The 56,497-nt window shown below is 61.0% G+C and carries 53 protein-coding genes (2 of these 53 cut by a window edge); 28 read left to right on the top strand and 25 right to left on the bottom strand.

The window, feature by feature from the left end; translation table 11 throughout:
* Positions 1 to 774: the 5' portion of a LysR family transcriptional regulator gene (locus tag AC3ITY_RS13225; protein ID WP_489309720.1), read on the bottom strand. 87 nt of this gene lie to the left of the window's left edge; the window shows 774 of its 861 coding nt (coding positions 1-774); it begins with the start codon at positions 772 to 774; its stop codon lies off the left edge, out of view.
* Positions 775 to 887: 113 nt separating this feature from the next.
* Here AC3ITY_RS13225 and AC3ITY_RS13220 point away from each other — a divergent pair, with 113 nt between their 5' ends.
* Positions 888 to 1,313: a VOC family protein gene (locus AC3ITY_RS13220; protein WP_223459466.1), complete on the top strand. Its 426-nt coding sequence runs from the start codon at positions 888 to 890 to the stop codon at positions 1,311 to 1,313.
* Between the two features lie 142 nt (positions 1,314 to 1,455).
* Here the strand turns inward: AC3ITY_RS13220 and AC3ITY_RS13215 are convergent, their stop codons facing one another.
* The 6 genes from AC3ITY_RS13215 to AC3ITY_RS13190 form a co-directional block, all read right to left on the bottom strand.
* Positions 1,456 to 2,037 (bottom strand): GGDEF domain-containing protein, encoded by a 582-nt coding sequence (locus AC3ITY_RS13215; protein ID WP_489309718.1) that lies wholly within the window; start codon positions 2,035 to 2,037, stop codon positions 1,456 to 1,458.
* A gap of 73 nt (positions 2,038 to 2,110) precedes the next feature.
* Positions 2,111 to 2,692, bottom strand: coding sequence for a hypothetical protein (locus tag AC3ITY_RS13210; RefSeq protein WP_489309716.1), 582 nt, complete (start codon positions 2,690 to 2,692; stop codon positions 2,111 to 2,113).
* A gap of 1 nt (position 2,693) precedes the next feature.
* Positions 2,694 to 4,862, bottom strand: a complete 2,169-nt coding sequence (locus AC3ITY_RS13205; RefSeq protein ID WP_489309714.1) for a xanthine dehydrogenase family protein molybdopterin-binding subunit — start codon at positions 4,860 to 4,862, stop codon at positions 2,694 to 2,696.
* A 7-nt stretch (positions 4,863 to 4,869) separates the two neighbouring features.
* Positions 4,870 to 5,325: a (2Fe-2S)-binding protein gene (locus AC3ITY_RS13200; RefSeq protein WP_489309712.1), complete on the bottom strand. Its 456-nt coding sequence runs from the start codon at positions 5,323 to 5,325 to the stop codon at positions 4,870 to 4,872.
* Between the two features lie 172 nt (positions 5,326 to 5,497).
* On the bottom strand, positions 5,498 to 6,652 hold the full coding sequence (locus AC3ITY_RS13195; protein WP_489309710.1) for an NnrS family protein: 1,155 nt from the start codon (positions 6,650 to 6,652) through the stop codon (positions 5,498 to 5,500).
* Positions 6,652 to 6,900, bottom strand: coding sequence for a transmembrane sensor/regulator PpyR (locus tag AC3ITY_RS13190; protein ID WP_489309708.1), 249 nt, complete (start codon positions 6,898 to 6,900; stop codon positions 6,652 to 6,654). Before AC3ITY_RS13190 ends, AC3ITY_RS13195 begins: the two co-directional genes overlap by 1 nt.
* A gap of 266 nt (positions 6,901 to 7,166) precedes the next feature.
* Between AC3ITY_RS13190 and AC3ITY_RS13185 the strand changes: the two genes are divergently transcribed.
* Both AC3ITY_RS13185 and AC3ITY_RS13180 read left to right on the top strand, forming a co-directional pair.
* Positions 7,167 to 7,670, top strand: a complete 504-nt coding sequence (locus tag AC3ITY_RS13185; protein ID WP_489273306.1) for a VOC family protein — start codon at positions 7,167 to 7,169, stop codon at positions 7,668 to 7,670.
* A 37-nt stretch (positions 7,671 to 7,707) separates the two neighbouring features.
* Positions 7,708 to 8,553 carry an AraC family ligand binding domain-containing protein gene (locus tag AC3ITY_RS13180; protein WP_489309706.1) on the top strand — a complete coding sequence of 282 codons (846 nt, stop codon included), beginning with the start codon at positions 7,708 to 7,710 and terminating at the stop codon, positions 8,551 to 8,553.
* Positions 8,554 to 8,751: 198 nt separating this feature from the next.
* Here AC3ITY_RS13180 and AC3ITY_RS13175 read toward each other — a convergent pair whose 3' ends face one another.
* Both AC3ITY_RS13175 and AC3ITY_RS13170 read right to left on the bottom strand, forming a co-directional pair.
* Positions 8,752 to 9,339, bottom strand: coding sequence for a LysE family translocator (locus AC3ITY_RS13175; protein WP_223458098.1), 588 nt, complete (start codon positions 9,337 to 9,339; stop codon positions 8,752 to 8,754).
* Positions 9,340 to 9,425: 86 nt separating this feature from the next.
* Complete coding sequence (locus tag AC3ITY_RS13170; protein WP_489309703.1) at positions 9,426 to 10,757, bottom strand: aminotransferase-like domain-containing protein; 1,332 nt, start codon at positions 10,755 to 10,757, stop codon at positions 9,426 to 9,428.
* A gap of 89 nt (positions 10,758 to 10,846) precedes the next feature.
* On the opposite strand from AC3ITY_RS13170, the gene AC3ITY_RS13165 reads away from it, so the two are divergent.
* The 5 genes from AC3ITY_RS13165 to AC3ITY_RS13145 all read left to right on the top strand — a co-directional run bounded on the left by AC3ITY_RS13165 (position 10,847) and on the right by AC3ITY_RS13145 (position 15,112).
* Positions 10,847 to 11,743 (top strand): DMT family transporter, encoded by an 897-nt coding sequence (locus tag AC3ITY_RS13165; RefSeq protein ID WP_489309701.1) that lies wholly within the window; start codon positions 10,847 to 10,849, stop codon positions 11,741 to 11,743.
* Positions 11,744 to 11,834: 91 nt separating this feature from the next.
* Positions 11,835 to 12,455 (top strand): LysE family translocator, encoded by a 621-nt coding sequence (locus tag AC3ITY_RS13160; protein WP_489309699.1) that lies wholly within the window; start codon positions 11,835 to 11,837, stop codon positions 12,453 to 12,455.
* Positions 12,456 to 12,559: 104 nt separating this feature from the next.
* On the top strand, positions 12,560 to 13,642 hold the full coding sequence (locus AC3ITY_RS13155) for a bifunctional transcriptional activator/DNA repair enzyme AdaA (RefSeq protein ID WP_489309697.1): 1,083 nt from the start codon (positions 12,560 to 12,562) through the stop codon (positions 13,640 to 13,642).
* A gap of 35 nt (positions 13,643 to 13,677) precedes the next feature.
* Positions 13,678 to 14,490: an isocitrate lyase/PEP mutase family protein gene (locus tag AC3ITY_RS13150; RefSeq protein WP_489309695.1), complete on the top strand. Its 813-nt coding sequence runs from the start codon at positions 13,678 to 13,680 to the stop codon at positions 14,488 to 14,490.
* Between the two features lie 4 nt (positions 14,491 to 14,494).
* Positions 14,495 to 15,112, top strand: a complete 618-nt coding sequence (locus AC3ITY_RS13145) for a DNA-3-methyladenine glycosylase family protein (RefSeq protein WP_489309693.1) — start codon at positions 14,495 to 14,497, stop codon at positions 15,110 to 15,112.
* Between the two features lie 54 nt (positions 15,113 to 15,166).
* On the opposite strand, the gene AC3ITY_RS13140 is transcribed toward AC3ITY_RS13145, so the two are convergent.
* From AC3ITY_RS13140 to AC3ITY_RS13130, 3 genes are all read right to left on the bottom strand, one after another.
* Positions 15,167 to 16,264, bottom strand: a complete 1,098-nt coding sequence (locus AC3ITY_RS13140) for an extracellular solute-binding protein (protein WP_489309691.1) — start codon at positions 16,262 to 16,264, stop codon at positions 15,167 to 15,169.
* A 2-nt stretch (positions 16,265 to 16,266) separates the two neighbouring features.
* Positions 16,267 to 17,391, bottom strand: a complete 1,125-nt coding sequence (gene aguA, locus AC3ITY_RS13135; RefSeq protein ID WP_489309689.1) for an agmatine deiminase — start codon at positions 17,389 to 17,391, stop codon at positions 16,267 to 16,269.
* A 100-nt stretch (positions 17,392 to 17,491) separates the two neighbouring features.
* Complete coding sequence (locus AC3ITY_RS13130; RefSeq protein WP_056727695.1) at positions 17,492 to 18,376, bottom strand: LysR substrate-binding domain-containing protein; 885 nt, start codon at positions 18,374 to 18,376, stop codon at positions 17,492 to 17,494.
* Positions 18,377 to 18,519: 143 nt separating this feature from the next.
* On the opposite strand from AC3ITY_RS13130, the gene AC3ITY_RS13125 reads away from it, so the two are divergent.
* Positions 18,520 to 19,008, top strand: a complete 489-nt coding sequence (locus AC3ITY_RS13125) for a GFA family protein (RefSeq protein WP_489309687.1) — start codon at positions 18,520 to 18,522, stop codon at positions 19,006 to 19,008.
* Between the two features lie 53 nt (positions 19,009 to 19,061).
* On the opposite strand, the gene AC3ITY_RS13120 is transcribed toward AC3ITY_RS13125, so the two are convergent.
* Positions 19,062 to 19,670 (bottom strand): MiaE family protein, encoded by a 609-nt coding sequence (locus tag AC3ITY_RS13120; protein WP_489309685.1) that lies wholly within the window; start codon positions 19,668 to 19,670, stop codon positions 19,062 to 19,064.
* Positions 19,671 to 19,832: 162 nt separating this feature from the next.
* Between AC3ITY_RS13120 and AC3ITY_RS13115 the strand changes: the two genes are divergently transcribed.
* Entirely contained in the window at positions 19,833 to 20,696 is an 864-nt protein-coding gene (locus AC3ITY_RS13115; RefSeq protein ID WP_489309683.1) for a universal stress protein, read from the top strand.
* Positions 20,697 to 20,855: 159 nt separating this feature from the next.
* Here the strand turns inward: AC3ITY_RS13115 and AC3ITY_RS13110 are convergent, their stop codons facing one another.
* Positions 20,856 to 21,326 (bottom strand): DUF1289 domain-containing protein, encoded by a 471-nt coding sequence (locus AC3ITY_RS13110; RefSeq protein ID WP_103393678.1) that lies wholly within the window; start codon positions 21,324 to 21,326, stop codon positions 20,856 to 20,858.
* Between the two features lie 457 nt (positions 21,327 to 21,783).
* Here AC3ITY_RS13110 and acnB point away from each other — a divergent pair, with 457 nt between their 5' ends.
* Positions 21,784 to 24,384, top strand: coding sequence for a bifunctional aconitate hydratase 2/2-methylisocitrate dehydratase (gene acnB / locus AC3ITY_RS13105; protein ID WP_223458174.1), 2,601 nt, complete (start codon positions 21,784 to 21,786; stop codon positions 24,382 to 24,384).
* Between the two features lie 228 nt (positions 24,385 to 24,612).
* Here acnB and AC3ITY_RS13100 read toward each other — a convergent pair whose 3' ends face one another.
* Together AC3ITY_RS13100 and AC3ITY_RS13095 are read right to left on the bottom strand one after the other, a co-directional pair.
* On the bottom strand, positions 24,613 to 26,262 hold the full coding sequence (locus AC3ITY_RS13100; RefSeq protein ID WP_489309680.1) for a SulP family inorganic anion transporter: 1,650 nt from the start codon (positions 26,260 to 26,262) through the stop codon (positions 24,613 to 24,615).
* 94 nt (positions 26,263 to 26,356) lie between these two features.
* Positions 26,357 to 27,637: a serine/threonine transporter gene (locus AC3ITY_RS13095; protein ID WP_489309678.1), complete on the bottom strand. Its 1,281-nt coding sequence runs from the start codon at positions 27,635 to 27,637 to the stop codon at positions 26,357 to 26,359.
* Positions 27,638 to 28,013: 376 nt separating this feature from the next.
* Here AC3ITY_RS13095 and AC3ITY_RS13090 point away from each other — a divergent pair, with 376 nt between their 5' ends.
* The 3 genes from AC3ITY_RS13090 to AC3ITY_RS13080 all read left to right on the top strand — a co-directional run bounded on the left by AC3ITY_RS13090 (position 28,014) and on the right by AC3ITY_RS13080 (position 30,129).
* Positions 28,014 to 28,397: a tautomerase family protein gene (locus tag AC3ITY_RS13090; RefSeq protein ID WP_223458131.1), complete on the top strand. Its 384-nt coding sequence runs from the start codon at positions 28,014 to 28,016 to the stop codon at positions 28,395 to 28,397.
* A 28-nt stretch (positions 28,398 to 28,425) separates the two neighbouring features.
* Complete coding sequence (locus AC3ITY_RS13085; protein ID WP_489309676.1) at positions 28,426 to 29,013, top strand: TetR/AcrR family transcriptional regulator; 588 nt, start codon at positions 28,426 to 28,428, stop codon at positions 29,011 to 29,013.
* A gap of 144 nt (positions 29,014 to 29,157) precedes the next feature.
* A complete protein-coding gene (locus tag AC3ITY_RS13080) occupies positions 29,158 to 30,129 on the top strand; it encodes a 2-hydroxyacid dehydrogenase (RefSeq protein WP_489309674.1) in 972 nt (323 codons plus the stop codon).
* Here AC3ITY_RS13080 and tssA read toward each other — a convergent pair.
* The 5 genes from tssA to AC3ITY_RS13055 are packed head-to-tail and all read right to left on the bottom strand — an operon-like array spanning position 30,126 to position 37,650.
* The gene (tssA, locus tag AC3ITY_RS13075) at positions 30,126 to 31,214 is read right to left on the bottom strand and encodes a type VI secretion system protein TssA (protein ID WP_489309672.1); all 1,089 of its coding nucleotides are present in this window, start codon (positions 31,212 to 31,214) and stop codon (positions 30,126 to 30,128) included. The genes AC3ITY_RS13080 and tssA overlap by 4 nt on opposite strands.
* Complete coding sequence (locus AC3ITY_RS13070) at positions 31,211 to 35,032, bottom strand: type VI secretion system protein (protein WP_489309670.1); 3,822 nt, start codon at positions 35,030 to 35,032, stop codon at positions 31,211 to 31,213. The genes tssA and AC3ITY_RS13070 overlap by 4 nt, the downstream gene beginning before the upstream one ends.
* Positions 35,029 to 35,796 (bottom strand): DotU family type IV/VI secretion system protein, encoded by a 768-nt coding sequence (locus AC3ITY_RS13065; RefSeq protein ID WP_489309668.1) that lies wholly within the window; start codon positions 35,794 to 35,796, stop codon positions 35,029 to 35,031. Before AC3ITY_RS13065 ends, AC3ITY_RS13070 begins: the two co-directional genes overlap by 4 nt.
* An 18-nt stretch (positions 35,797 to 35,814) precedes the next feature.
* Positions 35,815 to 37,146 (bottom strand): type VI secretion system baseplate subunit TssK, encoded by a 1,332-nt coding sequence (tssK, locus tag AC3ITY_RS13060; RefSeq protein ID WP_489309666.1) that lies wholly within the window; start codon positions 37,144 to 37,146, stop codon positions 35,815 to 35,817.
* A gap of 54 nt (positions 37,147 to 37,200) precedes the next feature.
* On the bottom strand, positions 37,201 to 37,650 hold the full coding sequence (locus AC3ITY_RS13055; RefSeq protein WP_489309664.1) for a type VI secretion protein: 450 nt from the start codon (positions 37,648 to 37,650) through the stop codon (positions 37,201 to 37,203).
* 226 nt (positions 37,651 to 37,876) lie between these two features.
* On the opposite strand from AC3ITY_RS13055, the gene tssB reads away from it, so the two are divergent.
* The 12 genes from tssB (at position 37,877) to AC3ITY_RS12995 (ending at position 51,070) form a co-directional block, all read left to right on the top strand.
* The gene (tssB, locus tag AC3ITY_RS13050) at positions 37,877 to 38,419 is read left to right on the top strand and encodes a type VI secretion system contractile sheath small subunit (protein WP_008046673.1); all 543 of its coding nucleotides are present in this window, start codon (positions 37,877 to 37,879) and stop codon (positions 38,417 to 38,419) included.
* Positions 38,420 to 38,447: 28 nt separating this feature from the next.
* A complete protein-coding gene (gene tssC, locus AC3ITY_RS13045) occupies positions 38,448 to 39,929 on the top strand; it encodes a type VI secretion system contractile sheath large subunit (protein WP_046037251.1) in 1,482 nt (493 codons plus the stop codon).
* A gap of 78 nt (positions 39,930 to 40,007) precedes the next feature.
* The gene (locus AC3ITY_RS13040) at positions 40,008 to 40,505 is read left to right on the top strand and encodes an Hcp family type VI secretion system effector (RefSeq protein ID WP_008046674.1); all 498 of its coding nucleotides are present in this window, start codon (positions 40,008 to 40,010) and stop codon (positions 40,503 to 40,505) included.
* A gap of 15 nt (positions 40,506 to 40,520) precedes the next feature.
* Positions 40,521 to 40,961: a type VI secretion system baseplate subunit TssE gene (tssE, locus tag AC3ITY_RS13035; protein WP_489309661.1), complete on the top strand. Its 441-nt coding sequence runs from the start codon at positions 40,521 to 40,523 to the stop codon at positions 40,959 to 40,961.
* Positions 40,945 to 42,738, top strand: a complete 1,794-nt coding sequence (gene tssF / locus AC3ITY_RS13030; RefSeq protein ID WP_489309659.1) for a type VI secretion system baseplate subunit TssF — start codon at positions 40,945 to 40,947, stop codon at positions 42,736 to 42,738. The genes tssE and tssF overlap by 17 nt, the downstream gene beginning before the upstream one ends.
* On the top strand, positions 42,702 to 43,727 hold the full coding sequence (gene tssG / locus AC3ITY_RS13025; RefSeq protein ID WP_489309657.1) for a type VI secretion system baseplate subunit TssG: 1,026 nt from the start codon (positions 42,702 to 42,704) through the stop codon (positions 43,725 to 43,727). The genes tssF and tssG overlap by 37 nt, the downstream gene beginning before the upstream one ends.
* A gap of 2 nt (positions 43,728 to 43,729) precedes the next feature.
* On the top strand, positions 43,730 to 46,273 hold the full coding sequence (tssH, locus tag AC3ITY_RS13020; RefSeq protein ID WP_489309655.1) for a type VI secretion system ATPase TssH: 2,544 nt from the start codon (positions 43,730 to 43,732) through the stop codon (positions 46,271 to 46,273).
* Positions 46,274 to 46,296: 23 nt separating this feature from the next.
* On the top strand, positions 46,297 to 46,947 hold the full coding sequence (locus tag AC3ITY_RS13015) for a hypothetical protein (protein WP_489309653.1): 651 nt from the start codon (positions 46,297 to 46,299) through the stop codon (positions 46,945 to 46,947).
* Positions 46,948 to 47,092: 145 nt separating this feature from the next.
* A complete protein-coding gene (locus AC3ITY_RS13010; protein ID WP_489309651.1) occupies positions 47,093 to 47,803 on the top strand; it encodes a hypothetical protein in 711 nt (236 codons plus the stop codon).
* A gap of 18 nt (positions 47,804 to 47,821) precedes the next feature.
* Positions 47,822 to 48,490 carry a hypothetical protein gene (locus AC3ITY_RS13005; protein ID WP_489309649.1) on the top strand — a complete coding sequence of 223 codons (669 nt, stop codon included), beginning with the start codon at positions 47,822 to 47,824 and terminating at the stop codon, positions 48,488 to 48,490.
* Positions 48,491 to 48,504: 14 nt separating this feature from the next.
* Positions 48,505 to 50,514: a type VI secretion system Vgr family protein gene (locus tag AC3ITY_RS13000; RefSeq protein WP_489309647.1), complete on the top strand. Its 2,010-nt coding sequence runs from the start codon at positions 48,505 to 48,507 to the stop codon at positions 50,512 to 50,514.
* A 13-nt stretch (positions 50,515 to 50,527) separates the two neighbouring features.
* The gene (locus AC3ITY_RS12995) at positions 50,528 to 51,070 is read left to right on the top strand and encodes a toxin-antitoxin system YwqK family antitoxin (RefSeq protein ID WP_489309645.1); all 543 of its coding nucleotides are present in this window, start codon (positions 50,528 to 50,530) and stop codon (positions 51,068 to 51,070) included.
* Positions 51,071 to 51,172: 102 nt separating this feature from the next.
* On the opposite strand, the gene AC3ITY_RS12990 is transcribed toward AC3ITY_RS12995, so the two are convergent.
* Positions 51,173 to 51,568 carry a DUF4280 domain-containing protein gene (locus AC3ITY_RS12990; RefSeq protein WP_489309643.1) on the bottom strand — a complete coding sequence of 132 codons (396 nt, stop codon included), beginning with the start codon at positions 51,566 to 51,568 and terminating at the stop codon, positions 51,173 to 51,175.
* A 190-nt stretch (positions 51,569 to 51,758) separates the two neighbouring features.
* Here AC3ITY_RS12990 and AC3ITY_RS12985 point away from each other — a divergent pair, with 190 nt between their 5' ends.
* Together AC3ITY_RS12985 and AC3ITY_RS12980 are read left to right on the top strand one after the other, a co-directional pair.
* Positions 51,759 to 52,826: a phosphotransferase family protein gene (locus AC3ITY_RS12985; RefSeq protein ID WP_489309641.1), complete on the top strand. Its 1,068-nt coding sequence runs from the start codon at positions 51,759 to 51,761 to the stop codon at positions 52,824 to 52,826.
* A gap of 24 nt (positions 52,827 to 52,850) precedes the next feature.
* Positions 52,851 to 53,618: an SDR family oxidoreductase gene (locus tag AC3ITY_RS12980; RefSeq protein ID WP_008046696.1), complete on the top strand. Its 768-nt coding sequence runs from the start codon at positions 52,851 to 52,853 to the stop codon at positions 53,616 to 53,618.
* Between the two features lie 205 nt (positions 53,619 to 53,823).
* On the opposite strand, the gene AC3ITY_RS12975 is transcribed toward AC3ITY_RS12980, so the two are convergent.
* The 3 genes from AC3ITY_RS12975 to AC3ITY_RS12965 all read right to left on the bottom strand — a co-directional run.
* A complete protein-coding gene (locus AC3ITY_RS12975) occupies positions 53,824 to 55,791 on the bottom strand; it encodes a hypothetical protein (RefSeq protein ID WP_489309638.1) in 1,968 nt (655 codons plus the stop codon).
* A gap of 136 nt (positions 55,792 to 55,927) precedes the next feature.
* On the bottom strand, positions 55,928 to 56,077 hold the full coding sequence (locus AC3ITY_RS12970; protein WP_489309636.1) for a hypothetical protein: 150 nt from the start codon (positions 56,075 to 56,077) through the stop codon (positions 55,928 to 55,930).
* A gap of 382 nt (positions 56,078 to 56,459) precedes the next feature.
* Positions 56,460 to 56,497, bottom strand: the end of a protein-coding gene (locus AC3ITY_RS12965; RefSeq protein ID WP_489309634.1) for a helix-turn-helix transcriptional regulator. Its footprint extends 1,084 nt past the window's final position; only the last 38 of its 1,122 coding nucleotides appear in the window; its start codon lies beyond the right edge, outside the window; the stop codon is at positions 56,460 to 56,462.

Raw genomic sequence — 56,497 nt, 5'->3', positions numbered from 1 at the left:
GAAGGTCAGCTCGCCCAAACGGATCACCCTGACTTTCGCCCCATGCTCAAGCCACAACCCGGCCTCCGGCAACAGGGAAACCCCCAAGCCGCACTCGACCATTTTGACAATGGCCTCCAGTTCATCCAGCTCCAGCGCCACGCGCACCTCAATCTTCTGTTCGCGCAGAAACCGCGTCACCAGCCGCCCGCCAAACGAATTGCGGTCGTAGCGCACATGAGGGTGTTCGGCGAGCAGTTGTAACGGATCTTCGCCGTCCAGGTCCGCCGGTACGATCAGCACGAAGGGTTCCCGGCGAATCACCTGCGCGGACAACTCCTTGGGCAACTCAAACGGCGGCTTGATCAGGATCGCCAGGTCCACTTCTCCCGTGTCCACCTGGCTCAGCAGGTTCAGTGACACACCGGGCACCAGCTTGGGTTCCAGCAATGGCGCCTGCTGGCGCAATCGCAATAAAGCCTGGGGCAACAGCCCGGTCTGGGCGGTCGCCACCGCGCCGATTTTCAGTTCGCCACGGTACTCGCTGACATCGTCACTGACAGCCATGCGGCTGAAGGTTTCGAGCATTTCCCTGGCCATCGGCAACGCCCGCTGCCCCGCCGCATTGAGCAGCGCCTGGCGGCCGGTGCGGTCGAACAGACGGATGCCAAGGGCCTGTTCCAGATTGCGAATCTGCGCACTGACCGCCGATTGCGTCAGGCCAATGTGCATGCCGGCCGCGGCGAACGTGCCGTAACGCGCCACTGCGATAAAGGTTTTCAGTTCTCGCAGCATGGCGGCCTCGATTGATCGAAATTATTTGAGCTCGACGCAAAAATTATCGTCTTTCAATCAAAAAGCACAGGGCTAAACTCGACACATTCCCACCCACCAACGAGGTTCGCCTGATGCAATTGTCCCCTTTTCACCTGGCCATCCCGGTCTACGACTTACCGGCCGCCCGACATTTCTATGGTTCAGTGTTTGGCCTGGAAGAAGGTCGTTCCAGCGAGCATTGGGTCGATTTCAATTTCTTCGGCCATCAACTGGTGATTCACCTGGCACCGAAAAGCCCTGCGCAAGAAGCCGCGCACACCAATGCCGTGGATGGTCACGATGTGCCGGTGCCGCATTTTGGCGTGGTGCTCGGGATGGCCGAGTGGGAGGCGCTGGCCGAACGGTTGAAGTCACTGGGGACTCGCTTCGTGATCGAACCGGGGATTCGTTTTCAGGGGCTGGTGGGTGAACAGGCGACGATGTTTCTGTTTGATCCTTGCGGTAATGCGCTGGAGTTCAAGGCGTTCAAGGACATTGGGCAGTTGTTTGCCAAATAGTTGTCTGTCAGGACGCCTTCGTCGGATCGCCGCCCGGAGCAAGCTCGCTCCCACAGTGGATTTGTGGCGTTCACAAAATCTGTGGGAGCGAGCCTGCTCCGGGCGGCGATCCGACGATGAGGCCCGCCAACACAACACCGCCCTAACGGCTCATCAAACGCTCGGCCTCACCCAGCAGTTCCTCGATTGAGTCATGAGCAGTGGGGTCATATTCGACCTGGGTAACGCTGAACCGAATGTCATAACTGCGATGCGCCGTAGCGTTGCGTTCATCGAGAATCTCATTGAGCCGTACCTTGATCGCCGCAATCTCCACGACGCTGGAACCGGTCAGCAGCGCCACGAACCGGTCGCCTTCAAGTCGGCCGACCACATCGCTTTCACGAAAGCCGATACGCAGGACATCGGCGAACGTCTTCAGCGCATCGTCACCTTTGGCCCGGCCATACAGATAGCTCATGCGCTTGAATTCATCGAGGGTGAAGTACAGCAGCGTCGCCGGCGTCCCCAGTTCCCGGCAGGCGTCCAGCCCGAGCCGGGCCAGCGCGGTGAAACCATGGCGATTGGACAGCAGCGTCAGCTCATCCATGCTCGCCATCTGCACGCCTGCCAGCTCTTGCTCGGCCCGGCGAGCCAGATCGCGCAGCCGTTCACGTTCTTGCTGTGGCGTGAGCAACGGGTTGGCGGATCGGCCCGTTTTGCCCGTTTTGCCTGAGATCAACATCGTTCACTCCTTGGCGGGTATGCACGTTAGAGTCGCCCGTACCCACATTGACTCCCTGTTAGCGTGCCGTTGGTCAGCTACCTGCCACCGGGCACGGCCCTCCTGCATCGGCCCAGCGTTTGAACCGGGTGACGAAGATATCGTGGGGCACCGGTACCGGCGCGCGATTGCCGCCGGGGTTCCAGCCCCACAGCACCAGCTTGTCGTCGCTGACGTGCTTGATCAGCGCGGCAAAATCCCGATCGCCGTTGCTGGAGCGGTCCTTGATCATCGCGCACAGCCGATCGGCTGGCAGGCCAATCCAGGCCATCCGCTGCGCTGTTGGCGGCAGGCTCCAGTGCGGCGCCCCGGGTGGCGCGTGCGGACCGTAACTGGCCGGCGAATTGCTTTGGCCATGGCAGGTTGCACAGGGCAACCCGGCCGAGCCCTTGCCGTCCATGCCCCGCACGACATTCATGGCGTGGGGCACGCCAGCATCGAATTGCAGCGGCGAATCCCCGGGAATGTGGCAGTTCTGGCAACGAGGGCTCTGGAAGACTTTCTGCACGGTGTCGAACGCCTGCAAGGCCTCGCGGTCTTCGGCGAACACGTGCGATGCGTAGACTACGAGACAGATCAGGATCACCGTCCCAAGCAACCAATGATGTCGTTTCATCTCACACCCCCGACAGCTGCAGCGGCAGCTCCCGCAGGCGCTGCCCGGTCAGGGCAAACACCGCGTTGGCCACCGCCGGTGCCGTGGGCGGCACACCGGCTTCGCCGATACCACCGGGTTTGTCGCTGCTGGGCACGATATGCACTTCGACCACCGGCATTTCGTTGAGCCGCAGCACCTGATAGTCGTGGTAGTTGGACTGCACCACCTGCCCGTCCTTGAGCGTCAGCTTGCTGTGCAAGGCGAAGCTGAGGCCAAAGGTGATGCACGACTCCATCTGCGCGGCGATGCTCTGCGGGTTGACCGCAATACCGCAGTCCACCGCACACACCACCCGGTGTACGCGGATGGCGAGGTTGTCCTGGGACACCTCGGCCACTTGGGCCACGTAGCTGCCGAACGATTCATGCACTGCCACACCCAGGGCATGGCCGTCCGGCAGAGGCGCCTTCCAGTTGGCCTTCTCCACCGCGAGGTTCAGTACACCGAGGTGGCGCGGATGGTCCTTGAGCAAGGTGCGCCGATATTCCACCGGATCCTTGCCGGTCGCCGTGGCCAGCTCATCGATCAGCGACTCCATGACAAACGCGGTGTGGGTGTGCCCCACCGAACGCAGCCACAACACGCTGATGCCGGTTTTCGGTGAGTGCAGTTCGATCTGGTGATTGGCCAGTCCTTCGAAGTAAGGGCTGTCGGCCACGCCTTCGACGGAGGTCTTGTCGATCCCGTCCTTGACCATGCTCGCTTCAAGCGAAGTCCCGGCCATGATCGACTGCCCGACCATCACATGCTTCCAAGCCAGCGGCACACCGTCAGCGCCCAGCCCGATACGCGCATGGTGCAGGAACGCCGAGCGGTAATAGCCGCCGCGGATGTCGTCCTCCCGCGCCCACACGGTTTTCACCGGTGCACCGGCGGCCTTGGCGACAAACACCGCTTCGCTGACGAAGTCCGAAGTCGGATTGGCCCGGCGCCCGAAGCCGCCGCCGAGAAATTCGGTATGGATCTCGACCTGTTCGGGTTTGAGCCCGGTGATTTTCCCGGCGACCATTTGGTCCAGGGTCTGGAACTGGGTGCCGGTCCAGATTTCGCATTTGTCCTTGGTGATGCTCACTGTGCAGTTCAGCGGCTCCATCGGCGCGTGGGCCAGATAAGGCACGCTGTATTCAACGTCGATTTTCTTGGCCGCTTTCGCCAGCGCAGCCTGGGTATCGCCCGCCTGACCGGCGTTCATGCCGGGAGTGGCAGCGAGTTTGCGGAAGTTTTCCAGCAGCGCCCGGCTATTGAGCCCGGCGTTCGGCCCCGGATTCCACTCGATTTTCAGCGCATCGCGCCCCAGCTTCGCCGCCCAAAAATGATCGGCAATCACCGCGATGCCCGTCGGCACTTGCACCACTTTGTGCACGCCCGGAATCGCCAGCGCTTCGGCGCCTTCAAAGGATTTGACGCTGCCGCCGAAGGTGGGTGAACGGGCGACCATCGCGGTCATCAGCCCGTCAAACTGCACGTCCATGCCGAATTTCGCCCGGCCGGTGATTTTCTCCGGCGTGTCCAGGCGCTTGGTGGGCTTGCCGATCAGCCGCCAGTCCTTTGCGTCCTTGAGTTTGATCGAGGCTGGGTCCGGCCGTGGCAATTGCCCGGCGTCATCGGCCAACTCGCCATAGGTGGCACGCTGTTCACCGGCAATGACCACCCCCGACTCTGTATGAATCTCGGACGGCGCAACGTTGAAACGCTTGGCCGCCGCGTCGATCAACATCAAGCGCGCCGCCGCGCCGGCCTGGCGATAGCGGTCGAACTCCATCCAGGTCGAGGTCGAGCCGCCGGTGATCTGCATCCCGCCAAAGCCGGGCAGGCCGTAATCGGCGGCTGAAGCCGGGGAATGCTCGACGCGGATCTTCGTCCAGTCGGCGTCCAGTTCTTCGGCGATCAGCATGGTCAGGCCAGTCCAGATGCCCTGGCCCATTTCCGAATGCCCCAGCAACACGGTGACGCTGTTGTCATTGCCAATGCGCAGGAAAGCGTTGGGTGCAAACACGTTGCCCTGGTTCTCCGCGCCCATGGCGAAACGGTGGGCACCGGGCATGGCAAACGCTACCACCAGCCCACCGCCCAGCATGGCACTGCCCTTGAGAAAACCACGGCGCGATAACGCGTTGATGCTGTTCATGGCCACCTCAACCCAGCTCGGCAGCGCGTTTGACCGCCGCGCGGATCCGCGGGTAAGTGCCGCAACGGCAGATGTTGCCGGACAGCGCCTGATCGATGTCGCTGTCGGTCGGTTTAGGAATTTTCGCCAGCAAGGCCGCCGCCGACATGATCTGCCCGGACTGGCAGTAGCCACACTGGACCACGTCAAGTTCTGCCCATGCCTGTTGGACCGGGTGCGAACCGTCTGCGGAAAGGCCTTCGATGGTGAGTATCTTCTGTCCATCGGCCACGGCCGTGGCCGGTGTGATGCAGGAGCGCCGCGGAGCGCCATCGACGTGCACGGTGCAGGCCCCGCATTGGGCGATGCCGCAGCCGAATTTGGTGCCGGTGAGGTGGGCGACATCGCGCAAGACCCAGAGCAGCGGCATGTCGGCGGGGACATCCAGCTCCTGATCCTGGCCATTGATGTTCAGGGTGAGCATGGCGCGGTTCCTCAGACTCAGGGTGATCTGAAGGGGCGTCGCTGCGGCCTTGTCCAACCTGCGCGCGCCTCGGGTTATCCCTTCAGCTAAGCGCAAATTTGCCGGCAGACCGTGGCGCATCGACCACCGGTCATGAAAAAGCCGCCTCGAAGGGCGGCCCTGAAGGTCTTGGCTAGAGCCTCGGCCCCAATAAAATGCCGGTGTAGCGCCAGACAAAAACACCGAAAGCGCTACACCACAGCAACGCCGACAGCGCCAAACCCTGACCGGAAAAAGGCACCAACCACACTCGACATACACCCGCCAGCAACAACAGGGCAAACCCCGCAACGATCGCCTTGGACGGCTGCAACAAGCGGCCGGTATGCCCCAGGCTGACCCGCGCAATCATCGCCAGAACCAACCCGCCGATGCCGCCAACGGCCAGTGAATGGGTGGCCAGGCTTTGCTGCGGCATCCAGCCCAGGTGCCACAGCGCCATGGCCAGCGTCGCCACCGCGAGCCAGGCGTAGGCCAGGTACAGCGACCACAGCAGCGGCACGCGCCACAGGCCACGATCATGCCAGCGCCACAATCGCAGCAGATGCAAACCGCTGATCAACGCAAACAACAGCGCCAGCCACACCCGTGGGACGTCATTCAAACCGGCGGCAAAGGACACCGCCGCCAGCATGGCGCTGATCAGCAACACCTTGCCCGGCAATGGATGGGCCGCAGGCGTTGCGGGACGGTTCAAGCCGCGCTGGATAAAGAACGGAATCACCCGCCCGCCGATCACGCTCATCAGCGCGCCCACCAGCCACAAGGCAGCCATCACGCCATGTCGTTGCAGATTGGCGTCATCAACGGCGAACCCCAGCAACGTCAACGCCTGACACCCGGCCAGCAGCGTCACCATCAACAGAATCGGATAATTCTCGCGCTTGCCCGCGGCCAGCAGATCGCGCCCCAACCCCCACGCCAGCAACGGCAGAAATGGAACCTGCAAGGCCAGCAGCAAGGGCACAGGTATCGGCAGGCACCAGGCCAACCGTGCCAGCAGCCACACCAGCACCAGGCCGATCAGCGGCCAGCCCTTGAGCCCCGGCCGACCGGTCCAGTTGGGCACCGCCGTCAGCAGGAACCCGGCAATGATGGCCGTGGCAAATCCGAAAGGCATTTCATGTCGATGCCAGGCGAGCATGCCGCCCACCGGTTGCGCACCGGGTAAACGACCGTACAGCCACAAGGCCCAGATTGCGATGGCGAGGGCTGCGAACCCGGCCCCGGCCAGAAAGAAGGGTCGAAAGCCCAGGCTGAAGACCGGTGCAGCCGCCAGTTTGCGCATCAAGCCACCACTCGGGCCGGGAATTGGCTCAGGCGATACTGGGAAAGCAGGCGCATCACGTATCCGATTTTCAACAGGGTCGGGCCGAGAATGGTCATGGCGTGCATGGCCACCAGCACGACGATCGACAGGTGACCGTCGTAAAGATAGGCACCGTAGATACCGGCCAGCAGCATCGCCATGCCAGCGCCGAGCACACGGCTCGATAAGTCGAGAACATTCTGAGGATTGCTGAAGAAATTGAACATTTTGCGTACTCCTGAAGGCGTTCAGTTGTACGTTTACCTCATCAAGTCCCGTGCCAGGTTTTTACCCCTTTAAATCCAGGTACTTGCGCACATACGAGTCATAACGACCCACCACACAAATAGTCTGTTTGACTCCATTTAAAGTCATTTCGACTACACCTTCGCAGCCCTGTGGCAATTTTCTCGATCTACGGTACGGCCAGACGAGCAGAGCCTGACTACGCTGAAAGTCCGGAACATGCGTTACCTGCAGAGGAGCTGGCACCATGCTACGCGTACAAAAACTCACGCCCTGCCTGTGGTTCGACGATCAGGCCGAAGAAGCGGCGAAATTCTATTGCTCGATCTTCGACCACTCGAAAATCACTGCCATCACCCATTACGGCCACGCCGGATTCGAGTTCCACGGCCGGCCAGAGGGCTCGGTCATGACCGTCAGCTTCGAACTCGACGGGCAGAGTTTCACCGGCCTCAACGGCGGGCCGTTGTTCACGTTCAGTGAAGCGGTTTCGTTTCAGGTCAATTGCCTGAGCCAGGAAGAAGTCGACCATTACTGGGGCAACCTGTCGGCCGGTGGCGTGCCCGAGGCCCAGCAATGCGGTTGGCTCAAGGACAAGTTCGGGCTGTCGTGGCAAATCGTCCCCGTGGCGATGATGGACATGATCAAAGACCCCGACACGAAAAAATCCCAACGGGCCATGCAGGCGATGATGCAGATGAAAAAACTCGATATTGCGACGTTGCAGCGCGCCTTTGACGGCGAGAGCTAATACACTCGGGCGCTGACCTGCCGAGGAGTGAGCGAGCATGAAGCACGCCGTTGCCAAGAACGCCGACAAGGCCCCGCGCTTCTGGCGCGATGATGCCCTGCCCTTCATCGAAGCCCGCTCCATCGCCGACGGGCGCGAAGTCTGCTACACCCGGCACGCCCACGAGCACTTTTCCATCGGGGCGATCACCGCCGGGCGCAGCACCTATCTCCATGAGCAGTCGGCGTTCGAGGTCAGCGTCGGCACCGTCGTGCTGATGAACCCCGGCGACGTCCACGCCTGCAATCCGATCGAAGACCAACCCTGGTCGTACCTGATGCTGTACGTCGATACGCCGTGGCTGACCGATTTGCAGCATCAGCTCGGGTTCAGCGATGACGCGGCGTTTCGCCGCTTTTCGCTGACCCATACCCGGGACACCCACCTGTTTGCCGGCCTCGCGGGCTTGTATGAAGTGCTGGTAGATCCACAGAAAGACGTGCTGCGCAAACACAGCGTGGCCGTGGAATTCTTTACCGAGGTTCAGCTACGACTCAACCCGGCCAACCCGCCGCTGCGCGAACCCAACTTCAAGCTGGAGCGCGCGGCCGACTACATCCGCGACCACTGCACGCAAACCCTCAGGCTCGAAGACATTTGTGAGGCGGCGCAACTGTCGCCGTCCTACCTGATCCGCGCCTTCAAACAGCATTACGGCATGACACCCCACGCGTTCCTGGTGAACCGGCGCATCCAGTTCGCCCAGGATCAATTGCGCAGCGGCAAGCTGATCGCGGACGTGGCACTGGAAGCGGGGTTCGCCGATCAGGCGCATTTTCAACGGGCGTTCAAACAGCATTTGGCGGCGACACCGGGGCAGTATCGGGGGTGGGACATTGGCTGAGTCTGTGACCTGACTAAATCTGTGGCTTGGTTGAGTCTGTGGCGAGGGAGCTTGCTCCCGCTCGGCGGCGAAGCCGTCGCAAAACCTGCATGCAAGATTTGTCTGAAGGAACCCGGGGGCCGCTTCGCAGCCCATCGGGAGCAAGCTCCCTCGCCACAAAAGCTGTGCGGCAAGCATTCTCGCCACAGCATCCGGCCGTTACGGCAACAACAGGTACACCGCACTCACCACCAGCAGCAACGCCATGGCGCGATTGAACAGGCGCATACCCGCCGAGTTATTCAGAAAACCGCGCAAAAACGTCCCGGCATATGCCCAGCAACCGACCGACACATAGCAGATCACCAGATAAATCGCGGCGAACTGCCAGACCAGGCGCGCCTCGCCATCGGCGACAAACGCGCCCATGCCGGCCACGCAGGCCAGCCAGGCCTTCGGGTTGAGCCATTGCATGATGGCGCCATACAGCATCGACGGCGCCTGGGCCGACTCACTGGCCTGCACCTGCCCATTGTCGGCCGCCAGCTTGAAGGCCATGTACAACAGAAAGGCTACCCCCGCCCATTGCACCACCTGGGTCAGCGCCGGCCAGCGCTGCAACAACTCATGCAGGCCCAGGCCCATCAGCACCAACAGCAAGACAAACCCCAGGGTGGCCCCGGCCACGTGACGCTGGCTGGCCCTGAAGCCAAAGCGCGCGCCAGAACTCAACGCCACGATATTGACCGGCCCCGGCGTGATGGAAGCGACCAGCGCAAACGCCGCCATGGACATCATCAGACTCATTGCACACCTTCTTCCATCGAATTGAACAAGGCCCTCAAGGTAAAGAGCCGAGCGGCTCGCGTATTGAAGAAAACTGCCCTGCAGCGCTATGAGTAATAGCCAACGACGTTTTTCACCTTGCCCAGGGCAACCCGCAGCGAGTCCATGTCCACGGAGCCCAACGCCAGGCGTATCGCGTGTGGCACATGGGCCGAAATCGCAAAGGGCTCGGCCGGCGACACCGACACCTGCTCGCGCATCAGCGCCATGGCGATCTGGTCGGCCCGGGCGTCTTCCGCCAACGGCAGCCAGATGAAGTAGGAGTTCGGGTGACTGATGGTCCTGAGCCCTGCCAGCACCTCACGGGCCAAGGCTTGCCGCGCCCGGGCGTCCGCGCGTTTTTGCGCCTCCAGTTGGCTGACGGTGCCGTCGTCGAGCCAGGCCGTAACGATGGCGGTCATCACGCCCGGGGTGTTCCAGGTGGTCGCCATGATGGTGCGCTCGAAGGCGGCGACCCAATGCGCGGGTGCGGCGATGAAGCCAACACGCAGCCCGGTGGCGACATTCTTCGACAGGCCGGACACGTACACCGTCCTCTCCGGCGCCAGCTCGGCCAATGGCGGCGGTACATTTTCGGCCAGGAACGCGTAGGCCGCGTCCTCGATGATCGTCAGGTCATGCCGGCGCGCAATCGCCACCAACTGCTCGCGCTGATCGAGGTCCATCACCCAGCCCAAAGGGTTGTGCAAAGTCGGCATCGAGTACACAGCCCGTACCGATCGGCTGCGACAGAGTTTTTCCAGGGCAGGCAGATCAGGCCCGGTATCCGTGACCGGAATCGGCAAGACTTCCAGATGCAGGGTTTCGGCCAGGGTCTTGAAACCGGGATAGGTCAACGCATCGGCGGCGATCACGTCGCCGGGCTTGAGCAGCGTCATCATCGCCACCGCCAGGCCATGCTGGGCGCCGCTGACGATCAACACCTGTTCGGCCGGCACGCTCAGCCCGCGGTCAAGCAGATGGCGCGCGACCGAAGCCCGCTCGTGCAGGCGTCCCGCGTGAGGCTGATAGCGCAGGAGCGATTCCAGGTCACCGGACAACGCCAGTTGACGCAAGGCCGTGCGCAACAGGTCGGCCTGACCGGGCAATGACGGGTAGTTGAAGTTCAGGTCGATCATCCCCGCCGCCACCACGTGCTGCGAGATGCCCTGCCCCGGCGGCAGCGAGGTTTCCCTGACAAAGGTCCCGCGTCCGGTTTCACCGCTGACCAGGCCCATGCCCTCCAGCTCGGCATACACCCGGCTGGCGGTCACCAGCGCCAAACCATGCTCTGTAGCCAGTTGCCGGTGAGTCGGCAGGCGCGTGCCGGGCGGTAAACGACCGGAGCGGATGTCGGCGGCAAAGGCATCCACCAGGGTCTTGTAGCGGGATCGAGGCATGTCGAGATGTATCCATGACAATTTTTTGATTGTATCGATAGTCGCTCATACGATGAGTTTCGTGCAATCAGACAATGAGCGTGAGCCAAATGGAACGGACCTCGAACCTGCAACACCGGACGCTGGAAAACAGCACCAACGGCTGGATCAATGGCCTGATCGGCGTGGTGATCTTCAGCGGCTCGCTGCCGGCGACACGGGTGGCGGTGCTGGAGTTTGATCCGGTGTTCCTGACGGTCGCGCGCGCGACCATCGCAGCGATCCTGGCGCTGTGCCTGCTGTGGTTATTCAAGGAAAAACGCCCGGCGCGCCAGCAACTGATACCGCTGATCATCGTTGCCCTGGGCGTGGTCGTCGGCTTTCCCCTGTTGACCGCGCTGGCGCTGCAATACGTGACATCCGCGCACTCGATCGTCTTCGTCGGCCTGTTGCCCCTGGCGACGGCGGTGTTCGGCGTCCTGCGTGGCGGCGAGCGGCCACGGGCGGCGTTCTGGATTTTCTCGGTGCTGGGCAGCCTGCTGGTGGTCGGGTTTGCCCTGTCCCAGGGGCTGACCGCCTCCCCCCAGGGCGACATCCTGATGCTGCTGGCCATCCTCGCCTGCGGTCTGGGCTATGCCGAAGGCGCGAAGCTGTCGCGCGCCCTGGGTGGCTGGCAGGTGATCAGCTGGGCGCTGGTGCTGTCGCTGCCGGTTGTGGCGGTGCTCAGCTGGATGCGCATGCCGGATTCGTTCACCGGCATCAGCACGCCGGCCTGGTTCAGCCTGGCTTACGTCTCGCTGTTCAGCATGCTGATCGGTTTCGTGTTCTGGTACCGCGGCCTGGCCCAAGGGGGCATCGCCGCCGTCGGGCAATTGCAGCTGCTTCAGCCGTTTTTCGGGCTGACCCTGGCTGCCACCCTGCTGCATGAACAGGTCAGCGTAGGCATGCTGGGTGTCACCGTCGCCGTGATCCTCTGCGTCGCCGGGGCGAAAAAGTTCGCCAGATAGCCCCGTGTACGGTGGTTTGCACCCATGACTGTATGGGTCTGGCCAAGGGTAAGCCGTGATAGAAATAGCGTTCTTGCTACAGGAGCCCACCATGGACCTCGCCACCCTCACCCTGTTTCTGCCGGCCTGCTTCGCCCTCAACATGGCACCCGGCCCCAACAACCTGCTGTCGGTCAGCAATTCGACCCGCTATGGCTACCGTACCGCCTGTGTGGCCGGCATCGGCCGGTTGCTGGCGTTCTCCGGGATGATTGCCCTGGCCTCGGCGGGGTTGGCGGTGGTGCTGCAAACCTCCGAGCTGCTGTTCTACGCCATCAAGATCCTCGGCGCGGCCTACCTGTTCTACCTCGCCTGGCAATTGTGGCGCGCCGATCCGGGTGTCGAAAACGTTGCCACCACAGCCCCCGTGGGCACGCTGGCGCTGGCCCGGCAGGAATTCCTGGTCGCGGCCGGCAACCCCAAGGCCATCCTGATATTCACCGCATTCCTGCCGCAATTCGTCGACTCGACCCACGCCATTGCGCCGCAATTCGTGGTGTTGGGTGCACTGTTTCTGGTGCTGGAATGGATCGCCATCGGCGCTTACGCCTACATGGGCCTGCACATGCGCCGCTGGTTCGCCAGGCCGTCTGGGAAGCGGATGTTCAACCGCTGCTGCTCGGGGTTGCTGTCGGCGGCGGCTTCGGTACTGCTGATGGCCAGACGTGCCTGAAGGATTTGCACTTAATGTGGGAGCGGCGGTGCTGTGTGTAATGAACGAAATTCACTGTCGATTCTCCGGTGGAGGTCGCCCATGACGCGATCTATGCTGCACCCATGAACCTACAAAAAACGCTGCTTCCACCCCGTGCCGAGATGGTTCGCGCCATGCTCGAACGAGACACTTCCTACGAGGGGGTGTTTTTCACGGCGGTCAAGACCACAGGCATCTTCTGCCGCCCCGGTTGCACCGCTCGCAGCCCGAAGCCTGCAAATGTCGAGTTCTTTGCCAACGCCGAACAGTGCCTGGCGGCGGGCTATCGCGCCTGCCTGCGCTGCAAACCACTGGACACCGCCGCCAGCGCGCCGGACTGGGTGCAGGCACTGTTCAAATCGGTAGACGCCGACCCGGAGCAGCGCTGGACCGATGCTCAACTAATGGCCGAAGGCATCGAACCACTGAAACTGCGCCGCTGGTTCAAGCAGCATTTCGGCATGACCTTCCACGCCTGGCTGCGCGCCCGGCGCCTGGGCATGGCATTGGGCGGGATCAGGCAGGGCGACTCCATCGATGACGTCGCTTTCGATTCCGGCTACGAGTCCCTGAGCGGATTTCGCGATGCCTTCCAGAAATCGTTCCACATCACCCCGGGCCGGGCGGCCAACAGCGAGCCGCTGCTGTTCACGCGCCTGACCACGCCGCTGGGGCCGATGATCGCCATGGCCGAACGGCGTGGGCTGGTGCTGCTGGAGTTTCTCGACCAGGCATCGCTGACCCCGGCGGTCGAGGCGCTGCAAAACCGTTTTGGTTATGCCGTGGCGCCGGGGCACAACACGCATTTGCAGCAGATCGAAGAACAATTGTCCGCGTATTTCGCCGGCATGCTCATTGAGTTCAGCGTGGCCTTGCACATGCCCGGCAGCGAGTTCTCCCGCCGGGTCTGGGCCGAACTGGCGAAGATCCCCTACGGCCGGACCACCACCTACGGCGCCATCGCGGCGAGCCTGGGCAAACCCGGTGCCAGTCGGGCGGTGGGCCTGGCCAACGGGCATAACCGCTTATCGATTGTCGTGCCCTGCCACCGGGTGATCGGCGCCGACGGCTCGTTGACGGGCTACGCTGGAGGCCAGCCGCGCAAGGCGTTTCTGCTCAGGCTGGAAAACGCCGCGGTACAGCTCACGGAGCAATTGGCGTTCTGATCCCCCCACAGATTTTTCATAAGGAAGGAAACTCGATGGACAGGCTCGACAATCAACTGCACCAACTGCATCAAGAAGGTTTGCTGATCCTCACCAACGTCGCCGATGCCGCCGGGGCGCGGCTGGTGGAACAACTGGGCAACAAGGCCGTGGCCACCAGCAGCGCGGCGGTCGCCTGGGTACATGGCTATCCGGACGGCAACACCCTGCCCCTTGAGCGCCTGGTCTCGACGGTCGAGTCGATTGCCCGGATCATTTCGGTGCCGCTGACCGTGGACATCGAAGCCGGTTATTCCGATGACCTGGGACGGGTGGCCCAGGTGGTTGATGCGGTGATCGCCGCCGGCGCGGTCGGGATCAACATCGAAGACGGCTCCTCGCCGCCGGAGTTGCTGGTACGCAAGATTGAAATCGCTCGCCAGGTGGCCGATCGACGCAACGTGAACCTGTTTATCAATGCGCGCACCGATGTCTACCTTCGAGGCCTGGTGCCTGCCGAAGATCGCGTCGCCGAAACCCTCAGGCGCGCTGCGCTGTATCAGGCGGCCGGTGCCAATGGCCTGTTTGCCGCCGGCGTTACCGCGGAGTACGAGATCAAGGCGCTGTGCCAGGGCACCTCGCTGCCACTGAATGTGCTCGGGTTCCCGGGCCTGCCATCCCCCGAAGTGCTTGAGGCACTCGGTGTACGCCGCCTGACCGCAGGTTCGGGCATCGCCGAATTCCTCTACGGTGCCATGGCCGGCATCACCAAAAGTTTTCTGCAAACCGGCCGGTTCGATAGCCACGACCTGAAGGCTTTGACCTATGGCGAAGTCAACGCCCTGCTGAAACCGTCCGGGAAAGCCTGAGCCCATGGCCGACGGCTATCAAGCGGCCAGTGCGTTCCTGGCGGCCATCGATGACGACTGGCGCCGCCACATCGACGCCATTGGCCCGTGTCTGCACCAGCCGCATGCGGCCCGTGACCCGTATGAGTCGCTGGTGCGGGCGATTGCCTATCAGCAACTGCATGCCAAGGCTGGCGATGCGATAGTCGGCCGGCTGCTGGCGCTGTTCGGTTCAGGTTCGTTTCCCCGGCCTGAACAGATCGTCGCCACGGATTTCGACCGACTGCGCAGTTGCGGGTTTTCCGCGAGCAAGATCGCGACCATCCAGGGTATCGCCCAGGCGTCGCTGGACGGCGTGGTGCCGGATTACGCCACGGCGCTGGCCATGGACGATGAAGCGCTGATTGAGCGCCTGATCACCCTGCGCGGTGTGGGCCGCTGGACCGTGGAGATGCTGCTGATCTACAGCCTGGAACGCCCGGATATCCTGCCGGCCGATGATTTTGGCGTGCGTGAGGGCTATCGACGGCTCAAGGGGCTGGAGGTGCAGCCGACGCGCAAGCAGATGATCGAGATCGGGTTGGCGTGGAGCCCTTACCGCACGGTAGCCTCCTGGTATTTGTGGCGGGTGCCCGGGCGGTAGACCGAGTTATCGTTCTTCGCGAGCAAGCCCAGTCAATACATCACCCGAAACTGATCACAACCCCGACTTCAACCGACTGAACGCCCTGATCAACGCCCGGTTGAACGCCTTGCCATTATCATTCTTGCTGTACAGCGAAGCCCTGACCGCAGCCGGCGGATACGTCCCCGGATCATCGCGAATCGCCGGGTCGACCAAGCCGTCCGCCGCCGTGATCGCATTGGCGTAATGGATGGTGTCGGTGATCGGCGCGATCACTTCCGGGGTCATCAGGTAGTCCATCAATGCCAGGCCGGCCTTCGGATGCGGCGCGTCCTTGGGAATGACCATGGCATCGAACCAGATCAGCGTGCCCTCCTGCGGAATCCGGTACTTCAGCGAATACGGCTTGCCCGCCGCTTCTGCCTGGCCCGCCGCGATGGCCACGTTGCCGTTCCACGACATCGCCACGCAGGTGTTGCCGTTGGCCAGGTCGCTGATGTTCAGGTCGTTGTCGAAGTAGCGAATGTACGGACGAATCTTTGCCAGTTGCTGCTCGGCCAGCTTCAGGTCATCGAGGTTCTGGCGGTTGATGTCCAGGCCCATGTACTTCATGACCGCCGCAAACACTTCATTGGGATCGTTGAGCAGGCTGACCCCGCAATCGGCGAATTTCGCGACCACGGCCGGGTCGAACAACATCGCCCAACTGTCGGTCGGCGCGTCGGGCAGGCGCTGTTTGACCGCCTGCTCCTGATAACCCACGCCCGTGGTGCCCCAGGCGTAGATCCCGGCATAGCGGTTGCCCGGATCGAACACCGCCATGTGCTGGCGGAACTCCTCGCCGACGCCGGCGAAATGCGGCAATTGCTGTTTGTCGACCGTCTGCACCGCGCCACTCTCGATGGCCCGGGACAGATGCTGCCCCGCCGTCAGCACCAGATCGTAGCCACTGCGGCCGGTGAGCAGCTTGGTCTCGACGGTTTCCAGGGAATCGAAGTGGTCGGCCACCACATGGATGCCGGTTTTCGCTTCAAAGTTCTTCAAGGTGTCCGGGGCCAGATACTCACCCCAGATGTACAGGTTGACCACCGGTTTGGTGGTATCGGCGGCCTGCACACACAGGGGTGCAAGCACCAGCAGTATTGCTTGAGTCAGTTTGTGCAGGCCCACGATCACGCTCCTTTCTTGTTGGAGTGGGTGCCGGCGTACTGCGGCATGGTGATGCACGCGACGTTGCCGCCACCGAGGAGGATTTCCCGGGAGTTTTCGATGCCGACGATGCTGTGTTTCGGGAACAGCTCGGCCAGGGTCGCCAACGCCACCTTGTCGTTGCGATCACCGAACAGCGGCACCACGATGGAACTGTTGCCGGCGTAGTAGTTGATGTACGACGCGCAGATCTTCGTCCCGGCCTGACGGGAGTGGGTGCTGTCCTGCTGGTCCAGGCCTTCGGCTTCTTCGGCGGTCCACTCCAGCACATCCGGTTGCGGCAGCTTGTGCACGATCAACTCGCGGCCGCGACTGTCGCGGGTGCTACGCAGAATGTCGTAGGCCTCCTGATAGATTTCCCACTGCGGGTCGTTGCGATTATCAGTCCATTGCAGCACCACTTCACCGGGGCGCACGAAACACGCCAGGTCGTCGACATGACCATCGGTTTCGTCGAACTTGCAGCCCCGTGGCAGCCAGATCACCTGCTCGGCGCCGAGGTAATCGGTCAGACGACGGGTGACTTCGTCCTTGCCCAGGTGCTGGTTGCGATTACGGTTGAGCAGGCATTGTTCGGTGGTCAGGATGCTGCCCTGGCCGTCGCTCTGGATGCCGCCCAGTTCGGCGATCAACGGCGCGCGATAGCGGTCGAAGCGTTCGATTTCGAGGATCTTGCCGGCGATCTGGTCGTCCTTGTCCCACGGGTAGTACAGGCCGCCGTCGAGGCCGCCGTAGGCATTGAACTCGAAATCGACGCCGCGCACTTCGCCGCTCTGGTCATTGACCACGAAGCACGGGCCGCTGTCGCGGAACCAGGTGTCGTTGCAGGTCATTTCCACCACGCGCACTTGCGGCGGCAACTGGCGGCGCGCGGTGGCGAACTGTGCCGCCGAGGCGCACACCGTGACCGGTTCGCTCATGGAAATGGCGGTGACGATCTGCACCCAGACTTTCTGCGCAGGCTTGGCACCGTTGCGCCAGACATCGGTGCGCTCTGGCCAGCCGAGCCAGCAACCGGACTTGGCTTCGAATTCACCGGGCAGACGGAAACCGTCCTGTTTGGGGGTGGTGTCGAGCAAACGGGCCATGGTCAAACCTCTTCAGCAGGGATTGGAATGACCACAGGCTAAGGGCGTTGGCGACTGGCTCGCCAACGATGATTATTTCGGAATACTTGAATCTAACTCATCAATCGAGCAACTGATCGTTGAACCATTCCAGCATCTGCGCCACCGCCGGACGCTCCAGCCGCAGCCGCTCGCACACCAGCGCATATTGACCCAGCGCAGTCATGCTCGACGTGAACGGCCGTACCAGCCGACCGCTGAGCAAATCTTCCTGTGCCGTCAGGTTGTCGCCCATGGCCACGCCCTGCCCTTGGGCCGCGGCCTCCAGTGCCAGCCCGGCATGGGCGAAATACAGTTGCCGATCGGGGCGTTGATCGCCGGCATGACTGGTGAGCCACGCGGTCCAGGTCTTGCCGTCCTGGTCGTCGTGCAGCAGACAGTGGCGGGCCAGGTCCTTCGGGGTTTTCAGCGTGCCCTGGTTGAACAGGCCGGGGCTGCACACCGGGAAGAACTGCAACGCTGGCAGCGGCCGGACGAAATACGCGGTGCTGTCCACCGGGCCGGTGCCGTAGGTGATCGCCAGGTCGATGTCTTCCCCGGGCGCCGTGGCGTCGATCGGTTGTTCGTACAGATGCAGGGTGATGTGCGGGTAGCGCGCGTAGAAATCCGTGAGGCGGCTCATCAGCCACTTTTGCGCCAGCTCGGCGGTGACCGCCAGACGCAATACCGCCAGGGATGAAGGGTCGCGCAGTTCATCGCAGGCGTCGCCAATCAGTTCGAAAGCCTGCTGCAAACTCTGCATCAGGCGACCGGCGGCCAGGGTCGGGCGAATCTGCCGGCCTTCGCGCACGAAAAGCGACACACCGAGCTGCTCCTCGAGTTGGCGAATCTGGTGGCTGACCGCGCTGTCGGTGACACACAACTCGGCCGCCGCCCGACCGAAATGGGCGTGACGGGCGGCGCATTCGAAGGTTCGCAGGGCTGCCAGGGAAGGTAGTCGTCGCATCAGGTCATGTCCCGGTTTCGAGGGGGACATGCTGACTTGGCCTTTGGTGGGCGTCCAGTGGGACTGCGTTATCGTTCTTCGTCGGCACTATCACTGCAAATCTTCTAGGCTGAACGGGATCACTCAAGCCACCGGAGCCCCCCATGCAACTCGAAGGTTCCTGCCATTGCGGCGCGGTGTCGTTCAGTCTGACCAGCGCCCACCCCTACCCTTACCAGCGTTGCTACTGCTCGATCTGCCGCAAAACCCAGGGCGGTGGCGGTTATGCGATCAACCTCGGTGGCGATGCCGCCAGCCTCAAGGTTCGCGGACGCAAACACATCGCGACTTACCATGCGCGAATCAAGGAAGAAGGCGACAAACGCGCCCACAGCAGCACCGCCGAGCGGCATTTCTGCTCGGTTTGCGGCTCGGGTCTGTGGTTGTTCAGTCCGGAGTGGCCGGAGTTGATCCACCCGTTCGCCTCGGCCATCGATACCCCGCTGCCGGTGCCGCCGGAACACACGCACCTGATGCTGGGTTCGAAGGCGACGTGGGTTGAGGTCCAGGCGCAGCCAAGGGATAAACAGTTCGATGTGTACCCCGAAGAGTCCATCGCGCAATGGCATGAACGCCTGGGTCTGCGTTGCTGACGCCCCCTTCGCGAGCAGGCTCGCGAAGGCGTCCGCAAAACAACACCGAATAATCAGGCCGCAGCCGGCACACCGCTATGAAAACGGAATTCCACGTCCGGCGACTCGATCAGATCCTGCTCGGCGGCGCGGACCTTGTCGATCACCTGGGCGATGTCCTTGGCGTCGCCGTACTGGTAGGCCAGTTTCAGATAACCCTGGAAATGCCGAGCCTCACTCTTGAGCAGACCGAAGTAGAACTTGCCCAGTTCTTCGTCCAGGTGCGGCACCAGCGCTTCGAAACGTTCGCAACTGCGGGCCTCGATGAACGCCCCCACCACCAGGGTGTCCACCAGCTTCACCGGTTCGTGACTGCGTACCACCTTGCGCAGCCCCGACGCGTAACGCCCGGCGGACAGCTGGCGCAGTTCGATCTTGCGCCGTTTCATCAGGCGCATGACCTGTTCGTGGTGCACCAGTTCTTCCCGGGCCAGGCGCGACATCATGTTGATCAGATCGACGTGGGAGTGATACTTGGCGATCAGGCTCAATGCGGTACTGGCGGCCTTGAATTCGCAGTTCTTGTGGTCGATCAGCAGGGTTTCCTGATCGGCCAGCGCGGCCTGGATCCAGCCGTCGGGGGTGCGGCAGCCAAGGAACTCGTGAATTTCGGGAAGGATCATGGGGCTCACGGAAAAATAGGTTCAAAACGAAGGGCGCCGATTATACCGGCCTGCCCGCAGACCACCAGTCGCCAACCGTTGATATGCATCAAGTCCCCGAATCGCAGACAGCAACTATAGTTGTGCAACGCCGTGCTTTTTTATTTTCAGGAGATCGCGCACATGCAAGCCGTTCGCAGCATTCTGGTGGTCATCGACCCCGAACATTCCGAAAGCCTGGCGCTCAAACGGGCGAAGTTGATCGCCGGTGTGACCCAGGCACAGTTGCATCTGCTGGTGTGCGACCCCAAGCATGATCACAGTGGCATGTTGGGTGTGCTCAAGGCCGCTTTACTGGAAGACGGTTACAACATCACCACTGAGCAGGCCTGGAATCAGAGCCTGCATCAAACCATCATCGATGTGCAGCAAGCCGAAGGCTGCGGTCTTGTGGTGAAGCAGCACTTTCCCGACAGCGCACTGAAAAAGGCCCTGCTGACACCCGAGGACTGGAAATTGCTGCGCCAATGCCCTTCCCCGGTACTGCTGGTGAAAACCGCTGGTTCATGGAAAGACAAAGTGATCCTGGCAGCCGTCGACGTCGGCAACAGCGACCTCGAACACCGCCACCTGCACGACACCATCATTGATCATGGCTATGACATCGCAACCCTGGCCAAGGCCCACTTGCACGTGATCAGCGCCCACCCGTCGCCGATGCTGTCTTCGGCCGACCCGACGTTTCAACTCAGCGAAACCATCCAGGCGCGCTACCGCGAGCAATGCAAGTCGTTCCAGGCGGAATTCGACATCGACGATGATCACCTGCACATTGAGGAAGGCCCGGCGGATGTGCTGATTCCGTTCATGGTGCACAAACTGCAGGCGGCGGTGACGGTGATCGGTACCGTGGCCCGTAGCGGATTGTCTGGGACCTTGATCGGTAATACGGCGGAAGTGGTGCTCGATGCGGTGGAGAGCGATGTACTGGTGCTCAAGCCGACGGAAGTGGCGGATCACCTTGAGGAAATGGCCGACAAGCATTGAAGCCTGCCGGACATTTGTGGCGAGGGAGCTTGCTCCCGCTGGGTTGCGAAGCGACCCCTGCATTCTCGCAGACACACCGTGTCAGCCGAATTCGCGACGGCTGCGCCGCCGAGCGGGACGGTGCGGCGATCCGACAAGCTCCCTCGCCACAAAAAAACGTCAGCCGCCAAAAACATCCTTGAGGAACCCCGGCGCAATGTAGCGCTGGTAATGGGCCTCGGAAAGCAGGAAAAATTCCCGATCAATGGCATCGCGCAATTCCGGCAGGTTCCAGTCGCGAAATTCCGGCAGCAACACCATCCCGTAGGCTTCCAGGTTGTTGATCACCCGCGCACCCCGGGCGATCAACTGGTAGGCCCAACAATATTCCGACTGATGGGGCACGAAGCGGATCTTGCGCTGCTCCAGCTGCATTCTGAGCAGTGCCGGATCGAAAATTTCCACTTTGGCAGCCATCACCTGCGACAACAACTGCTCAAGACGCAGCCATACCGCGCGCTTTTCTTCCTCGTTGTAACCGTTCCAGTGGATCACTTCGTGGTGGAAACGCTTGCAGCCACGGCACACCAGATCACCGTAAACAGTGGAGCAGAGGCCGACGCAGGGTGTCTTGATGGTCTGATTGGGCATAGATAGGCAAAACGCGAAAAAGCAGAACAGGCCGGCATGTTAGCCCTTTGTCGGCCATTGATCACCCCTCAAAGTTCAGGGCCTATGGAGAATCGGGCTCTGGTGAGCGCCACCACCAAAGTCCAATAAACACTGACTTACCTTTAATTTTTTTTTGCCGTAGAATCAGCCTGCCTTTTTAGGCGCCAATGTCCGTTAGAAGCTGTTTTCAAAGCGTCACGAGCACAGTCGTTCCTTCAGAGCGGTGTTGGCGAGGGGTTTTTCCAGCGGGGAAAAGCCCAACGCCAACCCTCATCAGCTCCCGTTCTGCAGGCGTAAAACTTTGAAAGCAGCTTCTGTAAGGAATTGTCGGTAATTCTGGCTAAGTGGCTCACAACGCCATGCAGCGCATGAGTACGGCAATTTCGGGATGAGCGTCCCGGACACCCATTTGGGACCACTGATGAGGGTAATAACTGTGCTTGAAGCCTACCGCAAACATATCGAAGAGCGCGCAGCACTGGGTATCGTTCCCCAGCCGCTAAACGCCGAACAAACTGCAGGCCTGGTCGAGCTGCTGAAAAATCCCCCGGCTGGCGAAGAAGCATTCCTCGTTGACCTGATCACCAATCGCGTTCCGCCTGGAGTGGACGAAGCAGCCTATGTAAAGGCCGGCTTCCTGTCCGCTATCGCCAAAGGCGAAGCCAAATCCCCCCTGATCGACAAGAAGCGCGCTGTTGAACTGCTCGGCACCATGCAGGGCGGCTACAACATCGTGACTCTGGTTAATCTGCTGGACGACGCCGAACTGGCGCCAGTAGCGGCCGCAGAACTCAAGCACACCCTGCTGATGTTCGACGCCTTCCACGACGTCGCTGAAAAAGCCAAGAACGGTAACGTTCACGCCCAAGGCGTGCTGCAATCCTGGGCTGACGGCGAGTGGTTCGTGAAGCGCCCGACCCTGGCCGACAAGATCAGCCTGCGCGTGTTCAAGGTCACCGGCGAAACCAACACCGACGACCTGTCCCCTGCGCCTGATGCCTGGTCCCGTCCAGACATCCCGCTGCACGCCCTGGCCATGCTGAAAATGGCTCGCGACGGCATCGTGCCTGACGCACAAGGCGTCACCGGTCCGATGAAGCAGATCGAAGAAATGCGCAACGCCGGTTTCCCTATCGCCTACGTCGGTGACGTGGTCGGTACCGGCTCTTCGCGTAAATCGGCAACCAACTCCGTACTGTGGTTCTTCGGCGACGACGTTCCTTACGTGCCGAACAAGCGCGCCGGCGGTTTCTGCTTCGGCAGCAAGATCGCTCCGATCTTCTACAACACCATGGAAGATGCCGGCGCACTGCCAATCGAATTCGACGTTTCCAACATGCACATGGGCGACGTGATCGACCTGTACCCGCATGCTGGCAAAGTCTGCAAGCACGGCACCGACGAAGTCCTGACCACCTTCGAAATGAAGACCCCGGTCCTGTTGGACGAAGTTCGTGCTGGCGGCCGTATTCCGCTGATCATCGGCCGTGGCCTGACCGAGAAGGCTCGCACCGAGTTGGGTCTGCCACCTTCGACGCTGTTCAAGAAGCCTGAAGCTCCGGCTGAAAGCACCAAGGGTTTCACCCTGGCGCAGAAAATGGTCGGCAAGGCTTGCGGCGTGACCGGCGTTCGTCCAGGCACCTACTGCGAACCGAAGATGACCACCGTCGGTTCCCAGGACACCACCGGTCCTATGACCCGTGACGAACTGAAAGACCTGGCGTGCCTGGGCTTCTCGACCGATCTGGTGATGCAGTCCTTCTGCCACACCGCGGCCTACCCTAAGCCGATCGACGTGACCACCCACCACACCCTGCCTGACTTCATCATGACCCGCGGCGGCGTTTCCCTGCGTCCGGGCGACGGCATCATCCACTCGTGGCTGAACCGCATGCTGCTGCCAGACACCGTCGGTACCGGTGGTGACTCCCACACCCGTTTCCCGATCGGCATCTCGTTCCCGGCCGGTTCCGGTCTGGTTGCGTTCGCCGCAGCCACTGGCGTCATGCCGCTGGACATGCCTGAGTCGATCCTGGTTCGCTTCAAAGGTGAACTGCAGCCAGGCGTCACCCTGCGTGACCTGGTTCACGCCATTCCTTACTACGCGATCCAGGCTGGCCTGCTGACCGTAGAGAAGAAAGGCAAGAAGAACGCCTTCTCCGGTCGCATCCTGGAGATCGAAGGTCTGCCTAAACTGACCGTAGAGCAAGCGTTCGAACTGTCTGACGCCTCGGCTGAACGTTCGGCTGCCGGTTGCACCATCCAGCTGTCCAAAGAGTCGATTGCCGAATACCTGCAGTCCAACATCACCCTGCTGCGCTGGATGATCGGCGAAGGCTACGGCGATGCACGGACTCTGGAACGTCGCGCTCAAGCAATGGAAGCCTGGCTGGCCAACCCTGAGCTGCTGGAAGCGGACAAAGACGCTGAATACGCTGAAATCATCGAGATCGACCTGGCCGACATCAAAGAGCCTGTGCTCTGCGCGCCGAACGACCCGGACGACGCTCGCCTGCTCTCCAGCGTTGCTGGCGAGAAGATCGACGAAGTGTTCATCGGTTCGTGCATGACCAACATCGGTCACTTCCGCGCTGCCGGTAAACTGCTGGAACAGGTCAAGGGTCAGCTGCCAACCCGTCTGTGGCTGTCGCCGCCGACCAAGATGGACGCTCACCAGCTGACCGAAGAAGGCTACTACGGCATCTACGGCAAGGCCGGCGCTCGCATGGAAATGCCAGGCTGCTCGCTGTGCATGGGTAACCAGGCACGTGTAGAGCCGAACTCGACTGTCGTGTCGACTTCGACCCGTAACTTCCCGAACCGTCTGGGTGACGGCGCGAACGTCTACCTGGCTTCGGCTGAGCTTGCGTCCGTGGCTTCCATCCTGGGTCGCCTGCCGACCGTCGAGGAGTACATGGAATACGCTGGCAAGATCGACAGCATGGCGGCCGATGTCTACCGCTACCTGTCCTTCGACCAGATCGCCGAGTTCCGTGAAGCTGCTGCGAACGCCAACATCCCGGTCGTTCAAGCCTAACGTAGCAACGCAATGAAAAACGCCGCCCATCGTGAGATGAGCGGCGTTTTTTTATGCCTGTAATGGTCAAACGCGGTTCCTGTGGCGAGGGAGCTTGCTCCCGCTGGGCTGCACAGCAGCCCTAAAATCGGTTACTGCATTCCTACTGATGGACTGCATTGCCGGAATTGGGGTCGCTGCGCGACCCAGCGGGAGCAAGCTCCCTCGCCACAGACAATCACTCTTGGCTCACAGACCAGCTAGCGCCTGCTGCACCGCACCATCCACACTCAACCCACTCAGCACCACCCCGCTAACCTCCACCTGCGGCAACATCGCCAACGCCGTTTGTGCGTCGTCCTTGAGACGCGCCAGAATCAGCCGTTTGCCTTCCTGATGCACCCGCACAAAAAACTCCTGCAACGCCTCGATGCTGGTGCCATCCAGATCGGGGGATTCCTCAAGACTGAGAATCACCGTATGAACCAGCGCTTGCGAATGCCGGATCAGATGCAAGGCACCGCCAAGAATCCGCTCGACGTTGGCAAAGAACAACGCTTCATCCGGTCGCACAATCAACACGCCAGGCACTGCTTGCGCCGTTGGATGGCGTTGCAGGTCGACAAAGTCGTGACCGCCATCGATGCGCCCCAGAATCTGGATATCCGCCGCCGACATCTGCTTGAGCATCAACAACACACTGATCGCCACCGCCACCAGCAAGCCGTCCAGCACCCCCAGCACCAACACCGCACCCACGGCGCAGACGACCAGCAAGCGGTCTCGGCGCCAGATGAAATAGCGTCCCAGCGGCTGCAGGCTCAAGCCGCGCCCCAAAGCATGGATGACGATGGCGGCGAGGATCGGTTCCGGGGTCAGGGCGATGTAAGGCAGTACCGTCAGGACAATGGCCAGCACCACCAGCGCCGCCACGATACCGGCCAGGCGCGAAGTGGCACCCGCCGCCTCATTGGCCGACGTGGCCGAATACCCCGCTCCCGCCGGCATGCCGTGGAACAGGCCGGACAACAGGTTGGAAGCCCCCAGCGCCAGCAGGTCGCGGTTCGAGGTGACGCGGTCACCATGTTTTAGCGCATAAGAACTGATCGAGCCGTAGGACTCCGCATACAGAATCATCACCATGGCGAACGCCAATTCCCCCAGACGCAGCCAGTCGGCAAACGGCAGTACCGGCAACTTCGGCACCTCCAGGTTCAGGTCGATTACGCCGATCAGTTTCACGCCATGGGCTGGCAGGTCCAGCCACTGCCCCGCCGCAATGCCGATCACCACCACCAACAAACCAGCCGGCAAGCGCCGAAACTGCGCAAACAGCCATAACAAGGCCAATGCCACGGTGCCGACCGCCGCTGCAGCCCAGTTCCATTGCGGCAGTTGTTCCAACAATTGCGGCAGGAAGCCCACCAGGTTGGCATCGGTCAAATGCACGCCGACCACACTGGCGACCTGCTTGAGGATGATGGTCAGCGCCAGGCCAAAGGCAAAGCCGCGCAGCACCGGTTTGGCGATGAACGAGGTCACGCTGCCGAGCTTGAACAGCCCGGCCAGCAAGAAAAACGCCCCGGTCACCAACACCAGGCCGATGGCCAGGGTCGAGCGAAGCTCAGGGTCGCCATTGGCCAGGGTGGCGGTCGCGGCGGCCAGCACGGCGGCGGAGGATGAAGTGGCCGAGACAATCGCAAAGCGGCTGGTGCCGAACAAGCCATAACACAACAACCCGGCGAACAAGGCGATCACCCCGGCCTGGGGCGCCAGTGCGGCGATGCTTGAATAGGCGACCGCTTCGGGCAGCAACAGGCCGGCAATCGACAAACCCGCCAGCAGGTCCTGCCAGCGATTGGGTTGTTCAACGGGGTTTGACGGTGAGGCGCTCGACAATCCAGTGTCTCCAGGCGAAAAAAAACCGCTGCACGTATCACGTGCAGCGGCCACTGTAGCTGTCAATCCGGCACTGCGCGAGCAGGCCGCTCGATCACGCGGTCAGCGAGTAGATCAACGCCGTGATCGCCACCAGGCCCACCGCCGTCACGAAGACGTTGGACGCCTGACCGCGATAGCGTGCCATCGCCGGTACCTTGCGGATGGCGTACATCGGCATCAGGAACAGGATCGCCGCGATCACCGGGCCACCGAGGGTTTCGATCATGCCGAGGATGCTCGGGTTCAGCGTGGCGACGATCCAGCACACCACCAGCATGAAGGCAGCGGTCATGCGGTCCAGGGCCTTGGCGGACGGACGCTTGCCGCTCTTGACGATCAGGCCCTTGAGGCCTTCGCTGGCGCCGATGTAGTGCCCCAGGAACGACTTGGAAATGGCCACGAAGGCAATCAACGGCGCCGCGAAGGCGATGGTCGGATTGCTGAAGTGGTTAGCCAGGTACGACAGGATCGACAGGTTCTGCGCCTTGGCTTCAGCCAGTTGCGCTGGCGACAGGGTCAGCACGCAACTGAAGACGAAGAACAGCACCATGACCACCATCAGCAGGTGGGCGCGGGACAGGATCTGCGAGCTGCGCTCCTCGGCGTGCTCACCGTAGCGACGCTTCTGGTCCACGGCGAACGCCGAGATGATCGGCGAGTGGTTGAACGAGAACACCATCACCGGAATCGCCAGCCACAGGGTATGCAACAGCGCCGATGGTGCCGGCACGCTGCTCGCGGTGGTGAGGATGCCGCCGCTCCAGTGGGGAACCAGGTAAACCGCCAGGAACAGCAGCGCGACGATGAACGGGTAGACCATCAGGCTCATGGCCTTGACGATCAATTGCTCACCACAACGCACCACCGCCAGCAGACCGAGGATCAGCACCAGCGACAGCACGGCGCGCGGTGGCGGCGTGATGTGCAGTTGATGTTCCATGAAGCTGCCGACCGTGTTGGTCAGGGCCACGCTGTAGATCAGCAGGATCGGGAAAATCGCGAAGAAGTACAGCAAGGTGATCAGCGCGCCGGCCTTGATGCCGAAATGCTCTTCCACCACTTCAGTGATGTCGGCGCCTTCGCGACCGGACAGCACGAAGCGGGTCAGCCCGCGGTGTGCGTAGAACGTCATCGGAAACGCCAGCAACGCCAGGATCAGCAGCGGCCAGAAACCGCCCAGGCCTGCGTTGATCGGCAAAAACAGGGTTCCCGCACCAATCGCCGTACCAAACAGGCCCAGCATCCAGGTGGTGTCTTGGCGATTCCAGCTCGAAAGCGTCGCGGGTGTCGCTTCTACATAGCGTTCGTTAACGCTATTGGCCTGATCATTCATCCGGTGGGATCTCCACATTCCGGTCACTTGCCACCCGGCCAGGACGCGTCGGAATACCCGACAGGCAGCGCCCGGCCGAAACAGGGGCGGCATTCTGGGGGATTAGTGAGCAGAAGCAAAGACTTAGGTGAGGAACGGTGGTACCAGATAGTCGAAAAATACCCCTGTGGGAGCGAGCTTGCTCCGGGCGGCGTTCCGACGATAGCGGAGTATCAGTCGGAGAATATGTTGCATGTGCCGCAGCCATCGCGAGCAGGCTCGCTCCCACAAGGATCTGCGGTGCACCTGCGCTTCATCGCCAAAGCGCAGTCCGCACTTGATAAAGGTCGGGCGTCATGTATTTTTAACTGACCTGCATTCCTTCTGGAGTCTTCCCATGCCACTGGTTCGCGTCGACATCAAAAAACATCAGGACCCCACCCACGCCAAACGCATCGGCCAACTGATCTACGCCGCCATGCACAGCACCATCGGTGTGCCGCAGAACGATAATTTCCAGATACTCGCCGAACACGATGCGCAGCATTTCATCTTTGACCCCGGTTATCTGGGCATCAACCGCACGGACCAGTTGGTGGTAATCCAGATCACCATGAGCGAAGGCAGGACCGTCGAGCAGAAAAAACTCCTCTACAAAACCATCGCCGAGAGCCTTAACGCAGAGCTTGCCGTGCGCCAGGAGGACGTTTTCATTAATCTGGTGGAAGTGAAAAAAGAGAACTGGTCGTTCGGCAACGGGATTGCCCAATACGCCCTCTGATATTCAACCTGCAAACCGAGAATGACCCATGCCCCGAGTTTCCCGCAAACAAGCCGACCTCAACCGCGAAACCATAGTCGAAGCCGCCACCCGGCTGTTTCGCGAACGCGGCTTGCACGGGATCAGCGTTGTCGACGTGATGGCCGCCGCGGGCCTGACCCACGGCGGTTTCTACGGGCATTTCAAATCCAGGGAAGCCCTGGCGCAAGAGGCTAGCGGCCGGGCTTTCGAGCAGGCCGCGCAACGCTGGCAAGCGCGGGTGACCGAACAGGACAGCAAGGACGCCTCCCGCCGCGCCGTGGTCAAAACCTACTTGTCCAGCGAAAGCCGGGACAATCCGGGCGATAGCTGTCCGGTGGTGGCCTTTGCCGGGGACATGTGCCACGAGGCCGCCGAGAGCGGATTGCGCCAAACCTATCTGCAGGGCCTGAACAACCTGCTCGATTCCCTCGGTTCGCTGCTGGACTCAGAGGACGAAGCCGGCAAACGGCAGCAGGCGCTGGTACAGTATTCGCTGATGTTCGGTGCGCTGATGCTGTCCCGGGCCACCCGCGGCGATCCGCTGTCTGACGAAATTCTCGAGGCTGCCCGGGCCGTCCTCACGCCGTCGAAGTAAAGCGACCGCCCCCCAGCGCAATAAAAAGATCGCAGGCTTCGCCAGTTCCTGCACTGCGATCGCTGGTGGTTGCCAAGCCACCCTGAAATCAGCAATCTCAAGTGACGTTCGAGCCGATTTTTCGATGCCCACAGGGAGCCAAGCATGCCTGTAACCGTTCTGGTACTGGTTGAAACCATCAATGATTACCTGCCTATTCTCGAACATCAGGGTTTTCACCTGATCCTGGCCCCGACGCCCGCCGAGCGCGCCGAAGCCATCGCCCGCCATGCCGGGCAGATCGACGCCGTCCTCACCCGGGGCCCATTGGGGCTGTATGCCGACGAAATCGCCGCGCTGCCCAACCTCAAGATCATCTGCGTGATCGGCGCCGGCTATGAACACGTCGACCTGCAGGCCGCCGCTGATCGCGGCATCACCGTCACCAACGGTGCGGGTGTGAATGCGTCCTCGGTGGCCGACCATGCCATGGCGATGTTGCTCGCACTGGTGCGTGATATTCCCCGTTGCGACGCAGCTGTACGCCGGGGCGAGTGGCCAAAAATCATGCGCCCTTCCCTGGCCGGCAAACGCCTGGGTATTCTCGGCCTCGGCGCCGTCGGCATGGCCATCGCCAAACGCGCGTCCAATGGCTTCGACATGGCGGTGAGTTACCACAATCGTCAGCATCGCAGCGATGTGCCCTACACGTTCTGCTCGACGCCGACCGAACTGGCGCGCGCCTCTGACTTCCTGATCGTCGCCACGCCCGGCGGCCAGGGCACCAGGCACCTGATCAATCGCCAGGTACTCGACGCGTTGGGCCCCCAGGGGTTTATTGTCAACATCGCCCGGGCCAGCGTGATTGCCACCGCTGATCTGATCGCAGCCCTGGAGCAACGCCGGATCGCCGGCGCCGCGCTGGATGTGTTCGACGCCGAACCGAAGGTGCCGGATGTGCTCAAGACCCTGAGCAACGTGATCCTCACGCCCCATGTCGCCGGGCTGTCCCCGGAAGCCACCCAAGGCACCGTCGAACTGGTGGGCAAGAACCTCGTGGCGTTTTTCTCCGGCCAACCGGTGTTGACACCGATTGCCTTGCCCATGCCGATCACACCGTACTCGGTCACCGATTAAAGGACACCCAACAGCGTCCAGAGACGACGGGATTCGGCATCGGCCGAGATCAGCTCACCCAACAGTTCACTCAGCGGTTTGTTGCCCCACTCCACCCCCCTGCGAATCAAATAAGGGACGGGGCTGTGGGGTTCGGTACGTGCCAGGTACTCGGCAATCAACAGTAATTGTCGATAGGCCTCGTCGCGACTCGCCGGCTCGCGAAACACCTGAGGTGTGGATGGCATCGGCGCCAGCTCAGCCGATCCTGACGCCGCCAGGGATGGCGGCTCGACCGGCACCTCGGTCAACGGTCGTGGCTGCATGGCGATGAACTCCTGGACCAGTGTCAATAACGCTTCGATCACATCCTGCAAGCCCCTGAAGCCCGGTGCCTGGGCGCCGAGGTAAGCATCACTCCAGGCTTCCAGCCGTTGCAGATGTTGCAGGCCGGCCAGCAGGTTGTCCTGGCGGCGTAGCCAGTGGGACAGAGGCGTGGACCGGATCAGCTCGGTGAGTTTTTTGTGTTCGCCGCGCGCAGCTTCCGCCGCTGTTTTTGCCGCTTTGCTGTCATTGACCAGTACCTGTTGCAGCTGTAATCGCCGCCACGCTTCCAGACAATAACCTTCGAATTCACCGTGACGCGGATCGAGCAACGGCACCCGCGTCAGCAACACTTCGCTGTAGCGCCGCGCCAGCCATTCCAGGGGAATGACCCGCCATGACTGGTCACCGTCTTCGGCCCGAGGATGAAGCTGCTCGGGGTAGCGCTCGCATAGGCCCGCGACCAGTGCGAGGCTGCCCGGCAACCCGTCCAGGCCGTCCTGATGCAACCAGGCCTCACCGAGCCAGGCGCACACCATCAAATCCTTGCTGCGCTCGAGCAGCAACGTGGTGGTCAGCTTTTCCAGCTCGGGCCATTGCGCCCGCTTGATCGACGACTGCCAGACCCCCGTTGGCAGGCTGGTGTCGTCCTCCCGGCGCAGTTCACGGGCCTGGTCGAACTCACGCTCGTAACGCAAATCCTCGCCGCAAGGTGCCTGTTCGCTGATCGGTTCGAGCAGTCGGGCAATCAGCTCCGGCAACGGTGGTGAAGTCAAGTTCACAAGCCCTCCTCCTGAGTCATGACCGTCGCAGACGCGGTCGCCCTGGTTTGCATGAACGGTGAACGCGGGGCCCGGGTGGGCAGTGGTGGAATGGACAACGGCAATTTCGAGCCCTGGCTCATCAACGACACACGCACAAACATCAGCGTCTGCTCCGCAGTGCTGGCCTGTGCGGTGACCGGCAGGCGCAATGTCAGCGGAAAATCGGTGAAGTCCATGTTCGGCTGGCGTTGCACCGACTGGTGCGAACGGATCAAGCGCAGCAACGACCACGGGCCGCCGTACTCCCAACCGGCTTCGAAATCACGCACCATCAGGTTGGGCTGCATCGGATCATTGGCCGGGCGTTGCGAGCCGTTCCTGGCCCAGCGCAAGGTCAGCCGGACGGGTTGGCCGACCATCCAGCGCAAGTTCGGCTGCGGCTCGCCGGGGTAACTGATTTGTTGATTACCGGCATTCAAGCCCCAGGCAATCACTTGGTCGGCACCACGCTCCTCCTCGCGATCGGTGCGCCAGCGCACGTCCATTTCAACGCCGAGGATGCCACTCTTGTCCCGTACGAACAGCGGACCCAGCCAGGTGCTGGCCAGCTTCAAGCGGTTGAGGAAATCCTCGGCAGCCAGACGCTCCGGCGTCTGGCTCAGTTGCAACCCGGCCTGCGCCACGGGCAGTCGTTTGTCGATCAAGTCGAGGAAGTGCTGAACCCGGGCCGGGTCGGCGTCGGTGGCCTGCACGCCATTGGCGAACGGGAAGCGCTCGGCCAGGTATTGATTGAAATAGTTGGCCAGGTCGTTCCAGGCCGCCGCGGCTTGTTGCTGTTGCAAGAACTGACAGCGTTGCATCGCACTCTGTTGCAGATCCAGGGCTCGCAGGGCCAAGGTCCCGCGCCCGCCGGGCAAGCTGGCTGTCTGCAAAATCTGGCCGCAGGACGTGGCGTCCATTTCAATGAAGTCGCGGCTCACCAACTGCTCGATCTGGGCCGGCGAACTGGCGGGGTTCTGGTCCTTGTACTTGAGCAGTTCATCGTTGAGCGCGCTGAATTGCATGACGCGCTCGTAATCCAGCGCCGAGAGATTCTGTTGCTGGGTCTTCAACCACTCCAGCGCCGAGGTGCGCCGTTCGGTGATGGCGAGCATGGTGTTGAATTGCTGCTTGAGGCTCAGCTTCAAATCCTGCACATCAAGGGCGCCATACAGTTGCAGGCCGAGGTTTTTCGAGCCGTCCCACTGACTGATCTCACTGCGCCCGCTGAACAACGGCTGCGCGGTAATCTCCTCCAGACCGCTGACCACCTGGGCCATGGCGCGACGGTTCAGCGCGTTTTGCACACGCATGGCCAGATCGTTGCGATGGACCTCGGCGAAGGCTTTTTGCAAGGCCACGGCCTGTGGCGCCAGCACGTTGAAGACATCGTCGCCACGGGGTCGGTCATTCTGGTCCTTGAGACTCAACCACATGGCCTTGGCCGCCGCCCCCTCTGCCGCCTGAAGCACCGCATCGCGATACGCCGGGGGAATGCGTGGCAGTTCTTCGGCGGCATAACTCTTGTAGCTGGCAAAATAATTCAGCGCCGTACCGAGATCGTCACCATCGACGTTCTGCCCCTGAACGGCAGCGGCAGCCTGATCCGCGCGCAAGGCGATGGCCACGAAATCCCGTTTGAACAGGGCCTGTACCGCGTTGTTCAACTGGTTGACGTGCACTTGCAAGCTCAGTTGCCCGCTGCCTTGCTGAACCAGCAAGTTGCCCCGCGCCCCTGCCTGGGCGATCCACTGATCACGAAAGCTTTGCTGCAACCTGGAGGCTTGCTGGTCCAGCTGTTGCTCGACCTGCGGGCCGAGCAGGCTGCTCTGGCGCACCTTGTCCATCATCTCGCGATAACCCGGCACCAGGTCCTGACCCTTGCCGCGACTCCAGGCCGAGTTGGTCAGGCCGATCAGCGCTTGCAGGTCGTCGATCAGTGCGCGCAAGTCTTCGAGCTCCGCCAGGGAATTGCCGCTGCCGGCCTCCAGCCGTTCAAGATGCAGCTTGAGATAACCGGCCTGACGGACGAAGTTGTCGGCCAGAAAGTACTGGTCAAGCCAACGTTCCATGAGCCCGGAAAAATTCTCCTCAATGACCGCACGCTCCATGGCCAGGTCCAGGGGCTTCAATTCACCGCCATTGGCATCGAGCAACACCCGGTTGTAAAAACCTGCACGGTGCAACGTGCCGGCATTGAGGTTCAGGGACAGCGCGTTATTGCTCAGCAACGCCAGATCTTCGAGCGGCGCCTTGGGGTTGTTCAGCGCTTGATTGAACCATTGATTCTGTTGTTCAAGACGTACCGCGCGCTCCACCAGGTCCTTGGCCTTGACGTAATTTTGCCATTGGGCCGGGTCTTCGCTTTCGACGTTGCCACGTCGCTCGGTATTGCGAATGGCCTTGAGTTGCACCAGTTGCGCCTTCAGCAAGTCATGTAGCGGTTCCAGCATATGGCTCTGGGCAGTCAAGCGCAGTTGATCCTCCAGTTGCCTGTCCAGCGACGAGAACCAGGAGGTGGGAAACACCACCGAGGTGAAGCTCCAGCGTGGAGCCTTTTCCAGGACCCGCCAGAACCCCTGGACGTTGCGCCGGGTCGACTCCAGCCGATGGGACTCATCGGTGACTGCAACGTAATTCTTCTGTGCGCCTTGCAGCAGGCGCGACAGTTCATGAGCATCCTTGACCGAGTCCTGCCAGACCCAGAGCATGCTGGCGGCCCACACCACACCGACCGCCAGGGCCAACACACCGGTCAGTCGCTGCCAACGCTGACGCAGGCGCAGCAAGCGGGGCACCACCTGAGCCAGACCGCGCTCGGCAACCACCCGGCTTTGCCACAATTGCCGGGCAAACGCACTCTGCTGCAACCCGTTGTCATAGGCCGAGAACCCATCGGCAGCGTCTTGCGAAGGCTGGTTGGCGGTGAAGTACACCCCACGAAAACGTGGCGCCTCGCCTTGGGCATTGCCCTGAAATACCGGTTCGAGCACGGTTTGCAGGTGGTGCCTCAAGGCCTCGAATTGTTCCGGCAACCCAAACAGTTCGCCCTTGAGATGGCCGGACAACGCACCGATTTCAATGATCGATTCCGACAGGGCCCGATTCACCTGGTCCAGCGCCTGATCACTCCATTGCGCCTGCCAGGCCGCCTCGGGGCCAAAGGGTGAAGACCAGCCCAATGTGCGTTCGCGGGCTTCGACGGGGAGCACCGAAATCAGCTCCTGAAAACCCGGCAGCTCTTCCATGCCGGTAATCACCACGTACACCGGCAGGCTCAGGCCAAACCGCTGCAACAGTTCGATGAAGCGCCGGCGCGCCGCCAGACCGAGGTTCGCGGCCTGCTCGGCATTGCCCAGGCGGCTGACCGGCACGGTCCAGATCACCCCGTCCAGTGGCCGTTTGCTGCGCAGGCGCAGGATCAATCCCAACAAGCGCCACCAGCCGCCGCGCTGAAGACTCATGCCTTCATCGGGCAAAAACAGAGCCTGTGGCACCACCAGCACCGCGCCTTCGGGGTCCGACCACCAGCGCCCGAACCAGGCCGGTTTATCCGTCGGTTGCAAGCGCCACTGGCTGCACAACTGGGTGCCCTGGGTTTCGTCGCCGAGCATCAGTAACCATGGAATCTGGTAACGGTCCTGAGCGCCCTGCTCCTGTTCCATATGACGTACCGCGTTATAAAAACTGCGGATCGCCGCCCCGCTCTGGGTGCGTAACCACCATACCGCCACCGCGATGACCGCCAGCACCACCAACAGGACGATGACCAGCCCCACGATCCCCAGCGTGCTCATGCGTCTTGCTCCGAGGTGGCAACCGGGTCGGTACTCTGCAACACCGGGTCGAGCTCCTGGCGAATGTCACGCCAGAAGAACTGCCCCAGCCCGGTCAGAATCATGACCATGGCGAGAATGACCAGGCCAAGGCGAAAACCATCCGGTAACGACTGCCGCACCGGCAACTGCACTGCGGGCACTGCCGAAGGCTGCGCGAGCCGGGCGCTGACATCGGCATACTCCGCGTCGTGCTGCCAGGCAAACGTGAACAGCGCCAGGCGCAATTTTTCATGCTGGACCTGACTCTGCTCGCCGCGCAGCCGTCCTTCAAACCCCAACACCAGGCATTGCAAATAGACATTGGCCAGGTCGCGGGTGGCGGGAATCTGCTCGTCCAGCAACGTCTTGATCGCCGTTGGCAGTTTTTCACCGGCCTGACGGCTGGCGTACATCCGCGACTCCAGCGGTTTTTCTTGCCAGGCGGTCTGGCCCGGCCACGGCGTGAACAACAGCGTTTCATCGATCAATGCGACAAAGGCATAGACCAGTGCCTTGACCTGATCGGTCGCTGCCTCGCCAACCCGGGCGAAAGCCGTGCGCCACAAACGCTGGGAAATTTGCGTCGACAGATCGACCACCGCCTCCACCAGCGCATCGTCGTCGCTGTCCCTGGGCAACTGATTCCATTGCTCGGACCATTGCAACCAGGCTTCGCGAAATGCGCTGCTCAACGGTGCTTCGCGCAAGCCCCGTGTACCCGCCCCGGCATGCCCCTCGAACATACGACGCCCCTTCCCTGATCAGGCACTTTCACCGGCCTGTGCCACAAACAACACCACTTGCCATGGGCTGCTCGCCGGCTTGGCGGCCGGCGCGACAATCAGCAACGGCAATTGCCCGTCGAACCATTGACCCTCGGCCGTCACCACAAACAACCGCGTGTCGTCGCCGACGCTGTAGGCCACCTGCTCGTTACGGCTCATCACCTGATGGGGCAAACCGCTCATGCGCTGGCGACTGAGCAAGGGAACATGCGGCGCCGAGGCGATGATCGCGCCGCTCAGCCAATCGCCGGCAGCCTGTTCGCTGCTGCCGCTGGGCATGCGCAAACCAATGACCAGACGCTGGCTCGGCTGATCGTCCGGCAGTTGAATAGAAAAGCTCTGTTCGCTGCGTTCGAATGGCAGGCTGCGATAGCCGGCGCGGATCAATTCAAGGGTTCTTTCGAGCCAGTCCAGGACCGGTTCATAGCCGCGCTGCAGCTCCAGAAAATCCAGTGGGGCGAACGGTGGAACCCCGGCCAAAGGGTCCAGCGCGGACCAGGCACCGGCCAGCCCCAGCAACAAACCGTGCACTGCTTGCGGGGTGGCCAATCGGCTGTTCAGCGTACCCTCGACCTCCGGCAGACGCGCCCAGAGCGCCGTCAGTTGTCGACGGATTTCCAGCGCATCGTCTTGATTGCCGGCCTGTTGCGCCTGGCGCAGGCGGCCGGCCAGGAACATGCATTTCTCCCGCGTCCTGGCACACAGCCCGGCCACCCGGCGACCCAACACCGACTCGGGCAGCAGGCAAGGCGTGGGCGGTGTGTAGGGCAGCGAAAGGAAACCACCGCCCTCCTTGCGGATTTTCAGCAGTGGCAAACAGATGGAGTCGGCCTTGTTCAGTTGCGTGCACAACCGCGGATTCGGACGCCACACCGTGATCGACTCGGGGTACTCACCGCTGGTCAAATCCGGCAGCGCATCGCCGATCACCGATTGCAGCCGTCCCTTGAGCGGCAGCAATTGACCGGCACGCCATAATGGGCTGACGGCCAGGTACACAGTGACCGTGGCGTTTTCCGAAGCGTTGACCGCTTCGCTGACATCGAGCTCCAGCGCTGGCCCGGCGCCCACTTGCAGATTGATTGGCAAACCGTCCGGCAGCGTCGCTTGCAGATCGAGCAACCGCACCAGCCCGGCACTCAATGCGCCGGGGTCAAACTCGACCCGGCTCACGCCCCAGAACCATGGATTGCAGGCCTGGGCAAAATGCGCCACCAACGCCTCGGCTCGCAGCCCTTGCAACTGAAAATGCTGGGGCAGCAATTGCATGCCTTCGTGCCAGCAAACCGCGTCAGGTAACAGGCTCATACGACTCCCTTCGACGTCTACGTCGCCGCGCAAACCAGCGGCCGGGCAATGTGTTCACTGCGGAGTATTGCTGACCAGCGTCATCTCGCGACTGTCGAACTTGAGCCGGGCATCGCTCTGGTCATCGAGCCGTAACCGGTGTGCTCCGGGAGTGTTATAGCTGGCGAAGACCAAAAGTCCAGTTGCCCGCTTGCCCCCCAGCGGGAAGGGTTGTTTGTCGATGAACTGGCCGGGCACCAGTTCCAGCCCCCAAACCGTCATCAGTTGCCGGTAGTCGCGCTGGTATTGATCGCGCTCGGCGAACCACTGCCGCGCCGTGATGCCCGACAACTGCTTGAGCAGATCCGGATCATTGACGGCGATGAAATCCACGGCAATCGGCGTGTCGTCGTTGGCCTTCGGCGCGACGTCCAGGGTCAGGTTATCGAGGTCCACCCGAGGCCCGAAAAACGAGCACCCGGCGAGGGTCAGGAACAGGGCGAATGCAAAAAAACGTGCGCACAAAATGAATTTTCCTTTTCTCGGGTCGGTCCAAAATTGTTTTCGCTTGCATTTTTATAGACCTGTTCTAGCGTCTTGGATAGTTCGGCCCCCCATGCCGAATGTGCAAGGTTTGTCAAAGGAACGACAGGTCCATCTGCCACCCTTTCTAACCTACGGTCCAGCAAGGGAAAGCGATGAGCGGGCCTCCCGATGCATTGCGCCCGCTCATGCATCGGAGTCAGCCAACATGGCAGAAAGTACTCAGCACAAGCTCGACAGGGTCCGCCCACCCCGGGTGCAAATCACCTACGACGTCGAAATCGGCAACGCCATCGAGAAAAAAGAATTGCCGCTGGTCGTCGGCATTCTGGCCGACCTTTCCGGCAAGCCGCTCGAGCCGCTTCCCAAGCTCAATGAACGACGCTTCACCGAGATCGACCGCGACAACTTCAACGAAGTGCTCGCCTCGATTGCCCCCCGCGCCACCTTGCAGGTCACCAACACCCTCACTGGCGACGACAGCAAGCTCAACATCGAACTCAACTTCAAACACATCGACGACTTCGACCCGGTGAAGGTCGTCGAACAAGTGACCCCGCTGCGGCGCCTGTTCGAAGCGCGTCAGCGCCTGCGCGACCTGCTGACCAAGCTCGACGGTAACGATGACCTGGACAAACTGCTGCGCGACGTCATCGCCAATACCGAAGGCCTGCAAGAGATCAAGTCTGCCCGTCCGGATACCGCCGCCCCCGCAGGCGACAGCGAAGCACCGGCCGAACCGCAAGCCTGATCACTCATTCACTTAGGGAGACGTCGCCATGCCCGCTTCAGCCAGCGCCAACACCAGTGAAAGCACCACGCAAAGCCTGTCCCTGCTTGACCGCATCATCGCCGAAGGCCGCATGGCCCATGACGATAGCCAGCAGGACTATGCCCGCGACATGCTCGCGGAGTTCGCCACCCAGGTCCTCGACGAAGGCATGGCCATCGACAAGGACACCGTGGCGATGATCAACGACCGCATCAGCCAGATCGACCAGTTGATCAGCGCGCAACTCAACGAGGTGCTGCACCATCCCGAGCTACAGAAAATCGAAGCCTCCTGGCGTGGCCTGCACCTATTGGTGCAAAACACCGAAACCAGTTCCCGGTTGAAATTGCGCTTGCTCAACGTCACCCAGAAAGAGTTGCAGAACGATCTGGAAAAAGCCGTCGAGTTCGACCAGAGCGCGCTGTTCAAAAAGATCTACGAAGAGGAATACGGCACCTTCGGTGGTCACCCCTTCAGCCTGCTTGTTGGCGACTACACCTTCGGCCGCCACCCGCAGGACATCGGCCTGCTGGAAAAACTGTCGAACGTCGCCGCCGCCGCCCACGCCCCGTTCATTGCCGCCGCCAGCCCCCGGTTGTTCGACATGAACAGCTTCACCGAACTGGCCGTGCCGCGTGACCTGTCGAAAGTGTTCGAGAGCCAGGAACTGATCAAATGGCGCTCCTTCCGCGAAAGCGAAGACTCGCGCTACGTATCGCTGGTGCTGCCGCATTTCCTGCTGCGTTTGCCTTACGGTCCGGACACCTCGCCGGTGGAAGGCATCAATTACGTCGAGGACGTCAACGGCAGCGACCACGGCAAATACCTGTGGGGCAACGCCGCCTGGGCCTTGTCCCAGCGCATCACCGAAGCCTTCGCCAAATACGGCTGGTGTGCGGCGATTCGCGGGGCTGAAGGCGGCGGAGCGGTCGAGGGCTTGCCGGCCCACACCTTCCGCACCACCTCCGGCGACCTGTCGCTCAAGTGCCCGACCGAAGTGGCCATCACCGACCGCCGGGAAAAAGAGCTCAACGACCTGGGGTTCATCGCCCTGTGCCACAAGAAAAACAGCGACGTGGCAGTGTTCTTCGGCGGCCAGACCACCAACAAGTCCAAGCTCTACAACACCAACGAGGCCAACGCCAACGCGCGGATTTCGGCGATGTTGCCGTACGTGCTCGCGGCCTCGCGTTTCGCGCATTACCTGAAGGTGATCATGCGCGACAAGGTCGGCAGTTTCATGACCCGCGACAACGTGCAGACCTACCTCAACAACTGGATCGCCGACTACGTGCTGATCAACGACAACGCGCCGCAGGAGATCAAGGCGCAGTACCCGTTGCGCGAAGCCCGGGTCGATGTGACGGAAGTCGCGGGCAAGCCGGGGGCCTACAAGGCCACGGTATTCCTGCGGCCACACTTCCAGCTTGAAGAGCTGACCGCTTCGATCCGCCTGGTGGCCACCCTGCCACCACCGGTCGCCGCCTGACCTGCCCCCGCTCCCGTCGGCCGGCCCGACGGGAGTTCCCTGCTTATCTAGCGCGATAACCTTCAGGAGTTTCATGCGATGGATGCAATTATTCTCGACCTCGGCGGCGACATCAAAGGCGACAGTCTGCTCGAGGGCTACAAGGACAAGATCGAAGTCATGTCCTACAGCCACAACGTGGCCATGCAGGTGACCAACGACGTCAGCAACTCGGAACGGACCTCCGGCAAGCCGCACATTGGCGAGTTCACGCTGACCAAATTCGTCGACAGTTCCACACCCTCCCTCAACGAATACTGCTGTGCCGGCAAGCCGATCCCGGAAGCCAAAGTCATCATCGGCCGCAACGCCGCTGAAGGCAGTGGGCAACTGATGCCGTTCATCATCTACACCCTGACCAACGTGGTGCTGTCCAACGTCAGCGTCAGCGGCGGTACGGGTGGCAAGCCCGTGGAAACCCTGTCGCTGAACTTCACCAAAATCAAATGGGAGCTGACCGCGCAGAAAGACGACGGCACCAAGGAAGGCACGGCCGCCTCGACCTGGGACATGGCCGCCAACAAGCTCGTCAAGTAAGCGGGCGCATAGGCCATGGCAGGCTCCCTCCTCCCGCCGCTGTTCGAGCGACTGGCCACAAGCGAGGTCGACACGCAACACGTGTTCGACCTCCAGGACCTGCTCGACTCTGTCCGCACGGAATTGCTGCGCCTTTTCAACACCCGACGCGGCCCTCATGCCTTGACTTCGCCACCGAGCATTCTCGACTACGGCCTCGCTGACTGGACCGCCCTGCAACAGCAGCGTAGCGATGACCGACGGCAGTTGACGCGGGAAGTGCGCGAGGCCATCAACCATTTCGAACCGCGCCTGAAACTGGGCGAGGTTCAGGTCAATCCAGTCCCCGACCATCCGCAGCAACTGAGCATCCGCCTGCTCGGCGAGTTGCGCAGCGGCCAGCAGCACTGGCCCGTGGCATTTGTCATCGAGAAGGCAAGCGATGGCCTTGAGGTGCGTCATGAGCGACTCGATTGACCCGCAACTGCTCGATTACTACCAGCGGGAACTGACCTGGCTGCGCCATGCCGGCGGCATTTTCGCCGAGCGCTACCCCAAGGTTGCCAGGCGGCTGGAGTTGTCCCCCGATGAATGCCCCGACCCCCACGTCGAACGGCTGCTTGAGGGATTCGCGCTGCTGGCCGCCCGCCTGCAACGCCGGCTCGATGACGACTATGCCGAATTCAGCGATGCCCTGCTCGAACAACTCTATCCATTGGCCATGCGCCCGCTGCCGTCCTGCGCGATCGTGCACTTCCAGCCGGACCCGAGCAAAGGCAATCTCGCTGGCGGCTATCCTTTGCCACGGGACACACCGCTGTTCGTCACCACCAGCAAAGGCGAAAGCATCCACTTTCGCACCAGTGCACCCGTGCGTCTGTGGCCGGTGGAAATTACCGAAGCGTTGCTGCTGGGCAGCGATGAAGCCCAGGCCCTGACCGGCGTTGCCCAGGCACGTTCGGCGTTGCGGCTGGGCTTGCGCTGCCTCGGTGACAGCCAGTGGTCGACGCTGGGCATTGAACAGTTGCGCGTCCACCTGTGTGCGTCCCCGGTGGTCAACGCCTGCCTCTACGATCTGCTCGGCGCCCATGCCGTGAAGGTCCTGGCCGGCCCCGTCGGCAGCGTGCCGATAGCCCTTGCCGGGCTGCCGAAAATCGTCGGTTTTGCCGGCGATGAAGGTTTGCTGCCGGACGAGGATGGCGTGCACCCCGGCATGCGCCTGCTCGCCGAGTACTTTGCCTTCGCGGACAAATTCAACTTCTTCGACCTGCCACTGGCAGGCGCCACCAGCGACAGTCAGGCGCTGTACCTGTACATCGTCTTCGACCGCGCCCCGACCAACCGCCTGCACCTTCAGGCCAGCGATCTTGCACTGGGCTGCACGCCAGTGATCAATCTGTTCCCGCGGACCTCAGAGCCGCTGCGCCCGGACGGGACCCGCAGCGAATACCGCCTGGTCGCCGACAGCCACCGGGAAAACAGCGTCGAGATCCATAGCATCCGGGCGATGCGCGCCACCTCCAGTCGCGGGGTTCAGCGAGTACCGGCCTATTACGGCAGCCAACATGGCGGCACCGATAAACAGTGCTACTGGCATGCCCGACGTGTCAGCGGCATGACCCCCAATCGCCTTGGCACCGACCTGCTGGTGAGCCTGGTGGACACCCGATTCGACCCGTTGTCCGAGGCCGTCGACTACAGCCTCACTGCTGAACTGCTGTGCACCAATCGGCACCTGGCGCAAAGCCTGCCGGCCGGCACAGCGTTAGGCTTTGAACGTCCGGGCCCGGTGGCCTGGGCACGCCTGCGCAACCCGCCCAGCCCGCAAAGTGTGCCGCGACTGGACGGCGAGTCGCGCTGGCGGCTGGTCTCGCAACTGACCCTCAATCATTTGTCGCTGGTCGAAGGGCCACAGGCGCTGGATGCACTCAAGGAAATCCTCCAGCTGCACAACCTGCGTGACGAGGCCAGCGCCTGGCGGCAAATCGAAGGCCTGCTCAGCCTCGGTTGTGAACGCGTCATTGCCCATGTCGGCGAAGACGCCTGGCGTGGCTGGCGCAATGGGCTGGAGGTGCGCTTGCAACTCGACCCACAGCATTTCGTCGGTAGCAGCGCGGTGTTGTTTTCAGCGGTGCTTGCGCAGTTCTTTTCCCTCTATGCCACCGCCAACCGTTTCGTGCGCACGGTGCTGGTTCAATCAGACAGGGAGGTGAAGACATGGCAACCCCAAGCCGGCATGCCACTGTCCCTCTGAGCCTGAGCCAACGACTGCGCCGGGATCCCCAGGGGTTCGAACTGTTGCAGGCACTGTTGCTGCTGGAGCGCGAACATCCGCAAGCCGAATCCCTGGGCAGCGGCACCGCTCCGCAAGCGGAAGCACTGCGCTTGCGCGGCCCGTTGACGCCGCTGTTTGCCGCCAGCGAAATCGAAAGCCTGACCCAGGAGCCCGGCCAGCATCCGGTCCTCAGTACCCCGGTGTTTGGTCTCGGCGGTCCCGACGGCCCGCTGCCCTACGCCTATCAGGAATGGTTGCAGCAACGCGCGCGGGCCAAGGATTACGCGCCCGCTGAATTTCTCGATCTGTTTCAGCATCGGCTGCTGAGCCTGCTGTACAAAGTGATGCGCAAACACCGGATTGCCGTGGGGTTCACCGCCCCCGGTGCCTCGGCGGTTCAGGCGCAACTCAGGGCATTGACCGGCCTGCTGCCCAAAGCCTTGCGCGAGCGTCAGGCGGTACCTGACTGTGCCGTGCTGGCGTGCAGCGCGCTGTTCGCCGATGGGCGCCGCTCCCTCGCCGGCTTCGCCGCCATCGTGCGTGAGCAATTCGAACTGCCGGTTGAACTGAGCGCCTATGCAGGTGCCTGGCGCGAGATCCCGCCCGCCAGTCGCAGCCGCATGATCCCCGGCGGCCGCAACCTGCAACTGGGTCGCACGGCAGTGGCCGGCACCCGGGTCTGGGATGAACATGCCGGCATCCGCCTGACCCTTGGCCCGCTGACCTCTGCCCAGGCGGCGCGGTTCCTGCCCGATGGCGAGTCCCACCCGGCACTAGCCAGCCTCAGCGCGCTGTATTTTGGCCCGGACCTGGATTGCACCCTGGTGCTGTTGGTACGCGGTGCCGGCCCAATCAAACTCGGTCGCCAGGCACCACCACTGCTCAGCTGGAACGGCGGCCTGCAACGCCAGACCAGCCTGGCGGTGCAACGCATCGAAACCCGTCTTCGTCAGCTGGAGATCACCTGAACATGGAACTGGCCAGCCTGATCGGACGCCTCAACCCGGACAACCGCCGCGCCCTGGAGCGGGCCGCGCAACGCTGTCTGCAGCGAGGCCACCACTACGTTGAAATCGAACACCTGCTGCTGGAGTTGCTGGACATCGAGGGCGGAGACTTCGCTTATCTGCTACCGCGCTTCGGCCTGGAGCGCGATGCCTTGACGGCGGAAATCAACAAAGCGCTGGAGCTCTTCAAGTCCGGCAGCACGCGCACCCCGGCATTGTCGTCGCACACCACCGGGTTGCTCGAAGACGCGGTGGTACAGGCCAGTGTGCTAGGGCTGGAGAGCATTCGCTCAGGGTTGCTGCTACTTGCCTTGATCGACCGCGACGAGCGCCGCAGCCTGTTGCTCAACAGTGCTTCATCACTGTTGAAGATTCCTCGAGAGGCTTTGCGCAACAACCTGCTGGAATGGACCGAAAGTTCTCGCGAGCACGTCGGCGGTAAACGTGCGGTGAGTGCCGGCAACCCAGCGCCGAAACAGGACTCGGTGCTGGACCAGTTCACCCAGGACCTGACAGCCGACGCCCACGCCGGGCGCATCGATCCCATCGTCGGTCGCGACGGTGAGATTCGCCAATGCATCGACATCCTGCTGCGCCGTCGGCAGAACAATCCGATCCTGGTTGGCGCGCCGGGTGTGGGCAAGACCGCCGTGGTCGAAGGACTGGCGTTGCGCATCGCTGCCGGTGATGTGCCGCCGTCCTTGCAGGAAGTCAGCTTGCGCGTGCTCGATCTCGGCCTGTTGCAGGCCGGCGCCGGGGTCAAAGGCGAGTTCGAACAACGCCTCAAAGGGGTGATCGACGCGGTGCGCAGCGCGGAAAAACCGATCATTTTGTTCATCGACGAAGCCCACACCCTGATCGGTGCCGGTGGCGCGGAAGGCGGCAGCGACGCGGCCAACCTGCTCAAACCAGCCCTGGCCCGTGGCGAGTTGCGCACGCTGGCCGCCACCACATGGCTGGAGTACAAAAAATACTTCGAGAAAGACCCCGCTTTGGCGAGGCGTTTCCAGTTGGTGCAAGTCGAGGAACCGGACGAAACCACCGCCGTGGAAATGCTCCGTGGCGTTGCTGCGAAACTGGAGCAACACCACGGCGTGCAAGTGCTCGACGCGGCGATTCACGAAGCGGTGAAACTGTCCCATCGCTACATCTCCGGGCGCCAGTTACCGGACAAAGCCATCAGCGTGCTCGACACCGCCTGCGCCCGGGTCGCCCTTGGCCAGCACGACGTGCCGCCACCACTGGAAAGCCTGCGTCACCGGCAGAACAGCCTCAAAGACGAAGTCGAACGCCTGCGCCGCGAACAGGCAACCGGGCTCGATCACCGCGAGCGCATCACCCTGCTTGAAACCGAATCCGTGGCCAATGTGCAAGCGATTCGCGAACTGGAAGTGCGCTGGAATGAAGAACGGGTCGCGGTGCGCGAACTGCTGGAAACCCGCAGCGAATTGCTGACCTTGAGCGAACGCGCCGACAGCGACAAGCCGGACGAAGCCATCGACAGCCGCATCGATCATCTGGCCGCCGAACTGGTGCGCCTGGAAGCCGGGCTCGACGCCATTCGCCAGGACGATCCGCTGGTGCCGGAACAGGTCGATGCAAAAACCGTCGCAGCCGTGATCGCCGGCTGGACCGGCATCCCGGTCGGCAAAATGCTCGCCGACGAAGCCCACGCCGTGCGCACCCTTGGCCAGCGCATGGGGTTGCGCGTCATGGGCCAAAGCATCGCGCTGGGCACCATAGCCCAGCGCCTGCAGGCTTACCGCGCCGGCCTCACCGACCCGCAAAAACCTGTTGGTGTGTTCCTGCTGGTCGGCCCTACGGGCGTCGGTAAAACCGAAACCGCTTACGCATTGGCCGACGCGCTGTATGGCGGCGAACGCAACCTGATCAGCATCAACCTCTCGGAGTACCAGGAAGCCCACACCGTCAGCCAACTCAAGGGCGCCCCGCCCGGTTATGTCGGTTATGGCAGCGGCGGCGTACTGACTGAAGCGGTACGGCGCAAACCCTATTCGGTGGTGTTGCTCGATGAAATCGAGAAGGCGCACCCGGATGTGCTCGAAGCCTTCTACAACGTGTTCGATAAAGGCGTGATGGAAGACGGCACCGGGTTGGTGGTGGACTTCAAGAACACCGTGATGCTGGCCACCAGCAACGTGGGCGCCGAACTGTTGCTCGACACACCGGTCGCGCAACTTGGCACTGATGCCTTTAACGAAGCCTTGCACAAGGTGCTGCTGCAAGCCTTCCGCCCGGCGTTTCTCGCGCGCATGACGGTGGTGGCGTATCGGCCACTGGATGAGGCGACGCTGGAAGGGATTGTGTTGGCGAAGCTGGAGAAATTGCGCGGGAGGTATAAGGCCGCCACCGGGAAGCAATTTGAGTTTGATGCCGGGATTGTGCAGGCGGTGTTGGCCAAGTGCAGTGCGGCGGGTGCGAGGGATGTAGAGAACGTACTGATGACCCAGGTGACCGGGAAACTGGCGGAGTGGGTGTTGGAGTAATTACCCGGATTAAGGAGCGCGGCATGATCCCTTCAGATGCAACCTTCAAAATAATGTCACTGGCGAAAGAACGTGCCGCCGCACCGGAAAGCGGCGGACTGGAAAAAAAATTCAATGATATGACGAGCTATGGTCAAACGGCAGGTACCAGTGCCGCGTCGTTCGCACTGTCCCATGTCCCTATTGTCGGCCCCGTCCTGGCAAAAGCCTTTGATCTCGCCGCGTCCTACGGTATCAGTGAGCTTTATAAAAAACTGACAGATGAATCCACCTCCAACAAGGATCGCATCACCAATACGTTGCATCTGCTGGAGCACTCCCTGGCGGCCTCGACGCGTCAGGCCTACAACACGGCAGACTTCTATGCAGGCAAGACGACCCGCGAGTGCAAAGACTGCCAGGATGCCTATCGCGAAGCCTACTCCGTCGCCCTTCTGAACGAATCCATCAATGAGCTGGATGCTGCACAGAACATTCTCACCTTGCTGGCGGACGCGCTGACCAACGAACGCTCGAGACTCCGCGCACTCGCACAGCGAAGGGAAAACACCCTACGCAGCGATATCGACGACTTTCGCGAAGAGCACAAGAACTCAAGTTGCCTGGGGACGAACCGCTGCTACTGGATCAACGTCCCTTCACCGTTCAAAGCCATCGGGAATGACCAGCTTTAGCCATTGAGTGCTTGAGTCAGGACGGCGGCTGGACGACAGAACATTTCTGCGCTTGTTGAAACGGATTTTAAAATGCCACTTTTGCAACCGGCAAATGACAGCGGGATTTTCACAGGTGATGTCGAACAAGCAGGAGTAACCCCACATGCTCGGTGCCAGTTCCAGCTCAAGCCCCGCAGAAAAGCCAGACAAGGCAGTAGAGTTCGAAACGTTATTGAGCCGACCCTACAGTGAAGCCACCTTCCAGAAAATAAATGCCGTTCTGGATGATGAGGCTTTGCTGGATAACGACATTTGCACCGGCGTCATGCAAGGAGTCGTCAAGCGGCTATGTGGCGTTGAGTACAAGATCAATACCACATACTGCGCCGCTATCAATGAACGCTCGGCAGATGGTTTGTACACCGTCGTATTGAATTTTGGACAAGACATCAACACCGACGGCCCAATACAAACCTGGGAGCACGGTCTGACCCTCCAGAAGATCGGCAACGAAACGATCCTCTACCAAGGCTGGGTCAGTATTTTCAAACTGCGCCAGTGGTTGACCGGATCCGGCATCGGCATCTGTTTCCCCATGCAGGAATACTCTCCCGTCCAAGGTGTCGGAAACAACATCAATAACTTCATCAAAAAAATAAATGATCTGCAGGCCAACCTCAGCAACTCTGCCACCTCGGAAGAGTTCGCACAGATTTTGTGTGCGCCGTTCATGATGTACGACAACAACGCAAAGGAGTGCAAATTGGCCAAGCTTTTGTTTCACCAGCGTGACCAATTCAAATGCCATTGGAAGTACTTCCACTTCCAGGGTGAGAAACCGGTCGAGAAAAAAAGCACCTGCATCATGATGTAACTGCGAGAGCACTGAAACATGAGAATCGCCAGTTTCAACATCGAAAAAAACGGCAAATCATCCACTCTGGATAAACAAACTCAGGTAGATTTTTTTATCAGCAAGTGCTGCTCCAGCGATGATTGGGACGCTGACATTGTTTTTCTCTGCGAAATACACTCGGCCCAAACGGTCAACTACGCAACAAACCTGGCCTCCATCTACCCGAACTACAGGGTCTGTGCGTTCGCCGGTGGCTACTCGAACGGCTACATCGTCATGGTCAAAAGCTTTGAAGCCTTACAAGTGTGCAGCCAAGGCAGCCTGCATGGTTTGAACAGAGATCTTATTGCCGTGGAAGCTAACGGAGTGAACGGTTACACCGGCTATGTCTTTCTAGCGCATTTCAAATCGGGCCAGACCGGGCTGACGAAAAGCCAACTCAAATCCTGCACCGCCTTGGGCGGGAACTGGGTCGCGACGGGCGACCTGAACATGGAGTATCAAAATGTCGGGCAACTCGATACAGCAGGACTCGCCTACGAATGCTGGGGAGGTCGACAGACCCAAAGCAAGGGCGGAATACTCGACTGGGTACTGGCTTCAGTTGATGTGCAAGTCGTCCCGGTTGACCTCACCTACCTGGAAACCGTGTTTGATATGAGCGGTCCCGACCATCGTCCCATTCTTTTTGATGTCAGAGCCTGAAAAGAGGTCGCTCGATGCCCCGCACCACCGACAGCAACACCAGCCTCTCCCTGACCGCCGCCTCGCTGTCGGCGCTTTACCCTGAGTCGCTGTCCGGCGAAGAAACGCTAAACGCACTTGGCTCGCAAACCCTCAATGGCCTCAACGACGGCGCCGCACTCACTCTGACCACAGCCGTCGCCACTCACGTCACCACCACCCTGCACAACGACGCAAAAACCCGGCCCTTCGACGCGCTGGTCGCCGAAATCCGTCAGCTCCCCGCCGACGCCACCGCCGAGCGCTATCAGCTTGTCCTGAAACCGTGGCTCTGGTGGTTGACCCTGGCCAGCAATAACCGGGTGTTCCAGAACCTCAGCACCTCGGACATCGTCACCACGATTTTCAAGGCCCACGGTTTCTCCGATTTCAAGCTCTCGCTCACGGGCAGTTACACCCCGCGCGAATACTGCGTGCAGTACGGCGAAACCGATTTCGCGTTCGTGTCTCGGTTGCTGGAGGAAGAAGGGATTTTCTGGTTTTTCACCCACGAGTCCGGCAAGCACACGTTGGTGTTGGGGGACAGTAACGATGCCTTCCCACAAATCCCGAACGGGCCGAAGGTGAACTATCTCGGCCAGCAGATGGGCGAGCGCGAACTGCATGGCATTCGCTCCGGCCAAGTGTGCATGCAAGCCGTAGCCGGCGTTTATCGGGCAACGGATTACGAATTCACCACGCCGACCACTTCGCTCTACAGCCAGGCCGAAGCAATCGCGGGGCCTCGCTCGATCTACGAGCACCCGGGCAGCTACAACGCCAAGGCCCGCGGCGATACGTTGACCAAACAGCGGGTTGAAGGCTTGCGCAGTCAGGAGAAGCGTTTCGTCGGCGAAAGCGACTGCCGCTGGCTGGTGCCGGGGCACTGGTTCACCCTCGCCGGCCATGATGATGCGAGCCTGAATATCGATTGGGTGGTGACGGCGGTGACTCACGAAGCCAGCCACGATAACTACCGCAACCGGTTCGAAGCGATCCCCAAGGCCACGCCTTACCGCCCGACTCGAATCACACCCAAGCCGCGCATGCATACGCAAACGGCGATTGTGGTCGGCAAATCCGGCGAAGAAATCTGGACCGACGAATACGGCCGCATCAAATTGCAGTTCCCCTGGGACCGCGATGGCAAGAACGACGAAGCCAGTTCCTGCTGGGTGCGAGTGGTACTACCCTGGAGCGGCAAGGGTTTCGGGATGCAGTTCGTCCCGCGCATCGGCCAGGAAGTGATCGTGACCTTTATCGACGGCGACCCCGATCGGCCACTGGTGACCGGTTGCGTCTACAACGGTGACAACGCCCTGCCCTACGCGCTGCCTGCCAATCAGACCCAGTCCGGGATCAAGACCCGGTCATCCAAGGGCGGCGGCGGTTTCAACGAGTTGCGCTTTGAGGACAAGAAGGACGCCGAAGAGGTGTTCCTGCAGGCGCAGAAGGATCTCAAGATCAACGTACTCAACGACACCACTGCCACCGTCGGTCACGACGAAACCCTGACGGTGCAGAACGCGCGCACGCGCACGGTGAAGGAAGGCGACGAGACTGTGACCCTGGAGAAAGGCAAACGCAGCGTGACCATCCAGACCGGCAGCGACAGCCTTGACGTGAAGGACAGCCGCACAGTGAAAGTCGGCGCCGACCAGACCCACAGCACTGGCGGCAACTACGACCACACGGTCACCGGCAACTACAGCCTGACCGTGGACGGCAACCTGACCATCAAGGTGACCGGCACCCTGACCCTGCAAAGCGGCGGCAGTTTTGCGATCAAGAGCGGCGCGGACCTCGCCGCCGAGGCCAGCACCTCGATCAGCCAGAAAGCCGGCACGTCCTTGAGCAACCAGGCCGGCACCGCGCTGGAAAACAAGGCGGGCACGACGTTGACCAACGATGCCGGGATCAGCCTGATGAACAAGGCCGCCGCCGAGCAAACCGTCGACGGCGGCGGCATGCTGACCATCAAGGGCGGCCTGGTGAAGGTCAACTGAGGAGGGTTACGCAATGACATCGAGCAAACTTGATCTGGAGCGTGGCGACAACCACCTCGACGGGCACTTGCTTGAAGGCCGGCTGGAAGGCCCGCTGCGCATCAAGGACGTCGGTCGACCTCAGGCGAACCTGAGCTACAGCCAGGGCGAGCTACAGGGCACGAGCCTGCTGTATTACCCCAATGGCAATGTCTCGGCGCAACTGCCTTATGTGCGCGACAAGTTGCACGGTGTGGCCAGTTTCTTTGCGCCCGAAGGCGGGTTGCAACGCAAGGCGACTTATCGCCGGGGCCTGCTTCACGGTGAAGCGAACAACTACTTCCCTGACGGGCAACTGGCCGAGACGCAGTTCTACCGCGATGGCGTGCGCGAGGGGCGGTATCAGCGGTTTCACCCCAACGGGAAAACCGCCGTCGAGGCGCGGTATCTCAACGGTCAGTTGCTGGAACCGGAACAGGGTTTCGCCGCCGATGGGCGACCGCTGGGCGCCGAAGGCAAGCCGATCTCGAGGGTACGCTGGTGGTTCAGGCGCTGGAGTGATACTGCCGAGGCCTGAAGCCTTGTATTGGCTCAGATGACCCCATCGCGGGCAAGCCCGCTCCCACAGTGATCACTGCTGTTCACAAATACTGCATTCACAGAAGATCCCCTGTGGGAGTCAGGGAATGAGCATCTGCATCTGCCCGGGCATGACAATCTTGATCACCCCGGCCCAGTTGCACATCAAGGTGCTGTTGGCGTCGATCGCCGGCATGTTGCCCAGCAGCACCGTTGGTGCCCCGCCCGGTATCCACGGCGTGGCGGTCGCCGGGATGCAGGGCATCGGTGTCAGCACGCCCAGCGCCGCAGCGGTGGCGGCCGCGACCGTCGGGTTGGCCAGGCTCGTGCACACACCGAAGGGCATGATGTTGACCAGCGGGATGTGATCCATGATGTTCGCCGCCGGCAGGCCAGCGGTCAGTGTGCGATTGACCGGCAGCACGTTGAGTACGGCCGGCGCTGCGCCAAAGCTGCATTGCAGTGTGGCGCTGGCACAGACTTGCGGACAGCCCATTTCGAACCTCCTTCCTGGCAGCACCCGATCCCCTGAACCATAGTCCGCCGGGCGTGTTCTCGCACATCAGGAACGCTGATTATCCTGCAACACGCTAACCTATAAGACCGTGCCACGCTTGTGGCACTCCCGCCTCAGCATTAGATTAGCCAATAGTTTAAGGCCTCCAGAATAAGCAGAAGGGATAAGCATGGCGCTTAACGACCAGTCCACCCGTATCCGCACCGGCGAAGAGCTCGATGCCAGCCTGATCGATCCGTACCTCAAGGCCCATATTCCGGGGCTCAGCGGCTTGCCACGGATAAGCCAGTTTCCGGGCGGTGCTTCAAACCTCACCTACTTGCTGGAATACCCCGAACAGGAATTCGTCCTGCGTCGCCCGCCCTTCGGCCACAAGGCCAAGTCGGCCCACGACATGGGCCGTGAATTCCGCATCCTCAATCAACTGCGCGACGGTTTTCCGTACTGCCCGAAAGCCTACGTGCACTGCACCGACGAAGCGGTGATCGGTGCCGAGTTCTATGTCATGGAACGGGTCAACGGCATCATCCTGCGCTCGGACCTGCCACCGGAATTGGGACTGGATTCGGTGAAAACCGAAGCCCTGTGCAAGAGTTTCATCGACAAGTTCGTGGAACTGCATCGCGTCGACTACAACGCCTACGGCCTGGGTGACCTCGGCAAACCCGAAGGCTACGTGGCGCGGCAAATCAAAGGCTGGAGCGATCGCTACGAAAAAGCCCTGACCCCCGATGCGCCACAATGGGCAACGGTCAAAGCCTGGCTCAACGACAAGATGCCGGCCGATCACCCAACCTCCAGCATCGTGCACAACGACTACCGCTTCGACAACGTGATCCTTGACCCGAACAACCCGATGCAGATCATCGGCGTGCTCGACTGGGAACTGACCACCCTCGGCGACCCGCTGATGGACCTGGGCAACACCCTCGCCTACTGGATCGAAGCCGATGATCCGGCGCCGGTGCAGATGATGCGCCGCCAGCCGAGCCACGCGCCGGGCATGCTCACACGCGGTGAGTTTGTCGATTACTACGCTGAACGCTCGGGCATCCGCATCGACAATTTCGACTTCTACTACACCTACGGCCTGTTTCGCCTGGCCGGCATCGTGCAGCAGATCTACTACCGCTTTTATCACGGCCAGACCCAGGACAAACGCTTCGCGCAGTTCATTCACATGAACAAACTGCTGGAGCAAATGAGCTTGCAGGTCATTTCGAAATCCAGCCTCTGATCGGCTTCATTACAAGGGAATCCCATGTCCAAGACTCAGTTGTTCGACCTCGACGGCAAGATCGCTTTCGTCTCCGGCGCCAGCCGTGGCATCGGTGAAGCCATCGCCAAACTGCTGGCCCAGCAAGGCGCCCACGTGATTGTCTCCAGCCGCAAGCTTGAAGGCTGCCAGCACGTCGCCGATGCGATCATCGCCGCTGGCGGCAAGGCCACCGCCGTTGCCTGCCACATCGGCGAAATGGAACAGATCAGCCAGGTCTTCGCCGGCATCAAGGAACAGTTCGGCCGCCTCGACATCCTGGTCAACAACGCCGCGACCAACCCGCAGTTCTGCAACGTGCTGGACACCGACCTCAGCGCCTTCCAGAAAACCGTCGACGTGAACATCCGCGGCTACTTCTTCATGTCGGTCGAAGCCGGCAAGCTGATGCGCGAAAACGGTGGCGGCAGCATCATCAATGTGGCGTCGATCAACGGTGTTTCGCCGGGGATCTTCCAGGGCATCTACTCGGTGACCAAGGCGGCCGTAATCAACATGACCAAGGTGTTTGCCAAGGAGTGCGCGCAGTTCGGGATTCGTTGTAATGCCCTGCTGCCAGGCCTCACCGATACTAAATTCGCCTCGGCGCTGGTGAAAAACGAAGCCATTCTGAACACCGCTCTGCAGCAGATTCCGCTCAAGCGGGTTGCGGATCCGAGTGAGATGGCGGGGGCGGTGCTTTACCTCGCCAGCGATGCTTCCAGCTATACAACCGGGGTTTCGTTGAATGTGGATGGGGGGTTTCTGTCCTGATGTGAGTCAGCGATTGAAACAAGAAAGGCAACCAGTGGCGGCTTCTTGCTGATCCAGAATATGAAAAAAAGGCAGCCGATTGGCTGCCTTGCGAGCGTGAGCGTCACCCAGATTTCAGCACTGCATAACAGGAGCCCCTGTTATGCAGTGGCTTGTGACACTGCCGAACTTTTTAACTATGCACAATAATTATTTAGCGAGCAAATTAATACGGTCGACTAAAAAGCAAAACTTCTTCTCGCGCCGTATATACAGATGAATAATCAAAAATCACCGTCTCTAGAACATTACCGACAGCTGGAGATGAAAAGACCCATTCCACTCTTCCATTAGTTACAGGAAACGACCGATTCAAAGGAGGATTAAAGATAAATTCACCAGGGCTATTTTTCACATATATGCTCGATACTCCAGCTGAAACCTCCACACTTAAAGAATACGCTCTATCAGGCAAAATAAAATCGGCAAGATCAAGAAGCTCCTTTCCATCCACATAGTACTTGGGGACTATCTGCCTAATAACAGGCAACACCAGCATTTCACTGAATCCTGACCCAGCGAATCCGAGCTCATAACTCCCCGCTTTCGTGAAAGAACCAGTAACCTGCCAACTATAGACAACAGACTCCGCGTTTATTTGCGGCCGAAATCCCAAATCCCCCGACTCAATTCCATCTCCTTTGATCCATTGTAGCCTCAACGGGTAGCCGGCCAACGGGCTATACAACTTCGGGACCAATGTAAATGTATGCCATTCTCTCCTCAGGTTTGGGATGTCAACATTGGAAACCTCCTTACCGTCCATCATGACATTTACTTCGTCAGCCAGATTGTTCGACAACAACTTGCTGATTGGAAGGGTAATAGGCGTAGTCATGCCCTTACCCGACAGTTTCAATTCAAAAGTACCGCTTTTGGTTTTCCCCACTACGTCCCACCGATAGCCAGTTTGCTCACTGCCAAATGCGGGCGAACTGGCTAAATTAGCGGGAATGAGCCCACCTTTGACTGCACAGGTCAAGCTGACCGGAAGGCCAGCGAGTAGACTGCCGGGTTTTGGAGTCAACGTGACAGTTTGCGGTTTGTCCCGGAAAAACCAATTGCCTTCCGCAGGCACTGCTACACCATCAATCTTGACATTAGCCTCATCCGCCAGGTTGTTGGACAGCAACTTGCTGATTGCCAAGGTAATCGGTGTAATCATGCCCTTACCCGACAGCTTCAGTTCAAAAGTACCGCTGTTGGTATTCCCCGTCACCCTCCAACTATGCGTAGTTTGCTCAGAGCCAAAGCCTGGCGCACTCACCACGTTGGCAGGATTAAGGTTGCTTTTAATGGTGCAGGTCAGCGTGACCGGCAAGCCTGCCAATGGACTATCTGACTTGGGTCTCAGTGTGACGATCTGGGCTTGATTGCGGATAAACCAATTACCTCCTTCCGGTACAGCGACGCCGCCAATATTGACAACAGCCTCGTCAGCTAAATGGTTCGACAGCAACTTACTGATTGGCAGGGTAATAGGCGTAGTCATGCCCTTACCCGACAGCCTCAGTTCAAAAGTACCGCTTTTGGTTTTCCCCGTCACTCTCCAACTATACGTGGTTTGCTCACTACCGAAGGCTGGTGTGCTCACCACGTTGTCGACTTCCAGGCCACTTTTGATTGCACAGGTCAGCGTGACCGGAAGGCCGGCCAGCGGGCTGTTGGGTTTGGGGGTCAACGTCACCGTTTGCGCCTTGTCCCGGTAAAACCAATTACCCCCGGCAGGCACGGTGGCACCGTCAATCTTCACGTCCGCCTCATCCGCCAGGTTGCTCGAAATCACCAGGCTTCGGTGCTCCCACGGCACCAGCTCTTCCCTGCTGAAAAACACCAAAGTGATGCGACCGCTCTTGCCCGCATCCGGCGTAATCTTCCAATTGAACTTGCCAACGACGGGGACAACCCACTCGCCAAAATTTGGTGATGCTACGATGTTCAAACTGCCAGCCTCAGCCAGCCCCAGGTTGAGCTCCCTGGCGATCGCGGGTGGAGCCTCCACCGTCACTTCGTTCTCCTGCCCACGGAGCAAAACGAGTTCCGCCCCCCATTCCACTTTCTTGCCGTTGATCGACAACGTGGCCTTTTCCCAAGGGCTTGTTGCAGCGGTTACAGCTTTTAATTCGGCGGTCATGACGACAATTCCTTTTCAGCGATGGACATAAAAAACAGTCCGTTGACTATCAGGAAAAATCGACATGCAGGAAACTGTTATAAGTGACAGGTAAGCTAAAACAAGTGGCGATAAAAACTGCTTCTGACTTGAGCTGTCAGCCACCGGCGACCTTCGGCGACGGCCAGCCAAAAGGCACCGACAGCAGGCGCAATAACAAACTCACCGTACCGACGAAAGCCGAACTGGCATACAGATCGGCCTGCAGCACCCCATCGCCCAAGGCGACGATGAAGGAAATCACCATCCCCCGAGCAGATCGAGGTTACTGCGCCCGGCTTTACTGCGTGACGCAGCGAGTCGTGGTAGTGACTCGGGTCACTTGTCCGTCTTCGGCCCGTACATCGCCCAGGACATCGGTTTTATCCATGGCCTGGCAGGTGCGTTCAGGAGGGGGTGGAGTGACTGTTGGAGGGGGTGGCGGACTGGAGCAGCCGCCGAGAATCGCCACGCACAATGCCAGTGACAAAGGTGAGATAACGCGTTTCCCAAGAGTTTTCATAGGTTGACCCGCGATAAGTGATCGACACATTTTTTGTGACAACAGAACCGGCGCGCAAAATCCACACACCTGTCACAAAAATAAATATCTGCGAATTACTAACAGCCCAGCCGCAGGCATTTGCACCTTAGCGCTGCCCCTTGGGACGCCGTTCACTGGAGAACA

It is taken from the genome of Pseudomonas sp. GL_091, assembly GCF_057837725.1.
The sequence above is the reverse complement of the archived record's forward strand: the minus strand, read 5'-3'. Positions and strand labels throughout refer to the sequence as shown.

Bases quoted from the DNA above. Each gene is read 5' to 3' on its own strand.
- AC3ITY_RS13220 (WP_223459466.1), top strand. From the start codon at position 888: ATGCAATTGTCCCCTTTTCACCTGGCCATCCCGGTCTACGACTTACCG.
- AC3ITY_RS13215 (WP_489309718.1), bottom strand. From the start codon at position 2,037: ATGTTGATCTCAGGCAAAACGGGCAAAACGGGCCGATCCGCCAACCCG.
- AC3ITY_RS13210 (WP_489309716.1), bottom strand. From the start codon at position 2,692: ATGAAACGACATCATTGGTTGCTTGGGACGGTGATCCTGATCTGTCTC.
- AC3ITY_RS13205 (WP_489309714.1), bottom strand. From the start codon at position 4,862: ATGAACAGCATCAACGCGTTATCGCGCCGTGGTTTTCTCAAGGGCAGT.
- AC3ITY_RS13200 (WP_489309712.1), bottom strand. From the start codon at position 5,325: ATGCTCACCCTGAACATCAATGGCCAGGATCAGGAGCTGGATGTCCCC.
- AC3ITY_RS13195 (WP_489309710.1), bottom strand. From the start codon at position 6,652: ATGCGCAAACTGGCGGCTGCACCGGTCTTCAGCCTGGGCTTTCGACCC.
- AC3ITY_RS13190 (WP_489309708.1), bottom strand. From the start codon at position 6,900: ATGTTCAATTTCTTCAGCAATCCTCAGAATGTTCTCGACTTATCGAGC.
- AC3ITY_RS13185 (WP_489273306.1), top strand. From the start codon at position 7,167: ATGCTACGCGTACAAAAACTCACGCCCTGCCTGTGGTTCGACGATCAG.
- AC3ITY_RS13180 (WP_489309706.1), top strand. From the start codon at position 7,708: ATGAAGCACGCCGTTGCCAAGAACGCCGACAAGGCCCCGCGCTTCTGG.
- AC3ITY_RS13175 (WP_223458098.1), bottom strand. From the start codon at position 9,339: ATGAGTCTGATGATGTCCATGGCGGCGTTTGCGCTGGTCGCTTCCATC.
- AC3ITY_RS13170 (WP_489309703.1), bottom strand. From the start codon at position 10,757: ATGCCTCGATCCCGCTACAAGACCCTGGTGGATGCCTTTGCCGCCGAC.
- AC3ITY_RS13165 (WP_489309701.1), top strand. From the start codon at position 10,847: ATGGAACGGACCTCGAACCTGCAACACCGGACGCTGGAAAACAGCACC.
- AC3ITY_RS13160 (WP_489309699.1), top strand. From the start codon at position 11,835: ATGGACCTCGCCACCCTCACCCTGTTTCTGCCGGCCTGCTTCGCCCTC.
- AC3ITY_RS13155 (WP_489309697.1), top strand. From the start codon at position 12,560: ATGAACCTACAAAAAACGCTGCTTCCACCCCGTGCCGAGATGGTTCGC.
- AC3ITY_RS13150 (WP_489309695.1), top strand. From the start codon at position 13,678: ATGGACAGGCTCGACAATCAACTGCACCAACTGCATCAAGAAGGTTTG.
- AC3ITY_RS13145 (WP_489309693.1), top strand. From the start codon at position 14,495: ATGGCCGACGGCTATCAAGCGGCCAGTGCGTTCCTGGCGGCCATCGAT.
- aguA (WP_489309689.1), bottom strand. From the start codon at position 17,391: ATGGCCCGTTTGCTCGACACCACCCCCAAACAGGACGGTTTCCGTCTG.
- AC3ITY_RS13130 (WP_056727695.1), bottom strand. From the start codon at position 18,376: ATGCGACGACTACCTTCCCTGGCAGCCCTGCGAACCTTCGAATGCGCC.
- AC3ITY_RS13125 (WP_489309687.1), top strand. From the start codon at position 18,520: ATGCAACTCGAAGGTTCCTGCCATTGCGGCGCGGTGTCGTTCAGTCTG.
- AC3ITY_RS13120 (WP_489309685.1), bottom strand. From the start codon at position 19,670: ATGATCCTTCCCGAAATTCACGAGTTCCTTGGCTGCCGCACCCCCGAC.
- AC3ITY_RS13115 (WP_489309683.1), top strand. From the start codon at position 19,833: ATGCAAGCCGTTCGCAGCATTCTGGTGGTCATCGACCCCGAACATTCC.
- AC3ITY_RS13110 (WP_103393678.1), bottom strand. From the start codon at position 21,326: ATGCCCAATCAGACCATCAAGACACCCTGCGTCGGCCTCTGCTCCACT.
- AC3ITY_RS13095 (WP_489309678.1), bottom strand. From the start codon at position 27,637: ATGAATGATCAGGCCAATAGCGTTAACGAACGCTATGTAGAAGCGACA.
- AC3ITY_RS13090 (WP_223458131.1), top strand. From the start codon at position 28,014: ATGCCACTGGTTCGCGTCGACATCAAAAAACATCAGGACCCCACCCAC.
- AC3ITY_RS13085 (WP_489309676.1), top strand. From the start codon at position 28,426: ATGCCCCGAGTTTCCCGCAAACAAGCCGACCTCAACCGCGAAACCATA.
- AC3ITY_RS13080 (WP_489309674.1), top strand. From the start codon at position 29,158: ATGCCTGTAACCGTTCTGGTACTGGTTGAAACCATCAATGATTACCTG.
- AC3ITY_RS13070 (WP_489309670.1), bottom strand. From the start codon at position 35,032: ATGAGCACGCTGGGGATCGTGGGGCTGGTCATCGTCCTGTTGGTGGTG.
- AC3ITY_RS13065 (WP_489309668.1), bottom strand. From the start codon at position 35,796: ATGTTCGAGGGGCATGCCGGGGCGGGTACACGGGGCTTGCGCGAAGCA.
- tssK (WP_489309666.1), bottom strand. From the start codon at position 37,146: ATGAGCCTGTTACCTGACGCGGTTTGCTGGCACGAAGGCATGCAATTG.
- tssB (WP_008046673.1), top strand. From the start codon at position 37,877: ATGGCAGAAAGTACTCAGCACAAGCTCGACAGGGTCCGCCCACCCCGG.
- tssC (WP_046037251.1), top strand. From the start codon at position 38,448: ATGCCCGCTTCAGCCAGCGCCAACACCAGTGAAAGCACCACGCAAAGC.
- AC3ITY_RS13040 (WP_008046674.1), top strand. From the start codon at position 40,008: ATGGATGCAATTATTCTCGACCTCGGCGGCGACATCAAAGGCGACAGT.
- tssE (WP_489309661.1), top strand. From the start codon at position 40,521: ATGGCAGGCTCCCTCCTCCCGCCGCTGTTCGAGCGACTGGCCACAAGC.
- tssF (WP_489309659.1), top strand. From the start codon at position 40,945: ATGAGCGACTCGATTGACCCGCAACTGCTCGATTACTACCAGCGGGAA.
- tssG (WP_489309657.1), top strand. From the start codon at position 42,702: ATGGCAACCCCAAGCCGGCATGCCACTGTCCCTCTGAGCCTGAGCCAA.
- tssH (WP_489309655.1), top strand. From the start codon at position 43,730: ATGGAACTGGCCAGCCTGATCGGACGCCTCAACCCGGACAACCGCCGC.
- AC3ITY_RS13015 (WP_489309653.1), top strand. From the start codon at position 46,297: ATGATCCCTTCAGATGCAACCTTCAAAATAATGTCACTGGCGAAAGAA.
- AC3ITY_RS13010 (WP_489309651.1), top strand. From the start codon at position 47,093: ATGCTCGGTGCCAGTTCCAGCTCAAGCCCCGCAGAAAAGCCAGACAAG.
- AC3ITY_RS13005 (WP_489309649.1), top strand. From the start codon at position 47,822: ATGAGAATCGCCAGTTTCAACATCGAAAAAAACGGCAAATCATCCACT.
- AC3ITY_RS13000 (WP_489309647.1), top strand. From the start codon at position 48,505: ATGCCCCGCACCACCGACAGCAACACCAGCCTCTCCCTGACCGCCGCC.
- AC3ITY_RS12995 (WP_489309645.1), top strand. From the start codon at position 50,528: ATGACATCGAGCAAACTTGATCTGGAGCGTGGCGACAACCACCTCGAC.
- AC3ITY_RS12990 (WP_489309643.1), bottom strand. From the start codon at position 51,568: ATGGGCTGTCCGCAAGTCTGTGCCAGCGCCACACTGCAATGCAGCTTT.
- AC3ITY_RS12985 (WP_489309641.1), top strand. From the start codon at position 51,759: ATGGCGCTTAACGACCAGTCCACCCGTATCCGCACCGGCGAAGAGCTC.
- AC3ITY_RS12980 (WP_008046696.1), top strand. From the start codon at position 52,851: ATGTCCAAGACTCAGTTGTTCGACCTCGACGGCAAGATCGCTTTCGTC.
- AC3ITY_RS12975 (WP_489309638.1), bottom strand. From the start codon at position 55,791: ATGACCGCCGAATTAAAAGCTGTAACCGCTGCAACAAGCCCTTGGGAA.
- AC3ITY_RS12970 (WP_489309636.1), bottom strand. From the start codon at position 56,077: ATGGTGATTTCCTTCATCGTCGCCTTGGGCGATGGGGTGCTGCAGGCC.